At 35.3% G+C, this 57,671-nt stretch carries 46 protein-coding genes (1 of these 46 running past the window's edge); 30 read left to right on the forward strand and 16 right to left on the reverse strand.

Going from position 1 to position 57,671, the window contains the following annotated elements; translation table 11 throughout:
- The first annotated feature begins 301 nt into the window (after positions 1–301).
- Positions 302–1,693: an undecaprenyl-phosphate glucose phosphotransferase gene (locus AC07XN_RS01975; RefSeq protein WP_309924414.1), complete on the forward strand. Its 1,392-nt coding sequence runs from the start codon at positions 302–304 to the stop codon at positions 1,691–1,693.
- A gap of 105 nt (positions 1,694–1,798) precedes the next feature.
- Here the strand turns inward: AC07XN_RS01975 and AC07XN_RS01980 are convergent, their stop codons facing one another.
- Complete coding sequence (locus tag AC07XN_RS01980; protein ID WP_309924416.1) at positions 1,799–2,539, reverse strand: tyrosine-protein phosphatase; 741 nt, start codon at positions 2,537–2,539, stop codon at positions 1,799–1,801.
- A 375-nt stretch (positions 2,540–2,914) separates the two neighbouring features.
- Between AC07XN_RS01980 and fucP the strand changes: the two genes are divergently transcribed.
- Both fucP and AC07XN_RS01990 read left to right on the forward strand, forming a co-directional pair.
- Positions 2,915–4,156 carry an L-fucose:H+ symporter permease gene (fucP, locus tag AC07XN_RS01985; protein ID WP_494741856.1) on the forward strand — a complete coding sequence of 414 codons (1,242 nt, stop codon included), beginning with the start codon at positions 2,915–2,917 and terminating at the stop codon, positions 4,154–4,156.
- Positions 4,157–4,271: 115 nt separating this feature from the next.
- Positions 4,272–5,297, forward strand: a complete 1,026-nt coding sequence (locus AC07XN_RS01990; protein WP_494741857.1) for a zinc-binding alcohol dehydrogenase family protein — start codon at positions 4,272–4,274, stop codon at positions 5,295–5,297.
- Positions 5,298–5,458: 161 nt separating this feature from the next.
- Here the strand turns inward: AC07XN_RS01990 and AC07XN_RS01995 are convergent, their stop codons facing one another.
- A complete protein-coding gene (locus AC07XN_RS01995; protein WP_494741858.1) occupies positions 5,459–6,484 on the reverse strand; it encodes a LacI family DNA-binding transcriptional regulator in 1,026 nt (341 codons plus the stop codon).
- Positions 6,485–6,757: 273 nt separating this feature from the next.
- On the opposite strand from AC07XN_RS01995, the gene kduD reads away from it, so the two are divergent.
- The 16 genes from kduD (at position 6,758) to AC07XN_RS02075 (ending at position 26,876) form a co-directional block, all read left to right on the forward strand.
- Positions 6,758–7,528 carry a 2-dehydro-3-deoxy-D-gluconate 5-dehydrogenase KduD gene (gene kduD / locus AC07XN_RS02000; protein ID WP_494741859.1) on the forward strand — a complete coding sequence of 257 codons (771 nt, stop codon included), beginning with the start codon at positions 6,758–6,760 and terminating at the stop codon, positions 7,526–7,528.
- Between the two features lie 45 nt (positions 7,529–7,573).
- The gene (kduI, locus tag AC07XN_RS02005) at positions 7,574–8,404 is read left to right on the forward strand and encodes a 5-dehydro-4-deoxy-D-glucuronate isomerase (RefSeq protein WP_309918548.1); all 831 of its coding nucleotides are present in this window, start codon (positions 7,574–7,576) and stop codon (positions 8,402–8,404) included.
- A gap of 294 nt (positions 8,405–8,698) precedes the next feature.
- Positions 8,699–11,035, forward strand: a complete 2,337-nt coding sequence (locus AC07XN_RS02010; RefSeq protein ID WP_494741860.1) for a glycosyl hydrolase family 28 protein — start codon at positions 8,699–8,701, stop codon at positions 11,033–11,035.
- Between the two features lies 1 nt (position 11,036).
- Positions 11,037–11,378: a cupin domain-containing protein gene (locus AC07XN_RS02015; protein WP_494741861.1), complete on the forward strand. Its 342-nt coding sequence runs from the start codon at positions 11,037–11,039 to the stop codon at positions 11,376–11,378.
- Between the two features lie 375 nt (positions 11,379–11,753).
- Entirely contained in the window at positions 11,754–13,280 is a 1,527-nt protein-coding gene (locus AC07XN_RS02020) for a tagaturonate reductase (protein WP_494741862.1), read from the forward strand.
- Between the two features lie 74 nt (positions 13,281–13,354).
- Positions 13,355–15,007, forward strand: a complete 1,653-nt coding sequence (locus tag AC07XN_RS02025) for a UxaA family hydrolase (RefSeq protein ID WP_309918559.1) — start codon at positions 13,355–13,357, stop codon at positions 15,005–15,007.
- Positions 15,008–15,104: 97 nt separating this feature from the next.
- Positions 15,105–16,514 carry a glucuronate isomerase gene (gene uxaC / locus AC07XN_RS02030; RefSeq protein ID WP_494741863.1) on the forward strand — a complete coding sequence of 470 codons (1,410 nt, stop codon included), beginning with the start codon at positions 15,105–15,107 and terminating at the stop codon, positions 16,512–16,514.
- Between the two features lie 92 nt (positions 16,515–16,606).
- Positions 16,607–17,635: a PfkB family carbohydrate kinase gene (locus AC07XN_RS02035; RefSeq protein WP_309918564.1), complete on the forward strand. Its 1,029-nt coding sequence runs from the start codon at positions 16,607–16,609 to the stop codon at positions 17,633–17,635.
- A gap of 85 nt (positions 17,636–17,720) precedes the next feature.
- The gene (fbp, locus tag AC07XN_RS02040; RefSeq protein ID WP_309918566.1) at positions 17,721–18,734 is read left to right on the forward strand and encodes a class 1 fructose-bisphosphatase; all 1,014 of its coding nucleotides are present in this window, start codon (positions 17,721–17,723) and stop codon (positions 18,732–18,734) included.
- Positions 18,735–18,842: 108 nt separating this feature from the next.
- Positions 18,843–19,517, forward strand: a complete 675-nt coding sequence (locus AC07XN_RS02045; RefSeq protein ID WP_309918569.1) for a bifunctional 4-hydroxy-2-oxoglutarate aldolase/2-dehydro-3-deoxy-phosphogluconate aldolase — start codon at positions 18,843–18,845, stop codon at positions 19,515–19,517.
- Between the two features lie 40 nt (positions 19,518–19,557).
- Entirely contained in the window at positions 19,558–20,838 is a 1,281-nt protein-coding gene (locus AC07XN_RS02050) for an MFS transporter (protein ID WP_494741864.1), read from the forward strand.
- A gap of 227 nt (positions 20,839–21,065) precedes the next feature.
- The gene (locus tag AC07XN_RS02055) at positions 21,066–22,715 is read left to right on the forward strand and encodes a M14 family metallopeptidase (RefSeq protein WP_494741865.1); all 1,650 of its coding nucleotides are present in this window, start codon (positions 21,066–21,068) and stop codon (positions 22,713–22,715) included.
- Between the two features lie 53 nt (positions 22,716–22,768).
- Positions 22,769–24,514 carry a M14 family metallopeptidase gene (locus AC07XN_RS02060; RefSeq protein WP_494741866.1) on the forward strand — a complete coding sequence of 582 codons (1,746 nt, stop codon included), beginning with the start codon at positions 22,769–22,771 and terminating at the stop codon, positions 24,512–24,514.
- Between the two features lie 14 nt (positions 24,515–24,528).
- The gene (gene hslV / locus AC07XN_RS02065) at positions 24,529–25,068 is read left to right on the forward strand and encodes an ATP-dependent protease subunit HslV (protein ID WP_323248371.1); all 540 of its coding nucleotides are present in this window, start codon (positions 24,529–24,531) and stop codon (positions 25,066–25,068) included.
- 302 nt (positions 25,069–25,370) lie between these two features.
- Positions 25,371–26,006, forward strand: coding sequence for a peroxiredoxin (locus AC07XN_RS02070; RefSeq protein ID WP_309918584.1), 636 nt, complete (start codon positions 25,371–25,373; stop codon positions 26,004–26,006).
- Between the two features lie 168 nt (positions 26,007–26,174).
- Positions 26,175–26,876 carry a glycoside hydrolase family 25 protein gene (locus AC07XN_RS02075; protein WP_494741867.1) on the forward strand — a complete coding sequence of 234 codons (702 nt, stop codon included), beginning with the start codon at positions 26,175–26,177 and terminating at the stop codon, positions 26,874–26,876.
- A 132-nt stretch (positions 26,877–27,008) separates the two neighbouring features.
- Here the strand turns inward: AC07XN_RS02075 and AC07XN_RS02080 are convergent, their stop codons facing one another.
- The 8 genes from AC07XN_RS02080 to AC07XN_RS02115 form a co-directional block, all read right to left on the reverse strand.
- Entirely contained in the window at positions 27,009–27,398 is a 390-nt protein-coding gene (locus tag AC07XN_RS02080) for a nuclear transport factor 2 family protein (RefSeq protein WP_309918589.1), read from the reverse strand.
- A 65-nt stretch (positions 27,399–27,463) separates the two neighbouring features.
- The gene (locus AC07XN_RS02085) at positions 27,464–28,354 is read right to left on the reverse strand and encodes an MBL fold metallo-hydrolase (RefSeq protein ID WP_494741868.1); all 891 of its coding nucleotides are present in this window, start codon (positions 28,352–28,354) and stop codon (positions 27,464–27,466) included.
- Between the two features lie 89 nt (positions 28,355–28,443).
- On the reverse strand, positions 28,444–29,025 hold the full coding sequence (locus AC07XN_RS02090; protein ID WP_309918594.1) for a Crp/Fnr family transcriptional regulator: 582 nt from the start codon (positions 29,023–29,025) through the stop codon (positions 28,444–28,446).
- Positions 29,026–29,065: 40 nt separating this feature from the next.
- Entirely contained in the window at positions 29,066–30,259 is a 1,194-nt protein-coding gene (locus tag AC07XN_RS02095) for a glycosyltransferase (RefSeq protein WP_494741869.1), read from the reverse strand.
- A gap of 17 nt (positions 30,260–30,276) precedes the next feature.
- Positions 30,277–31,377: a glycosyltransferase family 4 protein gene (locus AC07XN_RS02100; protein ID WP_494741870.1), complete on the reverse strand. Its 1,101-nt coding sequence runs from the start codon at positions 31,375–31,377 to the stop codon at positions 30,277–30,279.
- Positions 31,378–31,560: 183 nt separating this feature from the next.
- Complete coding sequence (locus tag AC07XN_RS02105; protein ID WP_494741871.1) at positions 31,561–32,853, reverse strand: aminopeptidase P N-terminal domain-containing protein; 1,293 nt, start codon at positions 32,851–32,853, stop codon at positions 31,561–31,563.
- A gap of 12 nt (positions 32,854–32,865) precedes the next feature.
- The gene (locus tag AC07XN_RS02110) at positions 32,866–33,630 is read right to left on the reverse strand and encodes a class I SAM-dependent methyltransferase (protein ID WP_309918607.1); all 765 of its coding nucleotides are present in this window, start codon (positions 33,628–33,630) and stop codon (positions 32,866–32,868) included.
- Between the two features lie 136 nt (positions 33,631–33,766).
- Entirely contained in the window at positions 33,767–34,534 is a 768-nt protein-coding gene (locus AC07XN_RS02115; RefSeq protein ID WP_309918610.1) for a 3-keto-disaccharide hydrolase, read from the reverse strand.
- A gap of 134 nt (positions 34,535–34,668) precedes the next feature.
- Here AC07XN_RS02115 and AC07XN_RS02120 point away from each other — a divergent pair, with 134 nt between their 5' ends.
- Both AC07XN_RS02120 and AC07XN_RS02125 read left to right on the forward strand, forming a co-directional pair.
- Entirely contained in the window at positions 34,669–35,193 is a 525-nt protein-coding gene (locus tag AC07XN_RS02120) for a hypothetical protein (RefSeq protein ID WP_494741872.1), read from the forward strand.
- Between the two features lie 24 nt (positions 35,194–35,217).
- Positions 35,218–35,613, forward strand: coding sequence for a hypothetical protein (locus tag AC07XN_RS02125; protein WP_494741873.1), 396 nt, complete (start codon positions 35,218–35,220; stop codon positions 35,611–35,613).
- 60 nt (positions 35,614–35,673) lie between these two features.
- On the opposite strand, the gene AC07XN_RS02130 is transcribed toward AC07XN_RS02125, so the two are convergent.
- On the reverse strand, positions 35,674–35,829 hold the full coding sequence (locus AC07XN_RS02130) for a hypothetical protein (protein ID WP_309918619.1): 156 nt from the start codon (positions 35,827–35,829) through the stop codon (positions 35,674–35,676).
- Between the two features lie 388 nt (positions 35,830–36,217).
- On the opposite strand from AC07XN_RS02130, the gene hisS reads away from it, so the two are divergent.
- The 3 genes from hisS (at position 36,218) to AC07XN_RS02145 (ending at position 40,597) form a co-directional block, all read left to right on the forward strand.
- Positions 36,218–37,573 carry a histidine--tRNA ligase gene (gene hisS, locus AC07XN_RS02135; protein ID WP_494741874.1) on the forward strand — a complete coding sequence of 452 codons (1,356 nt, stop codon included), beginning with the start codon at positions 36,218–36,220 and terminating at the stop codon, positions 37,571–37,573.
- Between the two features lie 127 nt (positions 37,574–37,700).
- Positions 37,701–39,092, forward strand: a complete 1,392-nt coding sequence (locus AC07XN_RS02140) for an energy transducer TonB (RefSeq protein ID WP_494741875.1) — start codon at positions 37,701–37,703, stop codon at positions 39,090–39,092.
- 107 nt (positions 39,093–39,199) lie between these two features.
- A complete protein-coding gene (locus AC07XN_RS02145) occupies positions 39,200–40,597 on the forward strand; it encodes an energy transducer TonB (protein WP_494741876.1) in 1,398 nt (465 codons plus the stop codon).
- Between the two features lie 142 nt (positions 40,598–40,739).
- On the opposite strand, the gene pgi is transcribed toward AC07XN_RS02145, so the two are convergent.
- The gene (pgi, locus tag AC07XN_RS02150; protein ID WP_494741877.1) at positions 40,740–42,386 is read right to left on the reverse strand and encodes a glucose-6-phosphate isomerase; all 1,647 of its coding nucleotides are present in this window, start codon (positions 42,384–42,386) and stop codon (positions 40,740–40,742) included.
- Between the two features lie 427 nt (positions 42,387–42,813).
- On the opposite strand from pgi, the gene pyrG reads away from it, so the two are divergent.
- Positions 42,814–44,466 (forward strand): CTP synthase, encoded by a 1,653-nt coding sequence (gene pyrG / locus AC07XN_RS02155; protein ID WP_309918633.1) that lies wholly within the window; start codon positions 42,814–42,816, stop codon positions 44,464–44,466.
- A 216-nt stretch (positions 44,467–44,682) separates the two neighbouring features.
- Entirely contained in the window at positions 44,683–46,536 is a 1,854-nt protein-coding gene (gene yidC / locus AC07XN_RS02160) for a membrane protein insertase YidC (protein ID WP_494741878.1), read from the forward strand.
- 190 nt (positions 46,537–46,726) lie between these two features.
- Here yidC and AC07XN_RS02165 read toward each other — a convergent pair whose 3' ends face one another.
- Positions 46,727–47,110 (reverse strand): DUF805 domain-containing protein, encoded by a 384-nt coding sequence (locus AC07XN_RS02165; RefSeq protein ID WP_309918638.1) that lies wholly within the window; start codon positions 47,108–47,110, stop codon positions 46,727–46,729.
- Between the two features lie 121 nt (positions 47,111–47,231).
- A complete protein-coding gene (locus AC07XN_RS02170; protein WP_494741879.1) occupies positions 47,232–47,618 on the reverse strand; it encodes a DUF805 domain-containing protein in 387 nt (128 codons plus the stop codon).
- 453 nt (positions 47,619–48,071) lie between these two features.
- On the opposite strand from AC07XN_RS02170, the gene dacB reads away from it, so the two are divergent.
- Positions 48,072–49,553 carry a D-alanyl-D-alanine carboxypeptidase/D-alanyl-D-alanine endopeptidase gene (gene dacB, locus AC07XN_RS02175; protein ID WP_494741880.1) on the forward strand — a complete coding sequence of 494 codons (1,482 nt, stop codon included), beginning with the start codon at positions 48,072–48,074 and terminating at the stop codon, positions 49,551–49,553.
- A 140-nt stretch (positions 49,554–49,693) separates the two neighbouring features.
- On the opposite strand, the gene lepA is transcribed toward dacB, so the two are convergent.
- Positions 49,694–51,481: a translation elongation factor 4 gene (lepA, locus tag AC07XN_RS02180; protein WP_309918645.1), complete on the reverse strand. Its 1,788-nt coding sequence runs from the start codon at positions 51,479–51,481 to the stop codon at positions 49,694–49,696.
- 202 nt (positions 51,482–51,683) lie between these two features.
- Here lepA and AC07XN_RS02185 point away from each other — a divergent pair, with 202 nt between their 5' ends.
- Positions 51,684–52,268, forward strand: coding sequence for a Crp/Fnr family transcriptional regulator (locus AC07XN_RS02185; protein ID WP_309918649.1), 585 nt, complete (start codon positions 51,684–51,686; stop codon positions 52,266–52,268).
- A 163-nt stretch (positions 52,269–52,431) separates the two neighbouring features.
- Here AC07XN_RS02185 and AC07XN_RS02190 read toward each other — a convergent pair whose 3' ends face one another.
- Positions 52,432–53,664: a DUF819 family protein gene (locus tag AC07XN_RS02190; RefSeq protein ID WP_494741881.1), complete on the reverse strand. Its 1,233-nt coding sequence runs from the start codon at positions 53,662–53,664 to the stop codon at positions 52,432–52,434.
- 173 nt (positions 53,665–53,837) lie between these two features.
- Here AC07XN_RS02190 and AC07XN_RS02195 point away from each other — a divergent pair, with 173 nt between their 5' ends.
- Positions 53,838–57,119, forward strand: a complete 3,282-nt coding sequence (locus AC07XN_RS02195; RefSeq protein WP_494741882.1) for a UvrD-helicase domain-containing protein — start codon at positions 53,838–53,840, stop codon at positions 57,117–57,119.
- Positions 57,120–57,313: 194 nt separating this feature from the next.
- On the forward strand, positions 57,314–57,671 hold the 5' portion of the coding sequence (locus tag AC07XN_RS02200) for a redoxin domain-containing protein (RefSeq protein WP_494741883.1). 821 nt of this gene lie beyond the right edge of the window; the window shows 358 of its 1,179 coding nt (coding positions 1–358); the start codon lies at positions 57,314–57,316; the stop codon falls past the right edge of the window.

A 57,671-nucleotide genomic window follows, 5' to 3' on the forward strand; every position in this document is an offset into this window, starting at 1 on the left:
GCCTTTTATTTTTATAAAATATTATTGTAATATTTCAATTTATTGTATTGTTTATTTTGTGAATAGGTAGTTCTAACGTAAATTTAATATCGAAGAAATACATTTGCTTAATTAGTTAATATTCAATGGGTTAAAAAATAGAGTTGAACTTGAAAATAAAAGTCAATGCTATTTATTAATAAGTAGCTCAAACAGAGCTACTATAAATATACCGTTTAATAGATTTTTTTGTGACTATCCAACATAGATTGTAAATTTGTAGCAAGGTAATTCGGTTAAATAGCACATTAAACATAAACTTATGATGAAAGACTACTTTGGAAGAGAAAATTATTATTTACGATTGCTTACTGATATTTTAGTATTAATGCTTTCATTTTACTTGACTTCAATTGTCAGTAATCGTAATAATTCTATTCACGATAGAGAGGTTTTCGTGCTTTTAGTATTGGTTTGGTATTTTTCTAGTAAAATAATCCATGTTTATGATGACTTTCGAACCCTCAAATTTATTGACGAGTTCTTATTGTTAGTGCCTGTCATTGCTATTCAAGCATTAGTATTGATTCTATTTCTATTCTTCCTTAACGATAGAGATAATGCCCGTAGATTTGTACTAGAGTATTGCGCAATGCTTTTTGTTTTTCTCTCTATTAAGAAATACCTCTTAAAAAAATCCTTTGAGTTCCTGAGAAGAAAAGGAAGAAATACACGTAATCTTTTGATTGTAGGTAGTTCAGAGATGGGAGTTTCTTTTTTTGATTTTGTTAAGAATAACACTCAATTTGGTTATAATCCTATCGGTTTTATTGATGAAACTAAATCTGTATATTTAAACGGGCTATATAAAGGAAATTTTGATGAAGTAGATAAGATTATTGTAGATAATCAGATTGATGAAATTGTAGTGGCCATGCCACAGTTTAATAAGCAACAATTAGATAAAATCATTTCTGCAGGTGAAAGAAATGCTGTAAGAACTAGAATCATTCCTGATTATTTTAGATTTAGTTCTAATAAATTTAAGATGGGGATGTTTGGGAACTTTCCCATGATTACAGTAAGGGATGAACCTTTGAATCAATTGCACTGGAGGATGATTAAAAGAATAATAGATCTCTTTTTTAGTTTAATACTATGTATATTAATCTTTTCTTGGCTTTTCCCAATTATTGCATTACTTATACGACTAGAATCAAAAGGCAGTATTTTCTTCATTCAGGAAAGATGGGGTAAAAATAAAGAAATCATACGTTGTTTGAAATTCAGGACAATGTTTATCGAAAGTAAGGTAGTGGTAGATGGTAAGTTTCAGCAAACGACTGAAAATGACCCTAGAATTACGAAAATTGGGAGAATATTACGTAAAACCAATTTAGATGAACTGCCTCAGTTTTTAAATGTAATCGGAGGGTCAATGTCAGTGGTTGGACCACGCCCGCATGCTTTACAACATAATATAGAAAGCCAAGCCCTTATTAATAATTATGCCCTCCGTAACTGGGTAAAACCTGGCGTAACTGGTTGGGCGCAAGTAAATGGCTTGAGAGGTGAAACAAAAGATTTTAGTTTGATGCGAAAAAGAGTTGTATTTGATATTTGGTATATCGAAAATTGGACTCCTTGGCTTGATTTTAAAATAGTGATTATGACAGTCTACAATATGTTCAGAGGCGAAGAAATGGCTTATTAATTAAAGTCATTCGTACAAAAATAATCGAAAAAGGCAGTCAGAAATTATTTTCTGACTGCCTTTTTTGATACTAAAATTCTGAATGCTTTATGGTTCAAGCAAACATTAAACTTTCTCATTAAGGTGTCTTAATTTAGAAAGTTTGCTAAGAATACTTTTAGATTGTAATAATTTGTTCAGAATTCTTACATCGTCAGGTCTGTGTAAATCAGTACCCATAAACTCATAGAGATTCATATCCAACAATTTATTGGCTATCTCGTTTGCCTTAGGGCCATATTGATTGACCAATGACATCAAGTTTAATTGCAAATGGCATCCTAATGCTTTCAATTCTTCAAACTTAGCAAGATTTTCACTTAAGTATAAGTATCGCTCTGGATGAGCAATAATTGGGCGATAGCCTTTTGTTCTTAAGTTGAAAATAATAGTTTCTAAATTAATGGGAGCAGCTACAAAAGAGAACTCCACTAATAAATATTTATCTCCGAAAGTTAATAAATTATCATTGGCTAATAGTGTTGAAAATTGTTCGTCAATTTTGTATTCTGCGCCAACTTCTATCTCAATATCTATTCCCGCTTCCACTAAGGCTGCTTTTAATCTAATTAATCCCTCATTGATGATTTCAGGGGTATTAGGATATACTTCAGCCATGATGTGTGGCGTAGTGATAATTTTAGAGAATCCTAATTCCTTTAATTTTTGAATACAAGTAATAGAGTGTTCAATACTAGAACATCCATCATCAATGCCCGGTATGAGATGCGAATGAATATCTGTACCAATAAATGAAAAATCTACTATTTTAGGAGTATCTGGTGATTTTTTAAAAAATGAAAACATATCTTTTAATTTAAGCTATAAGCTTTGCGCCATAGATAATTAAGCTATAAGCTTTTTTGTTTTAAATTTTGAGCGAAGAGTCTTATTCTGTAAGGCCTTTAATTGTTTAAAAACTTCTAATAATATTGTTGAAGTTTTAAATAAATTTCGTTTCTGTGTCATAATGAGCTTATGACATATTTATTTTAGCTGTAAGTTAAACATTTATGCTAAAATACCATAAATCTTTGATAATAACGTGAATGCTATATGTTTGTAAATGTTTTTTCTTTGTATTATCAAATTATTATTGAAAAAAGAGAGTAGTTTATGATTTTTTCTACTTGTTAATGCGATTATACATGTATTAATCTTAAACTATTAACATATTTATTTATGAAAAACAGATATTTAGTACCTTTTATTTTATTGACTACTTTGTTTTTCCTTTGGGGATTTGCACACAACTTAAATCCAATATTAATTCCGCACCTTAAGAAAGCTTGTCAGCTTACAGATTTTCAATCTTCATTAATTGATGGGTCTTTTTTTATTGCATATTTTATTATGGCTATTCCAGCAGGTATGGTAATGAAGAAGTTTGGCTATAAAACTGGGATTATTGCTGGGTTACTTTTATTTGCAATAGGTGCTTTCTTATTTATTCCCGCCGCTAATACGCGCGTTTTTGCTTTTTTCTTAACGGCTCTGTTTGTGATAGCAAGTGGCTTGACTTTTTTAGAAACGGCAGCCAATCCATACATGACAGTACTTGGTGAACCCGAAGGTGCATCACAAAGATTAAATCTGGCACAATCATTTAACGGTCTGGCTGCCACGATTGCTCCTTTGTTAGGAGGATTATTTATTTTATCGGGAAATACATTAACTAGTGCAGAAACTGCCTCAATGTCGGCTGCACAAATGAGTACTTTTTTAGATGGAGAAGCTGCCACTGTAAAAATGCCTTATTTAATTATAGGTGTAGTAGTGTTGGTAGTAGCAATTTTATTATATAAAAGTGAGCTTCCTGAAATTACTGAAGCAGGACATGATATTGAATTGCCAACAGGAAGCCAATCTATTATGCGTCATAAACACCTAGTTTGGGGAATAACAGCACAGTTTTTCTATGTAGGTGCACAGGTATGCGTGTCTAGTTTTTTTATTCGCTATTTAGGAAAAACTGCTAATATTGATGAAAAAACGGCTGCCAATTTTCTATCTGCTGCCTTATTTTGTTTTATGATTGGTCGCTTTATTGGTACTTTTCTGATGCGTTATATTAGCCCTAATATTCTTTTGGCATTGTATGCTTTAATCAATGTTGTGCTCTTGATAATAGTAGTTATTTATGGCGGAATGTTATCAGTATACGCTTTAATTGGCGTTGAATTCTTTATGTCGATTATGTTCCCTACTATTTTCTCGCTAAGTATTAAATCGTTAGGCAAGGAAACAAAAATAGGGTCATCATTAGTCATTATGTCTATCGTCGGAGGGGCTATTTTTCCGTTAATTATGGGTAGACTTTCTGACATGATGAGTATCCAAGTGGCATATTCTGTACCATTAGTGTGCTTTTTCGTCGTGTTTTATTTCGGTTGGAAAGGGTCAGAAGTTAAGAGCCCAAGTTAACTATCTTAGCATGAAGCGAGAGTTAGCATTAATCTGTTTACAGGTTAAGGAGATATTGTATGCATTTTAGGTAATATGATTTATAATCAAGCGTAATTAAAATATATAGAAAGTAGTGAAAACAATTATTCTAAATCAACCTGGTGAGTTTCAGTTAATCTCAAGGGAAATAGATGATAAGTTGGCGGATAACGAGGCGCTTATCAAAATTCATAAAATTGGTATTTGCGGTACAGATTATCATGCTTTTAGAGGAAAACAACCTTTTTTTTCATATCCCCGAGTACTTGGTCATGAGTTGGGTGCTGAAGTGGTTGCATTAGGAAAAAATGTTGATACTGAACAATTGGAGATTGGCGATAAGGTTTCTGTTGAGCCTTATTTGAATTGCGGTACTTGTCAGGCATGTTTAAATGAAAAGCCTAATTGTTGTGAAAACCTGAAGGTAATGGGCGTACATACGGATGGAGGAATGTGTGAGTTTCTAAAGATTCCTGCGCATAAACTACACCGTTCAAAAGTATTAGGATACGAACAATTAGCACTCGTAGAAACCTTGGGTATTGGGGCTCATGCTGTGCAGAGAGCCAGTGTCACTAGCAATGATATTGTGTTAGTAATTGGTGCAGGGCCGATTGGTTTATCAGTAATCCAGTTTGCTAAACTTCATCAAGCTAAGATTGTGGTGATGGATTTCAACCAGCAAAGACTTGATTTTGCCAAACAATTGTTTGATACTGATGTGTCGGTACTGGCAAAAGAAGGATTTACAGCGGATGATTTAAAAACAGCATTAAATGGAGCTTTGCCAACAGTGATTTTTGATGCAACGGGCAATTCACAGTCTATGATGAAAGCTTTTTCTTATTTAGCTTTTGGTGGGAAATTGATTTTTGTGGGGTTATTTCAAGGAGATGTTACTTTCTTTGATCCAGACTTCCATCGTAGAGAAATGACACTTTTTGCTAGTAGAAATTCTCTTCCTGCTGATTTTAAAATGATTATTAAAAACATGGAAGAAGGAAATATTCAGACACAAGCTTGGCTTACGCATGAAGCTCCTTTTGAAGAATTACCGAATGTCTTTGAATCTTGGTTAGATCCGAGTTCAAGGGTGATTAAAGCAATGTTAAGCGTGTAAGATTTCGGATTTCGGATTTCGGATTTCGGATTTCGGATTAATATTGACTTACTAAGTTACAAAAAAACTAATTCAAGGGAATATAATAATAGCTGAAATCAGAGAGCTAAATTTCTAAAATTTAATCAGAAATCCGACACCCGATGACCGATACCCGACAGCTATACCGATACAATGGATGAATCTCTAATAATCAATTCTGTGTATAGTTTGAAGGTTTGGTAAGTTTGAGGAATGCTTGAGGGTTTTCGCTCAATTAAATCTAGCAATAACTCAGCCGAACGTTGACCCATTTCTAAGGATGGTTGCACTACTGTCGTCAAGGCTGGCTCTAACATAGAGGCAGCCTTGAGGTTTGTAAAACCAACCATGGCTATTTGTTCGGGAATGGTAATGTTTTTCTTTTTCAAAGTAGCCAAACAACCCAAAGCTAGTCTATCACTTACTGTTAGGATGCCATCTGGAGGATGTTTTTCAGATAGAAGCTCATCAATGAATGTTTCTATATTTTCTAAAGAATAATTAGAATACTTAATCATGGCTTCATCTACAGGAATTTCATATTTGTTCAATGCTGCGATATAGCCTCTTACTCTTTCTTTAGTAATCGATAAATAAGGCGAGCCAGAAATATGCGCTATCCTCCTTCTTCCTCCACGAATTAGGTGTTCGGTAGCAGTGAAAGCTCCTTCAAAATTATCAGAGATTACTTTATGCGTATTTATTTCATCAGACACCCTGTCGAATAATACGATGGGCATTCCTTTTTCATGAAGTTCCTTTAACAGAGAAACATCATTGGTTTCGCCAGCTAATGAAATTAACAATCCATCTACCCTGCGTGAGGCGATGTGTTTGAGGTTGATGTTTTCTCTTTCAAAAGACTCATGGCTTTGAAAAATAACGACATGGTAACCTCTATTATACGAAATGGCTTCAATGCCATTGATTACTTGCGAGAAAAAAGGATTATCTATTTCAGGAACAATTACGCCAATTGACCTGCTTTTGTTTTCTTTCAAACTCAAGGCAATTGGGTTTGGTCTGTAATTATACTTCTCAGCATATTCAATGACCATTTTTTTTGTATCAGGATTAATTTCATAGCTTCCTCTCAAAGCCCTAGAGACCGTAGAAGTAGATAAATTTAATGCTTTAGCAATATCTTTGATAGTAATCAGTTCCAATGTTATGTTCTTTGATTTGTACAATTACAAAAGTATAATTTTTTTATGGCTAAAAAATAGGGCAGACTACTAAATTCTATTAAAAATCTCAAATTGTATTAAATAAGTATAAAAAGTATTATTAATGAGAACGTTCCCGATAACGTTTGCATAAAAATATTCAAATATTTACTTGAACGCTGTACTTTTAAAGCATAGGTTTGTTCTGGGTTTGGTGGATAGTTTTTCTAGCCAAATAGTTTAAATCTTGGAATAATTAAAAAAATAAAACTTATGAGTTTATCATCATTATTTAGTTTAGAAGGTAAAGTGGCTTTAGTTACTGGTTGTGACAGAGGTATCGGAATGGGAATGGCATTGGCTTTAGCCGAAGCAGGAGCAGACATCATTTGTGCAGCCCTTACCCTTGAACCAGAAAATAGTGAAATCGAAAAAGGAGTGAGAAGTTTTGGCAGAAATTTCACTGGTTATAATGTAGATTTAAGTGATAGAGCTACCCTTTATGCTTTTATTAATGAAGTGAAGGCTAAACATCCACAAGTTGATATTTTGATTAATAATGCTGGTATGATTTTGAGAAATCCAGCGGCAGAACACTCTGACGAATATTGGGATAAAGTTTTATCAATCAACTTAGATGCTCAATTTATCTTAGCACGCGAGTTCGGTAGAGATATGGTAGCTAGGGGTTCTGGTAAAATTATATTTACAGCTTCTTTATTAAGTTTCCAAGGTGGTATCAATGTACCAAGCTATGCGGCTTCAAAAGGAGCTATCGCTAGCGTTGTGAAAGCTTTGGCTAACGAGTGGGCTTCAAAAGGGGTAAATGTAAATGCTATTGCTCCAGGTTATATCGCTACAGACAATACTGCTGCGTTAAGAGCTGACCCAGAAAGAAGTAAATCAATCCTAGACCGTATTCCAGCAGGACGTTGGGGCGAACCAACAGACTTTAAAGGTCCAGTAGTTTTCTTAGCTTCAGAAGCAGGTGCTTATGTAAACGGAACGATCGTGGTAGTAGATGGTGGCTGGATGGGAAGATAAGCATCCTTTTACAATTATATTATTCAATTAATAAGTTTTAATAACATGGAAAGTAGATACGAAAGTAGCCCCAAAGAAGTGGCTAGTATGAATACGGAAAGTTTGAGAGCTAATTTTTTAATCGAAAAATTGTTCGAGGCTAACCAAGTAAATCTAACTTATACACATTATGATAGAGTAATTACAGGCGGAGTAATGCCTGTAAATGCTGTAGTTGCTTTGCCAAACTATGATGCACTGAAAAGTGATTATTTTTTAGAAAGAAGAGAACTAGGAATTATCAATGTTGGGGGTGATGGTAAAATTACCGCTGATGGTGAAGTATTCTTGATTAATAAATTAGACTGTTTGTATTTAGGAAAAGGTGTTAAAACGGCGTCTTTTGAAAGTATCGATGCAACTAATCCAGCACAATACTTTTTGATTTCATCACCAGCACACCATTCGTATCCTACTCGTTTGATGAAAAAAGAAGAGGCTTCACCAGTAAATTTGGGAAGCAACCAAACTTCTAATGAAAGAACGATTTATAAATACATTCACTTGGACGGTATTCGTAGCTGTCAATTGGTGATGGGCCTTACGGTGTTAGCAAATGGTAGTGTTTGGAATACAATGCCTGCCCATACGCATGACCGTAGAATGGAAGTATATTGTTATTTTGATATTCCTCAGAACCAAGCGGTTTTACATTTGATGGGTCAACCACAGGAAACTCGCCATTTGTTTGTATCGAATCATCAAGCGATTATTTCACCACCTTGGTCAGTTCACTCAGGTTGTGGGACAGCGAATTATTCATTTATATGGGCAATGGCTGGTGAAAACCAATTGTTTACCGATATGGATTTTGTAGAGATTCCTTCTTTACGATAATATTTTCTATCTCTCTGTCATATAATTTAAGTAGTGATTAGTAAATAGTGATTGGTGATTAGCGGTTCAAGTTTCTAATTATCAGTTGTTTACGATAAATGAAAGCCTTGCTTAAATTATATGATAGAGAGAAAATAACATGGCGTTATTAAGCCTTGGGTAGGCTAAGTAAAATAAACGAAATTAGCGTGTGGATTAAAGTGCTATGCATCAGGGTTTTAAATTGCATTGGCGACAACTTAAAACTCATCACTCACAATTCACAACTCAATTACTTATCAATCTCTATTTACAATGAAAAAAATACTTTGTCTCATATTATGTGTTGTTCTTACGGCTTTTAAAAGTACGGATGAGAAAATGACGGTTTTCCTCATTGGTGACTCTACCTGTGCTGATAAACCACCAGTTGATAGTCCTGAAACGGGTTGGGGAATGATATTACATAATTATTTAACTGAGACAGTCCAAGTACAAAATCATGCTGTAAATGGTAGAAGTACCAAAAGCTTTATTAACGAAAAACGTTGGGAGGCTGTAACAAAACAATTAAAAAAAGGAGATTGGGTATTAATTCAGTTTGGGCATAATGACCAAAAGATTGCTGACAGTACTCGTTATGCAGCACCCCAAACTACTTACAGAAATAACCTTATCAAATTTGTTAACGAAACTAGAGCAAAAGGTGCTAATCCTATTTTGATTACACCCGTGATGCGTAGAAAGTTTGATACTAACGGACAGTTTGTAGACCAGCATGGAGAGTATCCTGCGGTTGTAAAAGCTGTAGCAAAAGAATTAAGTGTGGCATTGATTGACCTTCATGCCAAAAGTAAAGCAGTAATTGAACAACATGGAATAGAAGGTTCGAAGAAATTATTCATGCACTATACAGAGGGATTTTATGCTAAACATCCCAAAGGAATAGCAGACGATACCCATTTTTCAAAATATGGTGCATCGGTAATGGCGAGTTTAGTAGCGGAAGGAATTCTTGAATCAGGGGCTGAATTAAAGAGTTCTTTAAAGAAGTCAGAGTTTCAAGAGAAGTATGAATTTGAATTACCAAAGTACTATACGCCAGTATTTAAAAAGGATACGTTTAATATTATCCGTTATGGTGCAAAGTCTGACGGAATTACCGTAAATACTGTAGCAATAAACCAAGCGATTCAGACTTGCTCAGAGTCGGGAGGTGGTACTGTTTTGATTCCAAGTGGCCTGTGGTTAACAGGGCCTATTACCATGAAATCGAACGTAAATCTGAATGTTGCTAAAGGCGCAGTATTACAATTTAGTAGAAATATAAATGACTACCCAATTATTGCAACAACGTGGGAAGGTGAAGAAGCTTACCGTTGTCAAGCACCAATTTCAGGGGTTGATTTAATAGATATAGCCTTAACGGGTGATGGTGTAATAGATGGCGGAGGAGATGCATGGAGAGCCATTAAAAAAAGTAAGCAAACAGAGGCACAATGGAATAAATTGGTGAAATCTGGTGGTGTTTTAGATGACGCTAAAAATACATGGTATCCCAATGAACAGTCAAAACAAGGGGCTTTGTTAGAAGGAGGAAGTAAATTGTCTAACGGAAAAACAGCCAAGGATTATGAGGTAATTAAAGGCTTTTTAAGACCAAATATGGTGAGTTTAACACGTTGCAAGTTCATCTTATTAGAGGGATTACATTTCCAAAATTCACCTGCATGGACGCTCCATCCATTACTTAGCGACCATATTACGATGAGAAATGTAGACGTTAAAAACTACTGGTATGCTCAAAATAGCGATGGTGTAGATTTAGAATCTTGTAGAAATGGTATCATGGAAAATTGTACTTTTGATACGGGTGATGACGGTATTACAATTAAATCGGGCAGAGATGAACAAGGTAGAAAAAGAGGCATACCGACCGAAAACTTTATCATCAAAGATTGTAAAGTATATCATGCGCATGGAGGATTTGTAATTGGCTCAGAGATGTCTGGAGGGGTGAAAAATATGTATGTATCTAATTGTACATTTCTAGGTACAGACGTAGGCTTACGTTTTAAAACAGCAAGAGGTAGAGGAGGGGTAGTTGAAAAAATATATGTCAACAACGTACAAATGACAGATATAGCAGGCGAAGCAGTATTATTTGATATGTATTATGCAGGAAAAGACCCTGTTTCTCTGAATGGAGATTCTGATGAATTGCCACAGATGGAAGCTAAACCTTTGACAGAAGCTACGCCACAATTTAAAGATTTTTATGTAAGAAATATTAATTGCTTGGGTGCCGAAACAGCAATAAAAGTAAGAGGTTTACCAGAGATGAGCGTTAAAAATATTTTAATTGAAAATGCAGTATTTCAAGCAAATACAGGTTTACTTTGTATTGAAGCAGAAAATATTTCGTTGAAAAATGTTACTTTGATAACAAAAGATAAAACGACCATGCAGGTACAGAACAGTAAAAACGTAACTCTTGACGATATTCGCTATGGAAATGCTGAGGTGCTATTGAAAATTACTGGAGAGCGAACGCAAGGTGTTAAATTACTGAATACTGATGTTTCAAAAGCTAAGAAAGAAGTAGAGTTTGGAAAAAAAGTATCTAAAAACATTTACAGTAATAAAAAATAATATGCTATCAGTAAAAGAATTAACCTTGGTGTCTGATGAACAGGTAGCTTGGGAAGAACTCGGCGGAGGAATCAAAAGAAAAGTAATGTCATATAATGATGACATTATGTTGGTGAAAGTGGCTTTTGAACAAGGAGGCGTAGGAGCGATTCACTCACATCCCCATTTACAGATTAGTTATGTTTCAGCAGGTGCTTTTGAAATAACCATCGGTGAGGACAAAAAAATATTAAAGACAGGCGATGTTTACTTTGTACCATCAGATATACTGCACGGAGCAGTCTGTTTAGAAGCAGGTGAATTAATAGATGTCTTTTCACCCATGCGTGAAGACTTTGTATAGATAGTTAGTGATTTTAGGTAGTTAGTGATTTAGTGAATGGTGATTTAGTGATTGTTTTTCTAAGACTAAAATTCCTTCATGCATAAATCTTTTAGTCTAATATCTTTTAGTCTTAAAGTCCAAACATCCTAAAGTCAAAAGAACGAAAGTTTACAGTCTAATGTCATCTAGTCCTAAAGTCATAAATCTTTAAGTCAAAGAAACAAAAGTCTAGCGTCTAACGTCTTTTAGTCTAAAATCCTTTAGTCCTAAAGTCTAAAAAATCCTAAAGTCTTAAAACCAAAAAAAGAATCAAGCATTATTAATATACATAAAATGGTTGGGTTGTAAAGTTTGCTACCCAACTACTTTTCTCTATTAAAGATTTCTAACATAATGAATACTTCTCAAAATCAAATAAACCTCAGTAAAGGCAATGTAGCACTTCCTGAATCTTTGTTTAATTTACCTGAAAAGGTATTACAGTTTGGAACGGGCGTACTGTTAAGAGGCTTGCCAGATTACTTTATCAATAAAGCTAATCAGCAAGGAATTTTTAATGGTAGAATTGTAGTGGTAAAGTCAACCGACGGAGGTGATGCCGAAGCTTTTGACCGCCAAGATAACCTTTATACTATTTGTGAAAGAGGCATTCAACAAGGAAATGTTTTTGAAAAGAATACTATTTCATCAGCCATTAGTCGTGTATTATCAGCTAAAACTGAATGGGATGCTATTTTGGAATGTGCTAAAAATCCAGATTTGCAGATAATTACTTCTAATACGACAGAAGTAGGTATTCAATTGGTACAGGACGACATTAAGCAGTCTCCTCCAATTTCATTTCCGGGTAAAGTATTAGCCTTTCTTTATGCTAGGTTTAAGGCTTTTGAAGGCAGTAAAGAACACGGAATGGTGATTGTTCCGACGGAATTGATACCTGACAATGGAAAAAAACTAGAAGGAATCATTTTCGAGTTAGCACATCGTAATGCCCTTGAATCTGAGTTTATTGATTGGCTAGAATCGTCAGTAACGTTTTGTAATTCATTAGTAGATAGAATTGTACCAGGTAAACCAAGCCCTGCTGTCAAAGCAAGTATTGAAGCAGAATTAGGGTATCAGGACGATTTATTAATCGTATCAGAAGTATATCGTTTGTGGGCTATTGAGGGAAATCAAAAAGTTAAAAATATCCTATCGTTTCATCAAGCAGATGAAGGCGTAATTATTGAACCCAACATCGATTTGTATCGTGAATTAAAATTACGTTTGCTCAATGGTACACATACACTTAGTTGTGGTTTAGCATTTTTAGCAGGCTTTAAAACAGTAAAAGAAGCTATGCAAGATGAAGTAATGTCTGCTTTTATCAATAATTTAATGTTGGCAGAAATAGGATTAGGGATTCCTTATAAAGTAGATGAAAAAGTAGCTCAACGTTTTGGCATGCAAGTCATAGATCGTTTCCGTAATCCTAATCTAGACCATCAGTGGTTGAGTATTACGGTACAATACACGTCTAAAATGAAGATGCGAAATATTCCAACGTTGTTGAATTATTACAAAATTTATCAATGTGTTCCAGAATATATTGCTTTTGGTTTTGCGGCATATTTATTGTTTATGAAGGCCGTCAAAGAAGAAAATGGTAAATATTATGGTATTCATGAAGACGAATATTACCAGATTCAAGATGATAAGGCTGATTATTTCTTTGCAAAATGGGCTAAATTATCAAGCGATGAATTGGTAATATCAGTATTGAATGATAAAAACCTTTGGGAAACAGATTTAACAAATATTGCAGGCTTTGCAGAAAGTGTTACAGCATTTTTGAATCAAATGATTGAAAAAACAATGAATACTTCTTTAAAAACATACCTTAATAAAGGTGAATTGGTTGAGTATAGTAAGGCTTAGTCTTACTTTTAAGTTCAAAATACTCTGTGTGAACTCAAAGAATTAATACTTTAACCAATCATCAAATATTCATCGTGAAAAGAAACGTTTTAAAAATTCATCCTAACGACAATGTGATTGTCGCTTTAACAGATTTATCGAAAGGTCAAACTGTGGAGTTGGATGGCCAGACTTATACCCTGACTGAAGATATTGCAGCTAAACACAAATTTGCTACTGAGGATTTTGAAGTAGGAGCCGAAATTAGAATGTATAACGTATTAGTAGGAAAGGCTCAATCTCCAATTCTGAAAGGAGGTAGTATCAATATTTTCAATGTGAAGCATGCGGTAGATTCATTTGAATTGCGCGAAAACCATGCAGAATGGCAAGCACCGTCGTTAGCGGCTTTTGAAGGTAAAACATTCAATGGATATCACCGCCCAGATGGTAGCGTAGGTACGGCTAATTATTGGTTAGTAATTCCATTGGTATTTTGTGAGAATCGTAATATCGAAGTACTTCGTGAAGCTTTAGTGGACGATTTAGGGTATGCTCGTACGCATGATTACCAAAATCAAACGCATGATTTGATAGCGTTGTACAAAGCGGGTAAAACTGTTGAAGAAATTTTACAAGCTGATTTACAAGCGCAAGGAGAGAAAGATTCAAAACAAAAGCTTTTCCCAAATGTAGATGGCGTAAAGTTCTTATTGCATGATGGTGGTTGCGGAGGTACACGTCAAGATGCCCAAGCACTTTGTGGATTATTAGCAGGTTATATTACACACCCTAACTGCGCAGGAGCAACCGTATTGAGTTTAGGATGTCAGAATGCACAAGCTAGTATCTTACAAGAAGAAATCGCTAAACGTGATGCTGACTTCAAAAAACCACTCTATATTCTAGAGCAACAAAATATTGGTACGGAATCTGACTTGATGGCGTTGGCATTGAAACAAACTTTTGTAGGGTTAATTCAAGCAAACCAAAATACACGTCAGCCAGCACCATTAAGCAAATTGTGTATTGGGTTAGAATGTGGAGGATCCGACGGTTTCTCTGGTATTTCTGCCAACCCTGCTATTGGCTATACGTCTGATTTATTAATAGGCTTGGGAGGTTCGGTTATTTTAGCTGAATTCCCAGAATTATGTGGTGTTGAGCAAGAATTAACAGACCGTTGTTTGAATCCTGAAGATGCTAAATTGTTCAGCTATTTAGTAAATACTTATAACGACCGTGCGAAGGCTGTAGGGTCTGGCTTTGATATGAACCCATCACCAGGGAACATCAAAGATGGTTTAATTACTGATGCTATCAAGTCTGCTGGAGCTGCTAAAAAAGGAGGTACTTCGCCAGTGACTGCGGTATTAGATTATCCAGAACCAGTAAAAAAAGCAGGTTTAAATCTTTTATGTACACCGGGTAATGATGTTGAGTCGACAACTGCTGAGGTAGCATCGGGTGCTAATCTTGTTTTATTCACTACGGGCTTAGGAACACCAACAGGAAACCCTATTGCACCAGTTGTTAAAATTGCAACGAATACGAAATTGTACGAAAAGATGTCGGATATTATCGACATCAACACTGGAACAATTATCGAAGGTGACGAAACGATAGAAGAAGCGGGAGAACGTATTTTGAACTACGCAATCAAGGTAGCTAGTGGAGAAATAGAAGTTTGTGCCGTTAGAAATGGACAAGATGATTTTATTCCTTGGAAACGTGGAGTATCTTTATAGGATTGAAAATTGAGTATCGAGGATTGATTTTCAATATCTTTTAACATCAATCCTCGCTTATTTAAATTCTCAATACCAAATCAAAATTTTTAACAAAATGCTGTACACGAAAACATTCTTAGACGAAGATTTCCTTTTACAAACTGCAACTGCTAGTAAACTGTACCATGAGTTTGCTAAAGAGATGCCAATTATTGATTACCATAATCACTTACCACCAGACCAAATTGCGAACAATAAGAGCTTTGACAATTTAACACAAATCTGGTTGTATGGCGACCATTACAAATGGCGTGCGATGCGTGCGAATGGTATCAACGAAAGCTATTGCACGGGCGATAAGTCTGACTATGAGAAGTTTGAAAAATGGGCAGAGACAGTACCTTATACAATGAGAAATCCATTGTATCACTGGACTCACCTAGAATTACAGCGATATTTTGACGTTCACGAAATTTTAAATCCAGCTTCGGCACGTAAAATTTTTGATGAATGTTCTGAAAAACTACAATCACCTGAATATTCAGTAAGAGGATTGTTGTCAAAAATGAATGTAAAAGTTGCCTGTACTACAGACGACCCATTAGATTCATTAGAATATCACCAAGCGATTAAAACTGAAGGAACACTGGATACTAAAGTATTGCCTACGTTCCGTCCAGATAGATTTATTTTAATTGATAATCCTAATTATGCTTCATTTATTGAAAAATTAGGCACACTGGTTAATGTAGAAATTAGTACATTCTCGGCTTTAGTTGCGGCATTAAAAACACGCGCAGAATTCTTTGCTTCAATGGGTGGAAGGTTAGCCGACCATGGTTTAGAGCAAATTTATGCAGTAGATTTCACCGAAGAAGATGCCAATAAAGTTTTCCAGAAAACAATAGCTGGACAAAGTATCAGCGCTGACGAGGCTTTGTTGTTCAAATCGGCGATTTTACACAGCTTAGGAGTAATTTATCATGGATTAGGTTGGACACAACAGTTCCACTTGGGAGCGTTGAGAAATAATAATTCAAGAGCAATGCGTTTGTTAGGGCCAGATACTGGTTGGGATTCAATCGGAGATTTTTCTCAGGCGGCTTCTTTGTCTAAGTTCTTAGGTCGCTTAGATGAATATGACCAATTGGCACAAACTATTATTTACAACCTTAATCCACGTGATAACGAATTGATGGCAACCATGATTGGTAACTTCAATGACGGTTCTGTAGCAGGTAAGATTCAGTTTGGTTCAGGTTGGTGGTTCCTAGACCAAAAAGATGGCATGGAAAGACAAATGAATGCACTGTCTAACATGGGCTTATTGAGTCGCTTTGTAGGAATGTTAACGGATTCAAGAAGTTTCTTGTCATTCCCACGTCATGAATATTTCCGTAGAATTCTTTGTAATTTATTAGGGAATGAAATTGAAAATGGCGAATTACCAAACGATATAGAATGGATCGGAAAGATGGTTCAGAATATCTGTTACAATAATGCCAAGGATTATTTTAAATTTTAATAAATAGAAGTAGGCTTTAAGCAATAAGCACTGAGCTTTTGTATCATAAAAAATCTCATAGCTTATTGCTTAAAGCTCATAGCTGATAAATCATGAATAAAGTTTGTTGTTTCGGAGAATTGTTATTGCGTCTTTCACCAAAAGCTGATGGAGTTTGGATACAAAATGCTTCAATGCCTGTGTTTGTAGGTGGGGCAGAATTGAATGTCGCTACTGCTATAGCTAACTGGGGAATTAATACTAGCTATTTCACAGCACTACCTGAAAATTCTTTAGCAAACGATATAAAAAAATATATAGCCGATAAAGGAATTGATACTTCGGTCATTAATACGTCTGGAGAAAGAATCGGGACATATTATTTACCACAAGGAGCTGACTTGAAAAATGCTGGCGTAATTTATGACAGAGCATATTCGTCGTTTTCAGTATTAAAAGTGGGTCAGGTAGATTGGAAAGAAGTGTTGAAGGATGTGTCTTGGTTTCATTTTAGTGCCATTAGTCCAGCCCTCAATCAAGATGCAGCAGATGTTTGCTTAGAAGTATTAAAAGTAGCTTCAGAGATGAACATTACTATTTCTGTAGATTTGAATTACCGCTCAAAACTATGGAAATATGGCAAAAAGCCAACAGAAATAATGCCTGAATTAGCACAATATTGTGATGTAATTATGGGTAATCTTTGGGCGGCGAATACCTTATTAGGAATAGATATTGACCCTTTGTTATTAACAAGCCTTGAAAAACAGGCTGATTATGATTATCCTGCACATGGGAAAGCAACTTCTGAAGCTATTCAAGCGAAGTTTCCTAAGTGCAAATTTGTAGCCAATACGTATAGATTTGATCATCAAAAAACAGGCATTGAGTATTATACTACTCTTTTTACAGAGGGAAATCAATATCAATCACCCGTATTTTTTGCTGATACAGTAGTAGATAAAATAGGAAGTGGAGATTGTTTTATGGGTGGATTAATCTATGGCTTATCTCAAAAACATGAGCCTCAAGAAGTAATCAATTTTGCCGCTGCTGCTGCTTATGGGAAACTCCAAGAGTATGGCGATGCTACTCAACAAAAAGTGGAAGCAGTAAAGCTGATTCTTGAAAATTATCTTTAGTTATTAAGTTGTCGAGTGTTATTTAAAATAACAAGCTTGCATCTCTTGATATAACCTATTTGTTTAACAATTAATATTGGCTTTTATGAAAAATGAAAACTTAGCTTTACCTGTTGGTATTACTTTAGATCGGTTCATTATGCGGAATCAAGAGGCATTTCAATTTGCTTCGGGAGAATTATCGCAGTTATTGAGGGATATTGCTTTGGCAAGTAAAATTCTGAATCGTGAAATCAATCGTGCCGGATTGGCTGATGTAACAGGGCTGTTAGGTTCACAAAATGTACAAGGGGAAGCTCAGCAAAAATTGGATGTCATTGCAGATATACGTTTTTTAAGAGCACTTAAAAATGGAGGAGAAGTTTGTGCCATCATTTCTGAGGAAGAACCTGAAATTATTCTGACGGGAAATAATCATGCGAAGTATGTTATCGCTATTGACCCGCTGGATGGTTCATCAAATATTGATTCTAACGTGTCAATTGGTACAATTTTTTCAATTTTTCGTAGAAAAACGCCTATTGGGTCAGTCCCTTCTATGAAGGATTGTATTCAAAGAGGTGATGAACAAGTAGCGGCAGGGTATATTTTATATGGTTCTTCAACAATTTTAGTATATACTACAGGCAAGGGTGTGAATGGCTTTACTTATGATAATTCTTTAGGAGAGTATTTCTTATCTCACCCACAGATGCAGGTAAACCAAAGCGGTACTATTTTTTCTTGTAATGAAGGAAACTTCTATGACTTTCCAGAATGTATTCAAGAGTATTTGAATGAATGTAAGCAAAAAAGATATTCAGGCAGATATATTGGGTCATTAGTCGGAGATTTTCATAGAAATCTTTTAAAAGGTGGAGTATATTTGTACCCACCAACACGTCATAACCCTGACGGAAAATTAAGGTTACTTTATGAATGTTTACCCTTGGCTTTTATTATTGAACAAGCTGGTGGGAAAGCATCTGATGGAAAGCAAAGAATTTTAGAAATACAGCCTCAAAATCTTCACCAACGCTCGCCTTTATACATTGGTTCGTCGAGCATGGTAGAAGACATTGAAGAATGTACTAAAGCGACTGAAAATCAGTTTTCGTAGAAAAAGTATGAATTTTAAATGATGATTGAGTAAGTTTTAATGTTTGAATAGTTTTAAACATATTTCGATAATCAATTAGTCCAAAAAATCTTAAAAATATAAACAAGTATGGCTTTTTTTCAACCCAAAGTATTAAATCAATTACTAGCTGATTTCCCAGTGGTGCCAGTATTTTATCATGAAGAAATTGAGTTAACTCAGAATGTCATCAAAGCATGTTACGATGGTGGTATGCGTGCTTTTGAGTTTACTAATCGTGGAACAAAAGCTTTAGATGTTTTTAAGGCAATATATCCATTTATTCGTGAAAACTGCCCAGAAATGGCATTAGGGATTGGCACAATTTTTACGGTTGAACAAGCCAAAGTTTTTATTGATGCAGGGGCTGATTTTGTCGTACAACCAGTAATTACGCCAGAAGTTGGTGCATTTTGTCAGGCAAGTAATATCGCTTGGTTTCCTGGTGCAGCTACTTTAAATGAGATTTACACAGCAACACAGTTAGGTGCTGAAATTGTGAAGATTTTTCCTGGGAATGTAGTGGGGCCTGGTTTTGTAAAATCAATGAAAGGGCCAATGCCCAATGTAAAAGTAATGGTAACAGGTGGAGTAGAACCTACTGAAGATAGTTTAAAACAGTGGTTTTCAGCGGGTGTTACAGCCGTGGGAATGGGGTCACAATTGTTTCCAGCTAGTTTATTAGCTAGTGCCAAATTTGACGAATTGACGCATACTGTTGAATCTTTGATGAAATATGTTGAAGGCTTGAAATCAAAAAAATAAAAATTCACTAAATTAGCTTACCTCAATTTTTTTAACATTCATGGAAAACACCCTAGGGAAGTATCGTTGGAGAGTAGTAGCATTGCTTTTTTTTGCCACCACAATCAGTTACCTTGATAGACAAGTAATTGCCTTATTAAAACCAACATTAGAAAAAGAATTTAATTGGGCTGAAAGTGATTACAGTAATTTAGTAATGGCATTTCAGGCTGCGTATGCAGTAGGATTAATGATTTTTGGAGGAGTTATCGATAAGATTGGCACGAAATTAGGGTATGCTATTGCAGTAGCTTGGTGGAGTACAGCGGGTGTATTAACTGCTTTTGCTGGAAGTACCCTCGGTTTTGGAATGTTTCGTTCTTTATTAGGGTTAGGAGAAGGTGGAAACTTTCCTGCTGCTATTAAAAGTGTAGCAGAATGGTTCCCTAAAAAAGAAAGAGCTTTAGCAACAGGTATTTTTAACTCGGGTGCAAATATTGGGGCAGTCGTAGCACCAATAATGGTTCCTTTTATATTAGCAAGTTTTGGATGGCAAGTAGCGTTTATCGTTACTGGTGGCGTAGGTTTTATTTGGTTGATTTTCTGGTGGATTGGCTATGAAATTCCAGTTAGACAGAAAAAACTTTCGAAAGAAGAATTGTTGTATATTCAATCTGATAACGAACCAGATACTTCACAAGAAAAACCCGTAAAATGGATTACTTTGTTGGGGATTCGTCAAACATGGGGTTTTATCTTCGGAAAAATGCTTACTGACCCAATCTGGTGGTTTTTTCTTTACTGGTTGCCATCTTATTTCTCAGAAACGTTTAAATTAGATTTAAAAAAGCCAAGTTTAGAATTAATCGTTGTGTATACAGCCACTACCATCGGAAGTATTGGTGGAGGTTATATATCAGGATATTTAATCAAGAAAGGCTGGCCAGTATTTAAAGCACGTAAAGCTGCGATGTTGAGCTTTGCCATTGCAGTAATTCCTATTGTTTTTGCACAATATTGTTCAAACATTTGGCAGGCAGTAGTGTTAATTAGTTTAGCGGCGGCGGCTCACCAAGCTTGGAGTGCTAACATTTTCACGACGGCATCTGATATGTTTCCTAAAAAAGCTGTAAGTTCAGTTGTTGGTTTAGGGGGAATGGCAGGGTCAGTAGGGGGAATTTTATTCCCAATGATTGTTGGACAATTGCTTGATACATATAAGGCGCAAGGAAATATCACTGCTGGTTATAACATTATTTTTATCATGTGTGGCTGTGCATACCTATTAGCATGGGGAATTATGCATTTGTTTACACCAAGAAATGAACCCGTAGTCATTTAAAATATTAAATTGGATAATAGTAGAGTGTTTACAGGTATCGCAGCTAATGTGATACCTGTTTTGTTTTATCGCATTTCCATTTTCCCGATATTGCTTCATCTGCTGTTTTTATCCTTACAACAGCAAAGTAGGGCTATATATCTAATCTAGTTTTAGGAAATAGCAAAAGTCAATACAAAGAAGTATTTTGCATTAAATTACATTTCAAACAAACTTCATAACTAAATATGAAAAAACTATTTCTCTTATCGGGTTTATTGTCGGTTTCATTATGGACTATGGCCCAAAACACTTACCAAAATCATACACAGCTTTCTTCTAGACTCAAAGCATTAAGTTCAAAGTTTTCCTCTAGCGTTACTATTCAATCAATTGGTAAAAGCAAAGGCAATCGAGACATTTGGGCTTTAACCATTGGAAAAGGAAACACCTCGACTAAACCAGCAATCGCTATTGTTGCGGGTGTAGATGGTACGCACTTGGCAGGAACAGAACTAGCCATACAAATGGCCGAAAAATTAGCTAACGCAAGCGGAGACTCAATAGCGAAATTGTTAGATACAAAAACGTTTTACTTTATCCCGAGTGTAAACCCTGACGCTCAGGAGCAATTTTTTGCGAAAACGAAATTTGAAAGAGGAGGGAATGATACACAAACAGATGATGACCGAGATGGCTATTTGAATGAAGACCCTTTTGAAGATTTGAATGGTGATGGTATCATCACTCAGATTCGTGTAGAAGACCCAACGGGGACTTTTATTGTAAGTAAAGAAGACCCAAGAGTATTGATAAAAGCAGACCCAGCCAAAGGAGAAAAAGGGAAGTATTTATTACTAACAGAAGGCACGGATAATGATAAAGACGGTACATTTAATGAAGATGGTGTAGGAGGAGTAAACATTGATAAAAATATGACCTACGACTATCCAATTTTTACGGCTGGCTCTGGCGATTTTGCTGCATCAGAATCAGAAACCAAAACTTTATTGAGTTTCTTGTACAAAGCCACTAATGTTTTTGCAGTATTGACTTTTGGCCCTGCTAACAACTTAACTGAAGCTCCAAAATTTGACAGAAGCAAAACTGCCAAAAGAATCATTACTGGAATATTAGAAAAAGATGCTACTGTAGGCGAACAAATTAGTAAATTATACAATACTCAAACAGGCTTGAAAGATGCTCCTGTTTTGCCACAGACCAAAGGTAACTTGTCACAAACTGCTTATTTCCATGTAGGTAGATTTAGTTTTACAAGTCCGGGATGGTGGGCACCTAAAATACAAGCTCCCAAAGATAGTACTAAAAAAGAAGTAGCTACTCCTAGCAAAACTTCGGATAATGAGGATGTAAAATATTTAAAATGGGCAGATGCACAAAAATTAACGGACGTATTTGTGAATTGGCAGTCGATAAAACATCCTGACTTTGCTAACAAAAATGTAGAAGTGGGAGGGATTGCACCTTATGCAAAGCTGAATCCACCTGTAAGTTTCCTGACAGAATCTGCTAATAAACACGTAAAGTTTGTAACAGCTTTGGCAATGCAAATGCCAGAAATACAAATTGTAGATGTAAATGCTGAGGCTGTTTCAACAGGATTATCTAGGGTAACTATTAAAGTAATCAATACAGGTTTATTACCAACTTATGCAGAAATAGGTGACAAAGTTCGTTGGGTGCAAAAAGTAAAAACAGAATTGAAACTAACAGGAAATCAAGCCATCGTTTCAGGGAAGAAAATAAATCTAAGAAGTGCTTTAGGAGCAGGTGAAACCCAAGAATATTCTTGGTTAATCAGTGGTAATGGCTCAGTAAATATTGAAGCTGGTTGCCCAACCACAGGCGTAAAAACTGTAAATGTTAGCTTAAAATAACCAAATGAATATTAAAGCTGATAGATGTTAACTATTAATTTGAATCAAATCCAATGAAAAAATATATCTTTTTAGTCCTTTTAACCTGCTCGTTTAGTGCTTTTTCACAAGAAAAAATTCAAAATGACGACCTAACTGGTTTAAGAGCAATTGGCTCGCCAGCGAACCCAAAAGTAAAAATGGCTTGGAATCATTACAATGACTATGCGATGATTACTAAGTTTTGTCAGGATTTAGCCAAGGCATATCCAGATTTAGTAAAAGTAGAATCGATGGGTAAGTCTTTTCAAGGCAGAGACATGTGGGTACTAACGATTAGTGATACTAAAACTGGTAATGTAAGCCGTAAACCGGGTTTTTATATTGATGGCAATATTCACTCGAATGAAATTCAAGGTACCGAAGTGGCCATGTATACAGCTTGGTATTTGGTTGAAAATTTTGCAAATGTAGCATTTATCAAACAGCTATTACAAGACAAAGTATTCTATATTACGCCGACTATTAATCCTGATGCCCGTGAGGATTTCTTGAAAAATCCTAATAATGCCAATTCGCCACGGTCGGGGATGATGGCGATGGATGATGATGGCGACGGACAAGCCGATGAGGATAAATATGATGATTTAGACGGCGACGGAAACATTGTAATGATGAGAAGACGTTCGGCAACAGGTCGTTGGAAAGTAGACCCAGAAAATCCGCAAAGAATGGTTCCTGTAAAAGCAGATGAAAAAGGCGATTATGAAATGCTAGGTTATGAAGGCATTGATAATGATGGAGATGGTTTAATTAACGAAGATGTATTGGGATATTATGACCCTAACCGTGACTGGGCTTGGAACTGGCAACCTGATTATGTTCAACGTGGGGCATTGTTCTATCCGGGTACTTTACCAGAAACGCAAAGTATCAAAAACTTTATCATGAATCATCCAAACATTGCAGGTGCACAGAGCTATCATAACAATGGAGGGATGTTTTTGCGTGGGCCTGGTGCTGAAGAAGATGCTCCCTTTTATACCACTCAGGATGCTTCGGTGTATGATTACTTTGGGAAAATCGGCGAGAAAATGAATCCAGGCTATAAGTATTTTGTCATTTATAAAGATTTATACACGGTTTATGGGGGTGAGATTGATTGGTTTGCTTTGGGAAGAGGTATTTTTACGTTCTCAACTGAATTGATGACTTCTTATAAATTGTTCAATAAAGTAGGTGAGGAAGGACGTTTTCAAAATAATGAATTTGAAGAATTTAGTCGTCTGATGCTATTTGGAGATGCCTACGTAGCTTGGAAACCTTTTAAACACCCACAGTATGGCGATATAGAAATTGGGGGTTCAAAGAAAAACTATGTAAGGGCACACCCAGGTTTCTTATTGGAAGAAGACGCTCATCGAAATATGGCCTTTACTATTTTGCATGCTTCGCAAATGCCTAAACTGGATGTATTAGAAATTAAGCAAAAAGCGTTGGCTGGTGGTTTAACAGAAGTAACGGCTATTATTGTCAACGAGAAAGTAATTCCAACGCATTCGGCACACGATATAAAGTATAAAATTGAACGTCCTGATTTTATTACGTTAAAAGATGCAACTGTTGTGGCTGGAATGATTGTTGAAAACGAAGATACTAATCTTGCGAAAGAACAGCTAAATAATCCACAGACGATATCGGTTCCGAGCATTCCGGGAATGGGTACTGTAAAAGTACGTTGGATTGTTAAAGGTAAAAGTAATAAATTTACGGTTGAAATCGATAGTAAGAAAGGTGGACTTGTGTCTAAGACCTTATAAAATGATTACCTAAAATGGAAAAAATTAGATCTACAACCGTTCTGGCGGTGGTGCATAATGGCGAAGTAGCAATTGGTGCAGACGGACAAGCGACAATGGGAAATACCGTTGCCAAAAATCATGTGCGCAAAATCAGAAAAATGTTGGATGGAAAAATTGTAACAGGTTTTGCAGGTTCAACGGCTGATGCTTTTACATTACTAGAGCGTTTTGAAGAAAAACTAAATGCTTATGGTGGCAATATGAAGCGTGCAAGTATAGAATTAGCCAAAGATTGGCGTACTGACCGCTATTTACGGAAACTAGAAGCCATGATGATTGTTGCCAATAAAGAAGAAACTTTGATTATTTCAGGTACTGGCGATGTATTAGAACCTGAGAATGGGATTGCTGCCATTGGTTCTGGTAGTAATTATGCACTCTCGGCTGCTTTGGCAATGCGTAAACATGCGGCTCATTTAAGTGCGGAGGAAATCGTTCGCGAAGGCTTAACTATCGCTGCTGACATTTGTATCTATACAAATCATAATTTTATTATTGAGAAGCCAGTTTAGGCTTTTGGCTGTAAGCAATAGGCTTTTGTTTGCGACTTTAAAAAAGCTGCAAAATCAGCGAATTAAATCTCCATAAATCTGCGGGTAAAATAACGTTTTTAACCCGCAGATTTTCGCTGATTGGATACGCTGATTTACGCTGATTCATTTTTCGACGATATCAAACATCCGAAAGCCTATTGCCTACAGCATATAAAACAGCCATAAAAAAAATCAATTAACCTGTATCTTGAAACCTTTTTTTTATTAATCTTGTATTCCAATAGAGTAAGTATTTAGAAAACTTTAAATTGAATAAAACTATGTCATTAAGATTAGGAGATATTGCACCCGACTTTACAGCGGAAACAACTCAAGGAACAATTAATTTTCATGAATGGATTGGTGACTCATGGGCTTTACTTTTTAGCCACCCTGCTGACTTTACACCAGTTTGTACAACTGAATTAGGAAAAACGGCTTTATTGAAAGGTGAATTTGAGAAAAAAGGAGTTAAAGTAATCGCTGTTTCAGTAGATGATTTAGACTCACATAATAAATGGGTGCCAGATATTGAAGAAGTAAATGGTGTGAAAGTGAATTTCCCAATCATTGCTGATTCAGACCGTAACGTTGCTACGTTATATGATATGATTCACCCCAATGCTTCTGAAAAAGCGACAGTTCGTTCGGTATTTATCATTGGGCCAGATAAAAAAATCAAGTTGACATTAACGTATCCTGCTTCTACAGGACGTAATTTCCAAGAATTGTTAAGAGTAATCGACTCGCTACAATTAACGGCTAATTACCAAGTAGCTACTCCAGCAGACTGGAAAGATGGTGAAGATGTTATCATTACACCAGCAGTAAAAACTGAAGATGCAGCGGCAAAATTCCCTAAAGGTTTTACTATTGTGAAGCCTTATTTGAGAACAACGCCTCAGCCAAATAAATAATCGTTCAATGATTTTGTAAATCATTGCATAGAAAAGGCAAGAAGATGAAATATCTTTCTTGCCTTTTTGTATTTTTGTAATATGAATTCTTTAAAACTACTCAAAAAGCGCTTCCGATTACTCCCTCGATTTGTCAGGATTGTACTTGTTTCTATACTATTGCTCTTTTTGTCTTTTGTTATCTATATCAATCTTCGCCCAAACCCTAACGAATGGACGAAAGTCTCTAAATTAGGGATTACAGTGCCTTTACGTTACAAAATTCATGGGATTGATGTCTCGCATCATAATGGCGTAGTTAATTGGAAGGAAGTAAAGAAAATGAAATTCTCGGATGAGAATTTAAAACTTGGTTTCTGCTTTCTAAAAGCTACGGAAGGAATGAGCCATGCCGACCGTCAATTTGAAAGAAACTGGGAACAAGTAAAAAAGAGTGGTTTAAAAAGAGGAGCTTATCATTTTTTTATTACTTGGCGTGAGCCCGTTGGTCAGGCGAAAAATTTTATTAATTCTGTAGATTTAGAGGAGGGTGATTTAGCTCCTGTGTTAGATATTGAACAAAACTCTTTAAAGCCCGACAAGCAAATTATTAGTGAGATTCAAACTTGGTTAGATATTGTAGAAAATCATTATCACAAAAAACCAATTATTTATACTAACCCCAACTTTTACAAGAAGTTTATCAAAGGAAATTTTGATGAATATCCGCTTTGGATTGCTGATTATTCAAGGGAAACATTGAAAGGGTATAATTCAAATTTATGGTTTTGGCAACACAATCAGCGTGGTTGGTGTGAGGGCGTAAAAGGTACGGTTGACTTTAACGTGTTTCTGGGCAATCGAGAAGATTTAGAAGCCTTGTGTTTATGATAGTTTATTTATGATACTGATTTTAGGATTGAGATTATTAGTGGGAAACAGAATCATATCCGATCCCGTAGTGGTAGCCACAATAATCCAATAAATCCTAATTCAGACAAATTTAAGGTTATTAGATAGTTCTTACCTCATGGCATTATTTACAGGCTGACTATCTACAAACTGCTCAAATTTTATAATCTTTCCTTCTTTCAGTTTCCAGATATGAGCAACCCTCGCTTCAAAATATTTACCTGTTATTTTGTATGTACCAGTATAGGTACCGTAGGCTACTACTTTATCATCACTAGCAACATAGTCTTCGGGAGTGAACTTATAATTTATCCATTCGCCTCCTAATCGGCTAAAAACATTCTTAGTAACACTTTCTAAACCGATATAAGTGCCTGCATAAGGAAATCCCTTGGCTTCTGTCCAAGATATATCTTCAGCTACGTATTTGGCTAAATTTTTTCCGTTTTCTTCCGACGTTTTTCCTTCGTAAGTGCTTTTAATAATCTCAAGATTTGTCATTTCCTTCTTTTTTAAAGAGCAACTTGACAATGCCAGAAACATTGCCAAGTTGAATGTGATTAATTTTACCATTTCATTTCTCCAGTGTTCACTTTTGCTCCTATTTGCAAAGCAATGTCAAAAGTAAGAGTTGGATATTTTTCTTTGAGGGCTTTAATTAAATCTTCCGAAGTTTTGTTTGTTTTCAAAGCCTCTTCATAAAACTGGATATAACTTTTGGTGTGATTTACTGCTGAAATATCAAATGGAGAATTAGCATTTGCATGTGCAGGAATCACTATTGTTGGTTTTAAAGCTTCAATTTTATCTAAAACATTTATCCAGTTTTTGCGAGCGTCTGTTGTTTGGGCATCTGCCATCCAAAGATTAAAAGTCGTTCCAAAAACATTGATACCTCCTACAACTGCCTTAATGGACGGAATCCAGACGAAAGTTTTTGAAGGAAATTCTTCTAAACCTACAATTTCTAATTTTTGACCCTCCAGTTCAATACTATTTCCTTTTAAAACTTGCGGTAAAACAACATTTGATGTAATGGCTTTGCCTAATCTTCCGCCCCAAATGTCTAATTTTTTCTGTGCTGTAGCCTTGATAGATTCAACGGTTACTGGCGAAGCATAAGCAGTAACATCAGGAAAATATTTTTTGAAAACTTCCAAGCCAAAATAAAAATCAGGGTCGGTGTGCGAAACATAAATAGTCGTTAGTTTTTTACCTGATTTTTTGATTTCCTGTGCTACCTTTTCGGCATCTGCTAAGGTAAATTGTGCATCAATTAATGCGGCATCCGTTTTTCCTGATACAATTACTGATGCTACCCCAAAACTGTTTTCTGAGGCATTATAAACCTCAAGTTTAAAATTGCTTGTTTCAATCGTTTTGAAACTTTGTGCTTGTCCGTCCATTTTGAATAAAATTAAGATTGTTAATAATATTGTTGAAATAAGGTTTTTCATCTTTGCTGTTGTTTTAAATTGATGATGCAAAGATGGGAGCAAGCAAAGCACAAAAACTTTAAAGTAGTTTAATAAAGGAGGGAGACAAGCTATTTTTTTAAAGAAATTTTCTTTCGGATATTGCTCAAAAAGACATTAGTAATGCCCAAATAGGCAGCAATTTGCAGATTAGAAAGGCGTTGGATAAGTTGTGGGTATTTTTCAGAAAATTCCAGATAACGTATTTCAGCAGTTTTGCTCAGATTATCTATCATCCTTCTTTGAAGGGCAACATGCGTTTTTTGAGTCATTACCCTAAATAATTTTTCTATTTTGGGTAAATTCACATAAGCAAATTCTTTATCTTTTTTTGAAATTAGCAGTACTTCGCTATCTTCGATAGCTTCTATAAAAAGTTGTGATGGTTTATCATTCGTAAAACTATCAATATCGGTAATCCACCAATTCTCAAAGGCGAAATAGAGTATTTGTTCAACTCCGTCTTGGTCAATATGATATACGCGAAAAAGCCCTTTGACAACGAAGCCTTCAAACTTGCAAACTTCGTCTTTCCTCAATAAAAAACTTTTTTTCTTAATGCTTTTGTATTGAAACAAATTGCAGAATTCTTCCATTTCATCATCTTCAAGAGAGATATGTTTGGATATATTTTGTTCGAGGAGATTTTTCATCTTGAGAGTCTATTATGATGCTGTATAAATTTGTTGCAACTTAAAAACTATCAAGAATAGTCTTCGCATAATTTTTAGCTTGGTTCAAATTGGCAAATTCCTTCATTTGTTGATGATTACCAATGACCTGCTTGGTTGCCAGAAGTGTTTCAAGCTTTACTAAAAGGTCGTCTTCAATAGCTTCGTCAATAATTAAACCCAATTGTTTTTCAGCCGTAATTTTGCCCATTAAGCCGTAATTGTAAGTAATTAAAGGCTTATTAGCACTAGCTGCTCTTACCATAATGGCACTCATGCCAATATGTTTTTGGTAGAGAGCCAATACATAATCTGCTACTTCAAAAAAAGATTGAATATTTTCATCTGCCACAAAATCGTTGTGAGTAACTACCTGCACCGTTTTCTTTTGGACTAGTTTGGCAAGCTTTTCTTCAAAAACCAGTTTCTCATTTATATCCCAAGGACCAACAACCAATAAACAAACGTCTTTGGCTTTTTCATCCGAAAGCTGGGTTAGGGTATCCATTACCTTCGCTATGCCTTTTCTATCATCTAAATGACCAAAAATCAAGAATACCGTTTTTTCAGGAGAGATTCCTAATTCATTTTTTAAGGTAATTGCAGGTTGGATACTTGGATAAATCTGTACGGGGTCTGGTAAAAATTTTACTTTATACGTTTGCCAATTGTTTTGAATAAATTCAACCGCAAAAGGGTCTAGACAAAATAACGTATTTAAAAACTTACGATGAGTAATGGCTTTTAATAGTAAATATTTACGCCAATAATTAATTTTTTCTTTGATAGAATAGGCAGGGTAATTAACCAATGTTGGGCGAAAAAATATTCCTGAAATAGGACAAGGAGGAGTAGGCTCTGTAAAACAAGCTAGTTGAAAATGGTCAAAATACATCATAAAGATAGATTTAGCTTGTAGTTCTTTAGCGTACTCAGAACAAATAGCCCATTCCAATTTGGCTCGTTTGATAACATTACTTTTAGCCTCTTGCCAATTGTTAAAAGTCTCCTTAGAAGTACTCATCCACTTGATATTATCGGATTTAGTATTTTGAATGATTGTCGGATGTTTTTCAAAAAAATCTGGATTCACCAAAACCGCTAACTGAAAATCATATTGCTCGGTCAAAAAATGTAAAAGCAAATGATATAAATAGCCTGGATGATGCCCGCTAGCATCAGGTTCAAAGATTAAAACAGTTTTTTGAAAACTCATAAGTTAATAAGTAAGTATTACAAAATGCTTTTGTAAACATTTAGTGTTTGGGTCGCGGTTTTTTCTGCCGAGAAGTTTTGTTGACGATTAAAGCCTTTTTCAATCAAGCTTTTTCTAAGAAATTTATCTTCGATGATTTGTGTGATTTTATCGGCAATATCTTCTTTGTCATTAGGATTGAAGTATAAAGCGGCATCTTGAGCCACCTCAGGAAAGCATGATGTATTACTTAATACTACTGGACAACCACAGGCAAAAGCTTCAAGAATTGGTATTCCAAAACCTTCGTATAAAGAGGGATATACAAAAGCTATGGCATTTTGGTACAAGTAAAATAAGGTATCGTCGCTCTGAAAATGAAAATGCTTTACTTGTGTTTGTAAATTTAAGCTATCAATTAATTCATGCTCTGTTTTGTTAAAATCACCTCCGCCTGCACAAAGTAACTGTATATCAGGATGTTGATGTAATACAGAAGCAATAGATGTTACAAAGCCAGTAAAATTTTTATAATCATTGCGTGCACCTACGTAAAGCAAGTATTTCTCAGGTGTTTTTACTTGAAAACCAACTGGTAATTGATGATTTCTGAAAGAAGAAGAATGGTAAATTACCTCAATTTTTTCGGGTTTTATTTGGTAAAACTCTAATAAATCCGCTTTAGTATTTTCAGAAATAGCAATAATTTTTGCGGCCTTGTTCAGTAGTTCTTGTTTTTGAGCATGACTAGCATTATCGATATGATTCAAATTAAAACGCTCTTTAATACAGTCGTGATAGGTAAGCACAAAAGGCTTCTTCTTGAGATGATTTAAGTAATAATTATGAAAGAAAGTAGGATGAAAAACGTCAAATTGACCTTTTTGTAGTTGAACAATACTATTCAAACGGTTTGTTCTCGACACTAGCATATTGGTTGGCATAAAACCAAAAATATGCCTAAATTCATTTGGACGACGAACAGAACTATTTTTTAAATATTCATTGTTTGAAAAAGGTAAGGATAGTTTTACACCAACACCCATGTCTACTAGCGACTCCATCAAATCATGAAAATAGCGCGCCACCCCTCCATATCTTTGCCCCGTAAATGCCTGATGATCGTATAGTATTTTCATATTTATTTAGTAGTGATTGAGTGAGTTGTGATTGAGTGAATTTTGAGTAGCATTACTTCTCAAATCACAATCAGAACTCATCTCAACCAATTCTCATTTCTTAAATCTTGCAGCTCAAAACTATTTGCTAAAAGCTATCTACTCTGCTCAAATCTAATAGCTCACTACTCAATAGCTGTTTGCTCAAAGCTGACTCATCAAAGCCTCAATTTCATCGGCTTCAATAGGAATATTTGCCATTAAATCAATGTTGCCATCTTCCGTAATCAGGATATTGTTTTCTAAACGAATACCCAATCCTTCTTCACGGATATAAATACCAGGCTCTATGGTAAAGACCATTCCAGCTTCAAAACGACGATATTTGTTCCAAACATCATGAACATCAAGTCCTAAATGATGCGAAACACCGTGCATGAAATACTTTTTGAATAGTGGTGATTCAGGATTTTGTTTCTCTACGTCTTCGCGCGTAAACAAGCCTAAGCCAATTAACTCTTCTTCAATGAATTTCTCAACAGCTTGCTGATATTCATCCCATAAATTGCCTACTACCAAAATAGATTTAGCATATTTAAAAGCCCTTAACACAGCATCATATACTTGACGTTGGCGAGGCGTAAATCTACCATTTACAGGAATCGTTCTTGTTAAATCAGCATTATAATTTCCGTACTCAGCCGCTACATCCAATAGAATAACATCACCATCAAGACATGGGCGACTGTTTTCAATATAATGTAATACACAAGCATTAGCCCCCGAAGCAATAATAGGCTGATAAGCAAAACCTTTGGAACGATTTCTCACAAATTCGTGCAATAGTTCTGCTTCAATTTCATATTCAGTAACATTGGGCTTTACAAAATTTAGGAGTCTTCTGAATCCTAATTCTGTAATACGCATGGCTTCGCTCAACTGTTCAATTTCAATGGGATTTTTAATGACCCTTAATTGGTGCATCAGCGGAGCAAGTCGTTCAAATTTATGCAAAGGGAAATGCTCTTTAGCCCAAAGGATAAACTTTGCATCACGTGTTTGTACTACTGAATGGTTACGAATATGTTCGTTTGAATTCAGATAGAGATGTTCAGCTTCAAAAACCAAGGTTGTTAAAACAGCATCAAATTGGCTCATCCAATAAATGCTTTTTATGCCCGAAACCTCTTGTGCATGCTCTTTGGTATATTTATAACCTTCCCAGATGGCAATCAATTCAGAAGTTTCCCTCAAGAATAATATTTCTTTATGAGCAGGATTTGGGCTATCTGGAAACAATAAAAGGATAGTTTCTTCTTGATCAATCCCAGAAAGGTAGAACAAATCAGAGTTTTGTTGAAATCCCATCGTTCCGTCTGCATTGGTAGGCATTGGGTCGTTGGAATTTAAAATAGCTATAGATTTAGGTTTTAAAAGTTGCGCTAAGCGTTGACGATTTTCAATGAAAAGCGAGTTGTTGATGGGTAAGTATTTCATATAAAAAGAGTGTTATTTCTGGCACAGGTAAATGATTTCATCTTTAGGTAAAGCAAAACGTTTGATTTGGTCTGGTGGCATATTAATACCGAATTTATCTTCGGTTACTTTCCAGCCACCTTGTTCCAAACGTTTGTTATAATCTCTTCCGTAAATTCTGAAATGGTCGTCTTGCTTAAACAAACGTTCACGTTCTTTAGGGTCAGTAATTGTTTTGTCTTCAAAGGTAGTGGCTAAGCTCCAATCTTGGGGAGATTGCATGATTGCCCACCCCGTAGGTTTTAATACTCTTCTCATCTCACGCATACATTGAATATCATCATTTACATGTTCAAGTACGTGATTACAGAATACTACATCAAAAGTATTATCTTCAAATGGAATATGGTGTAAATCCATTTTTACTTTTGCTAATGGCGATTCAATATCAGCAGTGATATAGTCCAGATTCTTCATTTTTTCGAAACGATCAATGAAACAATACTCTGGGGCAACGTGTAATACCTTTAATTTATTAGTAAAGAAATTAGTCTTTTGCTGTAAATACATATACATCAAACGGTGGCGTTCTAAAGCCAGACAATTCGGACATAAAGCATTGTCTCGAGGTTCTAAACGCCCATAGGGTACAAATTTTGAGAATTTTGATCTACAAACTGGACAGGTTACTCTAGTGCCTCTTAAAAAGATAGCGTAGATTTTCATCACTAAGTGAGAAACTAATTGCAGGTATTTACGTGGAATGTTTCTGAGTGTCCAGCTAATAATTGATTTCATAATTAATCTTAAAACGGTTTATAACGCTCGTTTTGAATGAATATATGTGATAAAATAAAAAAAGGAATGATTGTTCACACAAAGGTAAAAAATCATTCCCAATTTCTAATTAACAAAAGCTAAGAAGCATTGAATACTATATTTCTCTAATCCAAATATTGCGGAAACTTACTAAGTTACCGTGGTCTTGTAAAGAAATAGGGCCTTTTTCATGAACAGGATTCGTTGGCTGTCCGATATAATTTGTAGCACCTTGGATTTTAGTATGGTTTTGTACAATTACTCCGTTGTGAATAACTGTTACATACGCAGGCGTTTCGATACCACCATTAGCTGTAAAGCGAGGAGCTGTATAGATAATGTCATATACATTCCAGTCACCCATTTTAGAAGTAGCATTAACTAGCGGAGGAGTTTGTTTGTAAATAGAACCTGCTTGACCATTTCTGTAAGTACGGTTTTGATACGAGTTCAACACCTGTACTTCATAAATACCATTCAGAAAAACCCCGCTATTACCTTTTTGTTGACCCTTCAAGGTTTCAGGTTCGATAGGTGAACGCCATTCGATGTGTAATTGGCAATCTCCAAAGTGTTTTTTTGTTGAAATACCACCCGTCCCTTTTGCAACTGTCAGAATACCATCTTTTACATCCCATTTAGCCGCTGAACCATCTTTCGCTGATTCCCAACTATCTAAATTTTTTCCATCAAATAAAACTATCGCATCAGATGGAACAGCTCCGGGCGTAACTACTCTTACTTCTGGATCCCAGAACTCGGTAGCTTCTGGTTTATCTGGATTTTTTTGAGTAAAACGGAAATCTTGTGCATTGGCAGAATTCATTGAATAAGCAGCCAAACTAAGGCTTAAACCCAAAATAAATTTCTTGTTGATCGTCATTGAATTATAGTTTATGTTTATTTTAATTTTAATTTGCGTAAAATAAGGTATTCTGGCTATGCTAGCATTAATTTGAGTAAGATTTACTCAATAATGCAATATTCAAGAATATCTTGCGAATTAATACTTTATTTATGAAAATTACTCAAAGAAATTGGATAAAATTAGCTTTTCTGTGTGGATTTATGCTTATTATGAATGTAGCTAGTGCAGAAAAAGCTAAACAAACAGGGCTAGACTTGAATGTTATCTTAAAAGATAAAAAAATCCAACTTGTTAAAAACCAATTGCTTAAAGGCTGGACAATGCGTGCTAACGGAAGTAATTTCTATATTGAAAGAAATAATGATATTTTTTTGCCGCAAACTGCCCTGAAAAGTATTGATACCAGAGCCAGCGTTGTGACAAAAACAGTTGGCAAGAAGAAAGTGTTAATGATGAAAACAAAGGCTTATTTTATGATGACTGTTGAAAAAAAACTTCCTTCCGACAAAGTGGCCATTCTAAGAAATAGCACAAAGGGGGTATATCAGACAGATAATTATACAATAATTTTGTGGCAAGAGCACGGCTTTACTTATTCAAAAAATACAATTCCTGATAACTTAAAAGATGAATTTCAAACAATTGAAACCTTAATAGGCAGCAGTTGGCAATAATTTCCGATTTAAAAAATACCCAATATGAAACCTGATATTCCTAAAAAAGCACCCGGTCAAAAATTAGTGAAAAGAATGCCCTTGCGCACCAAGTTTATTTTGTGTGCTATTATTGGCTTACTTCTTTTTAGTTTTGGAATTTCTGTGGTAGGAACTGCTTCAACCATCAGAGCAGAACCTAATGTTATTTTTTTTAGATGGTTTATTTGGGGATTGTATGGCTTAATCATTACAAGTATAGGATTGGTCTTTCTAGGGCAAGCTATCCGTTTCAGAGTATTAATGGATATGAACAAGCGTTTTAGTCGCCAAGAGAAAGAGATGACTAAACAAATTAAGAAGTTGAATCATCTTGGAGAAGTATTGCGTGGCAAAGAAGATAAAAAAACTAAAAACAATAAAGAGGATAAAAAGGAATAAAAAAAAGAAAACCCCGTCAGTATTGACGAGGTTTAGATCTCTTAGAAGAAATTGTACAAATTACTTCGCAGCCTTCGCAGCAAACTCAGCTTTGATTGCCTCAATATCTACCAATTTAATTTCTGGAGTTTGAGTCAAATGCTTAATTGCATTGATTTTGTTAGTGGCTATAGCCTTGTTTCTTCTGTCTTTTCTTTTTAGTCTTGTAACAGCCATTGCGAACAGAGTTTTAAATTGAGGTGCAAAATTAGGAAGAATATATTTTTTAAACAAACATATAGGCAATTAATATGATTTTAGCTGTGAGCTTTGAGCAATGAGATGTAAGCTTAAAGCAAAAGTCTAGATTTTCGAGACTAAAATTCTACTATTTGTTTTAATTGCTAACATCTTAAGTCAAAAATCTAGTGTCTAGGGTCCAAAAATCTAAAATCTAGTGTCTAACATCTAAAGTCCTAAAGTCTTCTAGTCATTCATCCCAAGAAGTCCAAGAAGAAATAAAACCCACGAAGTTTCCAAATACTTCGTGGGTTTTGTAATTTTGCAGTTCAAGACAATCCTGTCAATTTTCACGTTCTTGGGTTTATAACCCAAATTTTATTCCATGAAACCAAGTTTAGTAAAAGGTACGCGAGATTTTGGACCAGAGAAAATGGTTCGACGTAATTATATTTTTGATACCATTAAAGCCGTTTTTCAACAATTTGGTTTTCAGCCTATCGAAACGCCCGCTATGGAAAATCTTTCTTCATTAATGGGAAAGTATGGTGAGGAAGGAGATCAATTATTATTTAAAATATTAAACTCAGGAAATTTTTCTGAAAAAATCACACAAAAAGAATTAGATGAAGGCGCTAAGAAATTGACATTGAAGATTTCTGAAAAAGGCCTAAAATATGATTTAACAGTTCCTTTTGCACGTTTTGTAGTGATGAATCGTAACGAATTGGCTATGCCATTCAAACGTTATCAGATTCAACCCGTTTGGCGAGGTGACCGTCCGCAAAGAGGTCGCTACCGTGAATTTTATCAGTGCGATGCCGATGTAGTAGGCACAGATTCGTTGGTTTGTGAAGCCGAAATCGTTTTAATGATTCATCAGGTATTCAAAAGCCTCGGAATCAATTTTTCCTTAAAAATCAATAATCGTAAAGTACTTACTGGCCTTTCGGAAGCTATTGGTGCAGCAGGGCAGGAAGGAGCTTTGGCGGTTGCAATTGATAAATTAGATAAAATAGGCAAAGAAAAAGTTTTAGAAGAATTAGCCGAAAAAGGTTTTAGTGAAGATGCTTTAGCCAAACTAGACCCAGTTTTTGAAATATCGGGGACAAATCAAGAGAAATTTGTTAAGCTTTCAGAACTACTCCAAGATTCTGAAACAGGCAAAAAAGGAATAGAAGAATTACGGGCTGTATGGGATTTGTTAAAATCTTTCGGGCAATCTGAAGAAAACATTGAACTAGATATTACCCTTGCCCGTGGACTATCCTATTATACAGGAGCAATTTTTGAAGTAAAAGCATTAGATGTACAAATGGGTTCTATCTCAGGTGGAGGTCGCTATGATAACCTAACAGGAACTTTTGGGGTTGATGGTCTGTCAGGCGTTGGAATTTCTTTTGGTGTAGATAGAATTTACGATGTATTAGAAGAATTGAACTTATTCCCTGACAATAATTCAGTCACCACTAAATTATTATTGTGCCATTTCGGGGCAAATGAATTAAACTATGCTTTGCCATTATTACAAAAAGCTAGACTAGCAGGTATTAATGCAGAGGTTTATCCAGATATTAGTAAAATCAAAAAGCAGTTAGATTATGCCGATAAAAAGCGAATCTCATATGTTTGTATCATTGGTTCAGAGGAGATGGAAACAGGGAAATTGACACTGAAAAATATGATTACAGGCGAGCAAGAAAAACTCACTTTTGAAGAGATAATCACCAAATTACAGTAAGTTTTAAAACGGCATTGATGAATCTAATATTTGTCAATGCCGTTTTTCGTTTAGTTCTACTATCATTTATTCCTTAATATTTTTACTTTTGGAATTATTAAACCAAATCATACAAAAACACTCTACAATGAAAAAAATATTTGTAAGCCTCGTTCTTACATTCCTCGTTTTTAGTTCTTTTGCCCAAAACTCATCTGGCGAATTAGACCCCATTCAGAAATTTATTGAAGTTAATGTTCAAATTCCTTTTCAGGCAAGGTTAGCTGATACACAAGGAATCGTGGCTGTTCGTATTACAATGGGTAACGATAATTTGCCTAAAAAATATGAAATAGTTCAGAATCTAACAGAAGATTGCGATGCAGAAGCCTTAAGAGTGATAAAGTTGATTCATCCTAAATACCTTTTGGACAGACTAGGAGCGAAGAAGGTCATGATTCTGCAAGTACCTTTTATCAATGAATACCCTCTTTTATTTGAAAAAGGATACTTCATTGAGTATTTTGACAGAGCAAAAAAGCCATACTGGGGTAATGAACCTGCCTTTGCAAGAAGATACTTGGTTGATACGCTCTCAGGAATAATCACTGGGAAGGCTGAATGTTTTAAGTTTGATGGTAAAAATCTAACACTTGTTGATGTAGCTCCGCTTAAAATAGACAGCACAGAAAGATATTCGCCAGAACTGTTTGAGAAGGCTACTGACACACTGAAGATTTACAAAAGGAATGTCTTAAGTAATGTGAGTTTTCCAACAATCAATCAGGCTATTTATCAAAATGGTAGGATAGCATACAGAACTTTTAATGAAAGAAGTTATGCTTATTACATCAATGGCAGTATTGCTACTTTTAGTAAAAAAGTTGAGGAAGAAAACAGTCAGGTGACAGAAACGATGAAATGGTTCGCTAATGGACTATTGGCTTCTATGAGTATTAGAACAGAGAATGAAAAAGGACTTTCTGAGCGTTTTATAGCTGTTTGGGATACGCTGGGAAATCAGTTAGTGAAAAATGGAATAGGCAATTGTCAATTTTATGAAAAAGACGGTAATGATTTGTTTATTCATGCTGGATTAATCCAAGATGGATTCAAAGAAGGGAAGTGGATAGGTAATAGGAGAGGGGAAGTGGTTTATGAGGAGAATTATGAAAAAGGGAAATGTATCAAGGGTTTTTCCTTTGCCAACGGACAAACATTTGAGTATGCTGACCCTCAAATAAATGCTGAATTTATCGGGGGTATTCCTAGTTTTACAAAACATATTCAAAAGAATTTAAAATATCCAGCGGCTGCTCAAAGAGCGAATGTACAAGGCAAAGTGTATGTACAATTTACGGTTTGCACCGATGGTACATTATGTGACTACAATGTGTTAAAAAGCGTTGGTTTTGGCTGTGATGAAGAGGCTATCAGAGTTATTCAGCTTTCAAACGGTAAGTGGGCACCGGGAAAAATAAGGGGGAAAATCACCAAAACTAAGTTTGTTTTACCTATTAATTATTTGATTGCCAATTGATTGTGTTTTGATATTAATGCCTTTTTTCTATAATGAAACTTTTATTTTATAAGGATATTACTATTTTTGGGAGATTGCTCTAACAACTCAATACAAACACACTCAAAATGAAAACAACGCTAACAAGCATTATTTTTGCCCTCTTCTTTTTTACTTCATTTGCACAAAATACATCAGAGGAAATTGACCCAATTCAACAATTTATTGAAGCCACAGTTCAGATTCCTTTTCTAGCACAATTCGATAATATACAGGGGGATGTAGAGGTTCGTATTGCTATGGGAGACAACAATTTTCCCGCAAAATATGAAATAGTGAAAAGTTTAAGGAGTGACTGTGATACAGAGGCATTAAGAGTGGTCAAGTTGATTAATCCTAAATACCTTTTAGATAAATTAGGAGCTAAAAAAGTTATAATTCTACAAGTTCCTTTTATTAATTCTCCCCATTTATCTTTCGTTAAAAACTATATTGTAGAATATTTTAATCAAGAAAAGAAGCCTGTTTCAAGAAGTGAAAAACCTAAATATGCTAGGAGATATATGGTAGATACTCTCTCTGGAAAAATCAATGGATATGTTGAAAATTTTATATACAAAGATGTAAATCCTGAATTAATTGAAATAGTAAAACTTTACATAGACACATGTGATAGCCATTGTTCTGAATTATTGGTGTCTCCAACAGATTTAATGAAGATTTATAGAAGAGATACATACTCTGATTTTATTTATCCATCAGTTACCCAAGCTTTTTATCAAAACGGAAGACTTGCGGACAAAAACCTCAATGACAGAATATATAGATATTATCCAAGTGGGAGTATTGCGAGTGTTAGTAGTAGAATAAAAGAAGACAAAAATGAAGGTATAAAAACAATAAAATGGTATGCTAACGGATTAATGGCTTCTATTTCAATTAATATTCAAGATAAAACTGAAACTTATGAGGGATTTATTTCGGTTTGGGATTCATTAGGGAAACAAACAGTTAAAGATGGAGAAGGTTTCTACGAATACTCGAAAAGAGATCAAAATGGATTGATTCATTATTCTGGTTCGATTAAAGGAGGTTTTAAACACGGTAAATGGAAAGGGCGAAATTCATTAGGCGAAATTTTATTTGAAGAGAATTATCAAGATGGGGAATGTTTGAATGGTTTTTCTTTGGTAGAAGGAAATAAATATGAGTACACGAATCCAATTGAGAAGGCCGAATATAGTGGCGGTACTACGGGTTTTATTCGACATTTACAGTTGAATCTGAAATATCCAGGCAGTGCTCAACGGAATAATGTACAAGGCAAAGTTTATGTTCAATTTACTGTTTGTACAGATGGAACCTTGTGTGACTATAATGTATTAAAAGGCATTGGTTTTGGTTGTGATCAAGAGGCCGTGAGAATTATTCGACTTATGAATGGGAAATGGCTTTCAGGGAAAGTAAGAGGTAAAGAAGCTAACACACAGATTATTTTACCATTCAACTTTAAATTGGCTGAATGAAAATTATTTACTATTTAACGATAAAATAATTAATTCTTTTCTCTAATTATATTCTAGCGCGGGGGTAATTCTCCAAAATAAAAACCCACATGTAATGCTTGAATCAAATACATGTGGGTTTATCATAGTCGATTTCAACAACCTATCTCCAAGCCTTATAAGCATTAATCAACGCATTGGTTGAAGAATCATGTGAAGTGATACTCTCTTCACTTGTAAGTTCAGGTAAAATTTTGTTAGCCAACTGCTTGCCTAATTCTACACCCCACTGGTCAAAGCTATAAATATTCCAGATTACCCCTTGTACAAAGATTTTGTGTTCGTACATGGCTACTAAACTACCCAAAGTACGTGGTGTTAGTTGTTTGAACAAAATAGAGTTTGTCGGGCGATTTCCTTTGAATACTTTGAAGGGTGCTAATTCAGCAATTTCTTCGTCAGATTTTCCTGCTTTCTTAAATTCAGCAACTACTTCATCTAATGTTTTACCATTCATCAAAGCTTCTGTTTGTGCAAAGAAGTTTGATAATAACAATGTATGATGATTACCAATTGGGTTATGAGAAACAGCTGGTGCTAAAAAGTCGCAAGGAACTAATTTTGTGCCTTGGTGAATCAATTGATAAAAAGCATGTTGACCATTCGTGCCTGGTTCTCCCCAAATGATTGGACCTGTTTGATATGAAACCTCCTTACCATCACGCCCCACATATTTCCCATTCGATTCCATATCTCCCTGTTGGAAATAAGCCGCAAAACGGTGCATGTATTGGTCATAAGGAAGGATTGCTTGGGTATCTGCTCCGAAGAAATTATTATACCAAATTCCCAATAAAGCTAAAATTACTGGAATGTTTTCACTGAAATCTGCTGTACGGAAGTGCTTGTCCATGGCATGAGCACCCTCTAATAATTCAACGAAGTTTTCAAATCCAATTGATAAAACGATTGATAAGCCAATAGCAGACCATAACGAATAACGTCCACCAACCCAATCCCAGAAACCAAACATATTATCAGCATCAATACCAAATTCTACTACTGATTTTTCGTTGGTAGAAATTGCCACAAAGTGTTTTGCTACATCTTCAATCGAACCACCATTTTCCAAGAACCAGTTACGCGCCGAATGAGCATTAGCCATGGTTTCTTGCGTAGTAAATGTCTTAGACGCAATCAAGAAAAGGGTAGTAGCTGGATTTACTTTTTTCAACACTTCGGCGATATGCGTACCATCTACGTTCGAAACAAAGTGTAAATTCAAATGATTTTTATAAGGCTTCAAGGCTTCTGTAACCATTACTGGGCCTAAATCCGAACCCCCAATACCAATATTCACCACGTCTGTAATGGCTTCGCCTGAATATCCTTTCCAAGCACCAGAAATTACTTTTTCAGAAAAACCTTTCATCTTCTCTAAAACAGCATTTACATCAGGCATGATTTCCTTTCCATCTACACCAATCGGAGCATTAGAACGGTTTCTTAGGGCAACGTGCAATACAGCACGCTTTTCAGTTTGGTTAATCGTATCGCCTGTAAACATTCTTTCGATGGCATCGTCCAATTCACATTCATTGGCCAAAGCCACTAAGATAGCTTTTGTTTTTTCGTTGAGTATGTTTTTAGAATAATCCACAAGAATGTCTTCAAAACGAATTGAGAATTTATCAAAACGTTCGGCATCATTTGCGAAGAGTTCTTTTATAGAAGTAGTATCAATTTCAGATTTGTGCTTTGTCAGTAAAGAAAAAGCATGAGTTTGGTCGAAAGGAACAGATTTTAACATAATTGCTTTTGTTATTTTTAAGTAATAATTTCTGGTTATACTCACAAAAGTACAAAAGACTGCTGAATTAGTAGAGATAAAGCCTTTAGGATTTTGTTAAGAAGATAATTAATGTTAGCATAAAAATCAAATGACAGTACTTTATTGATAATGGTCGCTACATCTCTGAATTACATTATCTAAATTGCCTTTTTGTTAAGCTTTAATTTTAATTCTTAAATATTTGTAAATGTAATTTTCTGTTAATCAATGTGTTGTTAAGATGTTTAATAAAAGAGTTAAGTCTTTATTCAAAAAAAGACGAAATACTTCGCCGAAAATTCTCTAACTTTGTATCCCGTAACTAAGGGTTGCGGAACTCCATTCTTCCTCTGTACAATTTTTGTGCACATCCTCTTAGAAAAATTCAAACTTCAATTTTATTACAATGTCAGGTAAAGGGCAACCTAAAACCGCAAAATATATTTTCGTTACGGGCGGTGTAACTTCATCTTTAGGAAAAGGAATTATTGCTTCATCATTAGCTAAATTATTACAGGCTAGAGGGCTATCAGTAACTATCCAAAAATTGGATCCATATATCAATATTGATCCGGGAACGTTAAACCCTTATGAGCATGGTGAGTGTTATGTAACCAACGACGGAGCGGAAACGGATCTTGATTTGGGTCATTATGAGCGTTTTTTGGGCGTGCCTACTTCACAGGGGAATAACATTACCACAGGTAGGGTTTATTTTAATGTAATTACAAAAGAACGTCGTGGTGATTATTTAGGGAAAACTGTTCAAGTAGTTCCGCATATCACTGACGAAATCAAACAAAATATTCTTTTGTTGGGTGCTACGGGACAATATGATATTGTCATTACTGAATTAGGAGGCTGTGTGGGTGATATCGAATCTCTACCATTTATCGAGGCTGCTCGTCAGTTAAAATGGGATTTAGGAGAGAAAAATACGCTTTTTATTCACCTTACCTTAGTACCTTATATCGCTGCTGCGGGTGAATTGAAAACTAAGCCGACACAACACTCAGTACGTGCTTTGTCTGAATATGGAATCCAGCCAGATATTATTGTTTGTCGTACAGAACATCCAATTCCACAGGAAATGCGTCGTAAAATCGCTCTTTTCTGTAATGTTTCGCCAAATGATGTAATCGAAGCGATGGATGCAGAAACGATTTATGATGTGCCTTTGTTGATGCGTAAAGAGAAACTAGATCAACGTGCTTTATATAAATTAGATATTTATAATGATAAAGACGCTGACTTAGAACAATGGAAGAATTTCTTAGGCAAACTTAAAAACCCAACGGAACAAGTTACCATCGGTTTGGTGGGTAAATATGTTGAACTGAAAGACTCTTATAAATCTATTTCAGAAGGATTGATTCATGCAGGAGCCGTAAATGAAACGAAGGTAAATGTAATTTGGATTTCTTCTGAAAACTTAGTGGAAGGTGATTATCGCAAGAAACTAGAAAGCCTTGATGGTATTTTAGTAGCCCCAGGCTTTGGCGAAAGAGGTATCGAAGGTAAAATCAATGCGGTAAGATATGCTCGTGAAAACAAAATTCCTTTCTTTGGTATTTGTTTAGGGATGCAATGTGCAGTAATTGAATATGCTAGAAATGTAGTTGGTCTAGAAGATGCTCACTCGTCTGAAATGAACAAAGAAACACCATACCCAGTAATTGATTTGATGGAAGAACAAAAATCTATTACGAACAAAGGAGGAACGATGCGTTTAGGTGCATACTCTTGTAAATTAGAAAAAGGTTCTTTAGCACATCATGTATATGGCAAATTGAACATTCAGGAGCGCCACCGCCACCGTTATGAATTCAACAATGCTTATTTAGAGCGCTTTAAAAATGCAGGAATGGTACCAACAGGTATTAATCCAGATTCTGGTTTAGTAGAAATTGTTGAATTAAAAGACCACCCATTCTTTATCGGTGTGCAGTTTCACCCAGAGTACAAATCGAATGTAGCAAACCCTGCTCCATTATTTGTACACTTTGTAAAAGCTGCTTTGAAGAATGCTATTCCTTTGATGAAAGGAAGTTCTAAGTAACCTTTTATCATTTAAAATGATTTAATAAAAGATAAGTCGTAATTTTGCACCGCTAAAGTCAAAAGCTTTGGCGGTTTTATTTGATGCAAAGTTTTTAAATTTCGTTCAGGTTTTTAGGAAAATAAATACTTAGAGAATAAAACCGACAACAATAATAGATAACCGATGAGTGTATAACCGCACAAAACTCGAAAAAAAGACAAATTTACTAAAATAATGATGGACAAAAATCAAGTAACGGGGCTGTTGTTGATAATGGCGATGTTGCTGGGATACCAGTTTTTCCTAGCCCCTAAGGTTGAACCTGAAAAAGCACCTGAGAAAGCTAAAGTAGCCCAAACTGCCACTGTACATAAAGTTGCAACGGTGGATTCAGTTGCTTTAAAAGCTGCCGCTGGCGATTTCGCATCGGCTGCCATAGGTACTGCACAAGAACTTGTTTTAGAAAATAAAGACATTAAAGTAGTGTTCTCTACTTTAGGTGGTAAAGTAAAACAAGTATTATTAAAGAATTACGAGACTTACAATTCATTTGCTAGCCAGAAAAAAGAACCACTTGTAATTTTTGATGAGGCTTTTGACAAAGTAACTTTTGATCTTCCTACTACGAAAGGAAATGTTGATTTGAATAAATTGTACTTTACTACTGCTTCTAAAGGTGGAGTGGTTGCAGAAGGACAATCGCAAAAAGTTAGCTTTACTTTAAACTTAGCAAGCGGACAAAGTATAGAACAGACTTATACACTAGGCGGAGAAGGCTTTTTGTTAGACCAAGATGTGAAACTACAAGGGTTGGATGGTTTATTGAAAAACGAATCAGCTAAATTAAACTGGATTGAAAATGTTCGTCCAACCGAGAAAGATTTAACAGAAAACCGTAAAGCTACTGTCAATTACTTATTGAACGAAGATGAGGATTTTGACCAATTGGCAGAAACACCAACGGGTTCAAAAGAAGAATCGTTAGATAAGCCTTTGAAATGGGTTTCATTCAAGAAAAAATACTTCTTATCGGGCTTTATTACTAAAAATGCACCTATCCAAAAAGCACAGATTGTAGCTACTGCTAACGAAACAGATTCAGTTAATATCAAGACATTGAGAGCTAACATGGATTTGGATTTGGCAGACTTAAAATCAGGCAAAGGAAATTATCAATGGTATTTTGGTCCTAACGATTATAATATCATCAAAAATGTAGCACCGGGCTTCGGGAAAAACGTAAAATTGAGTTATGATATTTTCTTGCCAATTACACGTTATGTATTCGTTCCGCTTTTTAATGTGTTAGAAACAGTATTCAGTAATTACGGTTTGTTAATTATTGCGTTAGTATTAATCATCAAATTTGCGTTATTACCACTTACTTATAAGTCGTATGTAAGCATGGCTAAAATGAGAATTTTACAGCCAGAATTGAATGCTATCAAAGAGAAAGTAGGAGATGATGCAGCGGCACAACAGCAAGCACAAATGAAATTGTATGGCGAAGTAGGCGTAAGTCCGCTGAGTGGCTGTGTTCCTGTCTTAGCTACGATGCCAGTATTGATGGCGGTATTTATGTTGTTCCCCAACTTGATTAACTTGCGTCAGCAATCGTTCTTATGGGCAAATGACCTTTCTACTTTTGACTCTATCGCTACTCTACCGTTCAGTATTCCATTGTATGGTAACCACATCAGTTTGTTTACCTTATTGATGACGCTCTCAAGTATTGCTTATGGTTATTATAACAACCAAAATACGCCAGACCAAACAGGACAACCGATTGACATGAAGAAAATGGCTTATGTTACCCCAGTAATATTCATGTTCGTAATGAACTCGTTGCCTGCTGGTATGAGCTTCTATTATTTTGTTTCTAACTTAGTAACTATCGGTCAACAAATAGGTATTCGTAAGTTTGTAGATGAAGATAAAATCAAAGCAGTTTTAGAAGAAAATCGTAAGAAAATTGCTGCTGGTGGTGTGAAGAAATCTCGTTTCTCAGAATACATTTCTAAGCAAATGAAGGCTGTTGAAGAAACACAAAAAACTCAGCAAGCTGACCCTAAGAAAAAGAAGAAATAGGCATAGCCTTATTGTTGGGAACATAACTATAAATGAAATGTTTGCTTAAACATCAACATATATCAATTAAAAAAGCGGTTAGAAACTAGTTTTCCGACCGCTTTTTTGATGCTAAATCAGGAATTTATCATGGTTAAAATCCCCTTTGATAGAGTGATTTTTATCAAAATTGCATCGATAAAATACCTACTTAATACATTAATTCATCATTTACAGCCTTAGGATTAGTGCCATATTGATTATCAAAAGGTTCTCCTTCAGTAACCAATAGAACGAGTAACCATATTACTCCAGCAAAGGGGATCAATACAATTAAGAAATACCAGCCACTTTTACCAATATCGTGTAGTCTTCGTGATAATACGGCTAAACCTGGAATAAGGGTCGCTAGTGCATACAAACCATAAATTGGTCCATATCCTAATAATGGGCTTGCTGTACCCAAAACGTTATCAACAATAACGGCAACAAATGCAAATAGCATATTGAATAAAAAATAATACCAGTATTCACTTCTTCTGGCTCTGCCTCTAAATGTAGCGTAGTTTTGTAAAACTTGTAAATAATAATTCATTTGAATAGTATAGATTATGTGTTTTCTCTACTCATTTGGCTTTTCGATTACGCCCCGTTTTATGATGGTCTCTGGTCTCCATAGTCTATAATAAAATTTGGTAATACTAAATGGCGAGCAATTATAAATTTTTATATTGTCCTACTTCTTCTTTAGGATTTGTACCATATTCATTTTCACCTGCGTTGCCTTCTGAAACTAATAATACAAATAGCCATACTGCTCCTATAAATGGGATAAGTGCAATTAAACAGAACCATCCACTTTTTCCTACATCGTGAAGTCTTCTAACCAAGACCCCTAGACCAGGTGAAAATATACCCAATGAGTATAATAAAGTAATAGGGCCATAACCAATAAGTGGCATAGCGATACCAAAAATATGGTCTGCTATCAGCGCTATAAATGAAAAAAATAAGTTAACAAACATAAAATTCCAATATTCACTCCGTCTAGCTCTACCCGTGAAAACTGCATAATTTTGTATAACTTTTAAGTAGTAATTCATATAATTTATAGTTGATTGGTTACCCGTTAGTTTTTATCGTAGACGCTCGTCTCCACAGCATGAAAACTAAGAAAATGATAATTATATAAAATAAGCGTTAAAAATTCTACCGATGACAGGGACATTAATGGGGGAAAATAAGCAAGCAGAATGAAAAAACACTTGCTTTATATTTTGGCTATTTTGGCATATTTATTTGATAATACATTACTTGGTCGTTTATAAGTGCTAGAAAATGAATAACATACACACAGCATATTATTTGATTTTATAAACATAGTAAAAAGATTATTGAATAACAAAAATATTTTGAAGCTTATGATAGGTGAATAATAATAGGGTTTACTAGCTTATTTTAAACATTCTAGTCAGGATACAAATTATTAGCTTATTTGCTCATTTTCTTTATCTTTGTTAGGTATCAACATTCATCAATAATCCTTACAATACTCTATGAAGCTATTTTTGTTAAGTATTTTGCATATCCTGACTTTGTCAAATAAACCTGATTCACTTGAAAATAGTCCTCCTCAAGAACGTTTACAAAAATATGTTAATGGTTTAGCTACTACGCCGTTTATGACAAATGGGATGGTGGGGGTATGTATCAAATCAGTTACCAATAATAAAGTATTAATAGAATACAATGCCCAGAAAAGTCTTGCTCCAGCTTCCACTTTAAAACTAATTACGTCTGCTACAGCATTATCAACCTTAGGTGAAGATTATACTTATACTACTAAGTTAGATTATAGCGGACAAATTACAGATTCTATATTAGTTGGTAATATTATCATCAAAGGTGCTGGCGACCCCTCTTTCGGAAGTGGACGAATAGATAAACAAATGGATTATAAGATTTTGTTTGAGAGTTGGGCACAAAAAATCAAGGCTTTAGGGATTAAAGAAATTAGAGGAAGGGTATTTGCCGATGGTAGTTTGTTTGAAGAAAATGTATTGCCCGATACGTGGATTTGGGGAGATATTGGGAATTATTATGGAGCAGGGGCATATGGATTAAACATCAATGAAAATTTATTTTATGCTACGTTCAAGCCAAGTACTTATCTAGCAGAGGCTTCTTTGATAAAAACTATTCCAGACCTACCATATTATCAGAAAATCAATAGGGTACAAACAGATAAGCCTCATACTGGTGACCAAGTAAATATATACAGTACGCCTTATCAAGATATTTTGGTGATGCAAGGCTATGTACCAGCAGGGGATACTTTTTCCGTAAAAGGCTCTATTCCCGACCCGCCTTTGTTTGCAGCCTATTTCTTACAGAAAAAACTGGAGGAGTTAGGCATCAAGGTAAATGAAAGTCCGCTGTCATCTATGGAAGTAAGTAAAAAAAGAATTGTTTTCCAGAAACCGTTTCAAACGATGAATATTGCCAGCTATTCGTCACCAGCACTTAAAGAGCTAGCCAAAGCGTGTAACTACCAAAGTATTAATTTATATGCGGAGGCTTTTTTGAAGACCTTCTCTGTGTCTTATTCATTCGGTAACACTACGAAAGATGCTGTAAAAGGGTTGAAACAAATTTGGCAAAACAGAGGACTTAATTTATCGGGCTTTAATGTAAAAGATGGGAGTGGTCTATCACCTACGAATAGTCTTACACCTGCCAACATGACAGATATTTTGAAAGCCATGTACAGTGAAAACTCATTTAAAGCCTTTTATGAGTCTATTCCTGTGGTCGGCGAATCGGGAACGGTAGCTCATTTAGGGAAAAAAACAAAAGCTGTTGGTAATGTTAGGGCAAAGAGTGGCTCAATTGAAGGAGTAAGGGCTTATGCTGGATATTTTACAGCGAAGAATGGAGAATTAATGTGCTTTTCGTTGATACTGAATAAATATAATTCAGATTATGGTTCAGCGACAAAAGAGTTAGAAAAGTTGATGATGATGATGGTGGAGTTGTGAAAATTAGTTGTGATTTAGTGAATTGTGATTTAGTGATTGGATGAAAGATAACATAATTAAAAGAAAAATCCGTTATCTATTAATTGTTATCCCTTAGGATTGACAATTAATAAATAACGGATAACAGCTTATCAATAAGATTAATCTAATTTCAAAACAGCCATGAATGCTTCTTGTGGAATTTCTACGTTTCCTACTTGACGCATACGTTTTTTACCTTTTTTCTGTTTCTCTAATAATTTTCTTTTACGAGAAATATCACCACCATAACATTTTGCAGTTACGTCTTTTCTTAACGCCTTCACTGTTTCACGAGCAATGATTTTTTGTCCGATAGCAGCTTGAATAGCAATGTCAAATTGTTGTCTTGGTAACAATTCACGCAATTTTTCACAAAGACGTTTACCCCATTCATAAGCTTTATCGCGGTGTACGATGGCAGACAGTGCATCTACTTTTTCACCATTCAGCATCACGTCTAGCTTCACCATTTCGCCTTCTTCATAGCCTTTGTATTCATAATCCAAAGAAGCATAACCACGAGAAATAGTCTTTAATTTATCAAAGAAATCGAATACAACTTCTGAAAGTGGTAAGTCGAATTGCAATTCTACACGGTCGGAAGTAAGGTAAATTTGGTTTGAAAGAACTCCTCGTTTATCCAAACACAATTTCATGATACCACCTACATAATCAGATTTAGTAATGATTTGTGCTTTAATGATTGGCTCTTCAACATGGTCAATCAAGTTAGGCTCAGGGAGTTCTGAAGGAGCAGATACCCATAGCTCATCACCATTTGTTAATTTAACATTGAATTTCACCGAAGGAACGGTAGTAATTACGGTCATGTTAAATTCACGCTCTAAACGTTCTTGGACAATCTCCATGTGTAGCATTCCTAGAAAACCACAACGGAAACCAAAGCCTAAGGCCATAGATGTTTCTGGTTCCCATACTAAGGAAGCATCGTTTAATTGAAGTTTGCCCATTGCATCACGCAAATCTTCAAATTCAGTAGTCTCAACAGGATAAATACCTGCGAAAACCATTGGCTTTACTTCTTCAAAACCATGAATAGATTCTTTACAAGGACGGTCACGGTGAGTAATCGTATCACCAACTTTTACTTCTTTAGCTTCTTTGATACCAGAAATTAAATATCCTACGTCACCAGCCTTGATAGATAGTTTAGGTTCTTTTTCTAAACGAAGTGTACCAATTTCATCCGCAAAATATTCTTTGCCCGTAGCAATGAATTTTACTTTATCACCTTTTTTGATTTCTCCGTTAAATACTCTAAACATTACTTCAATACCACGGTATGAATTAAATTCAGAGTCGAATATTAACGCTTGAAGTTCAGCGGCAGGGTCACCTTTAGGAGCAGGGATTCTTTCGACTACGGCAACCAAAATATCTTCGATACCAATACCTTCTTTACCAGAAGCATGGATGATTGAATCGCGGTCACAGCCTAATAAATCTACAATTTGGTCTTTTACCTCCTCAGGCATTGCCCCTGGTAAGTCAATTTTATTTAATACAGGAATAATCTCTAAGTCATGCCCTAATGCCAAGAAAAGATTCGAGATAGTCTGAGCTTCAATTCCTTGGGCAGCATCCACAATAAGCAAAGCACCCTCACAAGCAGCAATTGATCGTGAAACTTCATAAGAAAAATCCACATGACCAGGTGTATCAATCAAATTAAATACATATTCTTCTCCTTTATAAGGAAAATTCATTTGTATCGCATGCGATTTGATTGTGATACCACGCTCACGCTCCAAGTCCATGTCATCCAGTAATTGAGCTTGCATATCCCGTTTTTGTACAGTATTTGTAAATTCAATTAATCTATCAGCGAGTGTACTCTTTCCGTGATCTATATGGGCAATAATACAAAAGTTACGAATGTTTTTCACGTTATTTATTTTACGGTATTGATTTATTTCATGATGCTGTATAACTTACTCGCCGTAATACAGGTTTTGCTTATACATTTTACAAAATTACGTCCTTAACTTTGAAAAAGATAATAACTAATTAGAAAAGAGATAAGAATAAAACTTGTTTAAGTATTTTTTATCTAAATAAATCAAAAAAGTCATTAAAACTTAAACCGCCATGAAGATTACTCCAGAAATTTCCCCTCTGGTGGAATACCTCAATAAGTTTGTGGTACTCTCTGAAAGGGAAGTAAAATCATTTTTGAGTAAAGTGCAGTACAAAACTTGCAAGAAAGGAGACATCCTGCTTAAAGAAGGAGATGTATGTAATGAAATTTATTTCATTTTACAGGGAACACTAAGGGCTTATACTAAAGTTACTGGTGAACACAACAGAACCTTCAATTTCGCCTTTGATGGAACTATATTTACCGAGCAAGTGAGTTTTGCATTACAACAACCTTCGACAGACTATCTAGATGCCTTAGAAGATTGTAAGTTATTGTATATTACTTATGAACGGCTAACATGGCTTTTTGAAAAATTCCATGGTTGGGAGCGTGCAGGGAGAATTATCAACCAAATATATTTTTGTGATGAAAGAAATAGAGTACGTTCTTTTATGCTCGATGACGCCACATTGCGCTATAAAAAACTACTTATTGAATTCCCTGCTGTTGAAAAGAAGATTCCTCAACATATCATTGCTTCTTATCTAAACATTACCCCACAGTCGTTGAGTAGATTAAAAAAAGTGCTTTAGCGTGTTGAGTTGTGAATGGTGAGTTATGAGTCTTGAGTTATAATTGCCTGAAATTGATTACCCTCCACGGTAATAAACTTATGGGAAAATCAAATAGAGTGTGTAAGTTTTATGAAAGAGTAAGTACTTTTTTAACTCAAAACTCATCACTCACAACCCAAAACTAAGAAACCACCCACTGCATCATTAATCCTGTTAAATAACCACAATAAGTACCTAGTGCATACCCTAGAATAGCAAGTAAGACACCTACTGATGCCAGAGAGGGGTGAAAAGCTGCTGCCACTACCGAAGCAGAAGCCGCCCCGCCTACATTAGCTTGTGAACCAACTGCTGTAAAAAAGTAGGGTGCTTTGGTAAGATATGCAGCAATCACTGTGAAGCTAGCATGAAACAACATCCAGATAATGCCTACTAGAAAAAGCTGTGGTTTTTCTAAAGCAGCAAAGATGTTCATTTTCATGCCAATAGTGGCGATTAAAATAAATAAGAATATCGACCCAAATTTAGAAGCTCCTACATCCTCAATTTGCCTCGCTTTAGTTTGCGAGAGTATTAAACCAAAGATTGTCACTAAGGAAATAACCCAGAATGAAGAGGAGGTAAGGCTGAATTTTTTAAGTGCTGGGTAATTGTTTTCTATAGAAGGGACTATTATGTCCGAACAAGCATGCGCTACTGCTGTAGCACCAAAACCAATAAATAATATTAAAAGTATATCATGTACCGTTGGATTTCTAGCATTTTCTTTGGCTCTGTTTTCAATTTTTATTCGTACATCATCTACTGCACTAGTATCTGCCTGGAACCATTTGTCGATTTTAGTTGCGTGTCCTACACCATACAGTAATAATGCCAACCAAAGCTCGGCTGTAAGTACATCAATGGCAATTGCCTGAGAAAATATTTCGGCAGGTGGATTAAACACTTCTCTTAATGCCGTTTGATTGGCACTTCCGCCAATCCAACTTCCTGCGATGGTAGCTAGTCCTCTCCAAGTGTCACCTGCTACCGTTTCAGGACTAATCATTTTGACTATCCAAAGAGAAGCTGGTCCTCCAATCATTATACCCAAAGTACCTGCCAAAAAAACAATAATAGCTTTTCCACCTAATTGTTTTAGTGCATTAAAATCAATGCTGATGGTGAAATATAACAAACAGGCTGGGAGCAAATATTTGGAGGCTACATCGTATAATTTAGAGTGTTCACCATCAACAATATTAAAGGCATTTAGTAAACCCGGAACAAAATAACAAACTAAAATACTGGGAAAGAAAGTATAAAAGCGTTTCCAAAAACGATTTTCGAGGGATGAGGTATAAAAGGTAAAATAAATGATACCCAATAATAATCCGAAGATTACGGCATCGTTTGTAATAAATGTTTGTTGCATAATGAAGGTTGATAATATTCAACAAATTTAAGTTCTTTTCGTAATTTGCAAGATAGTGATTAGAAAATAGACATAAGACACAAGAAATAAGATTTTTAAACAGCAGTATGTGTTAATTTGTTGTTCTTGTTTCTAAAGTCTGGCTTCTTGTGTCTCGACGAATACAATATCTCATGCAAAGCCCTAAATTTAAAATATATTCTTCTTCTGCAGGTTCGGGAAAAACCTATACTTTGGCAAAGGAGTACATCAAATTAGCTCTTAGAACTACTTCTCCTTTTTATTTCAATCATATTCTGGCGGTTACTTTTACCAATAAGGCCGCAGGTGAGATGAAAGAGAGAATCTTGAAATATCTTCATCAATTTGCGAGTGATGACCCACAAGACCAAGAGGATTCAAAAGGAATTTTTGAACAAATTTTAGATGAATTACAACAAGAAGGGATTGATATTGATGAAGAGGAATTACGAATCAGAGCTTCAAAGACTTTTAAGCATATTATCCATGAATATGCCAATTTTTCTGTTTCTACGATAGATTCCTTTGTTCAAAAAATAGTAGCAGCTTTTACGGAAGAATTAGACTTTCCATTCAATTTCGAGGTAAGTCTCGATTCTGAAGTATTGCTTGATGCGGCTGTGGAGCAATTATTACAAAAAGTAAATACCGAACATTTCGAACAGATTACGTTGTCTATCCGAAGCTTTGCGATGGAAAAAGCAGATGAAGGCAAATCTTGGAATGGCTTGGCGGATGAATTGTCTATTTTTGGAAAAAGCCTTTTGTCTGATCAACACCAAGATGCTATCGACAAAATTGCGGATTTAGAAGCGGAGGATTTTTTACTGATAGAAGAACAGCTAAAAGCTTTCTGTGAACACCTTGAGACTAAGATTAAAACCATTGCTCAGATAGCATTAGAAAGTATTGCATCAGCGGGATTAGATGTAATGGATTTTTATCAGAGTAGGTCGGGCGTAGGGATTTTTTTTAAGAAATTAGAAAGTGATGTTTTTACTTCGGCTAATTCTTATGTAAAAAAGGCAATTGATGAAAACCTTTGGTACTCAAAATCTCAAAAGACTGGCATTAAAGTTATTATCGATGGTATTGCTGATGAATTGGGGATTTACCTGAATAGCGTTTTTACAATTCAAGAAACTGAGAGAGCAAAATATGTTCTTTTTAAAGAGATTCTTAAGCAGACAAAAAAACTGGCTTTACTCAGTCAGCTAAAAAAAGAGATTGCCTCTATTCAGAACGAAAGTGGGCAAATTCACATTTCAGAATTTAATAGGAAAATCTTTGAGATTGTAATGAAAGAACCCATCCCGTTTGTTTACGAGCGACTGGGCGAAAAATATAACCACATCCTGATTGATGAATTTCAGGATACTTCTACGCTACAATGGCATAATTTCTTGCCTTTGGTTGAAAACTCTTTGGCCAATGGGCATTTTAATTTAGCTGTGGGCGATGCCAAGCAGTCTATCTATCGTTTCAGAGGAGGCGAAATGGAATTGATTGTGCATTTGCACAAAGACAATCTAGAAAGATTGATAATAGGAAATGAAGACAATGATTTTTTGGTGGAAAGATACGCCAGTATTCGTCCATACCTAAAACCCGAAAACCTAAGTACCAATTATAGAAGTACACAGGAAGTAATTACGTTTAATAACGACTTGTTTAACTTCATTAAGGCATCTCCCGAAAATGAAAGCATTGCACCATCACTACCAATGGTCTATGATGAATTCTTTGCACAGCAAGTGCCAGCTAATCCCAAAACTGGCGGGCATGTAGAGATTGATTTCATGCAAGGAGAAAATGAAGACGAATTGATGTTCGAGCGTATTATGGCATTGATTGAGGAAGTACGAGGGGCAGGATATAACTACGAAGACATCGCGGTATTGTGTAGGAAAAACAAGCATGGTAGAATTATCGCCAATGCCTTGAAAGATGCTAATATTGATGTAATTTCCTCTGATTCACTTAATCTAAATGCCTCTGATGCAGTTAATTTAGTCGTTTCTTTGATGAAAGTGATTCAAAATCCTGATAATACTTTATCGAAATATGAGGCCATTTATTTATTCTATCGGGTAGTGTTGAACAAAATTCCTGATACAGACGATAATCAAATTATCAAGCAATCTATTGAATCGGGGGATATTGCTTTGTTTTATCAATTGATTGAAAATCAAGGATATTCCTTAGAGTCTTTTGCTTTGCAACAAATGGCTTTGTATGAAATTGCTGAGAAAATCATCAATACTTTCTTCCTTTTTGAGCATCATAAAGCCTTAGATTTTCTCTTTAGGTTCTTGGATGTAATTCTGGAATTTCAGACTAAAAAGAGTACACACCTTACCGATTTTTTGCAGTTTTGGGAAATAAAAAAGGAAACGCTTTCTATCTCTACCCCCGAAGGACAAGCAGCCGTGACTGTAATGAGTATTCATAAATCGAAAGGACTGGAATTCCCTGTGGTAATCATTCCTTATTGCAATTGGAGTACGAAAACCAACCATAGTACACAGATTTGGGCAGACTTGCCAGAGGAGGATGAATTGATTGTTGTTAGCGGTACTGCACAAAAAACTTTAAAGAATGCACCGCTGAAGATGTCCCAGGCGTTAGAACAAACTTTTGTAGTGGGTCAATATAAAGCCGAAAAAGAAAAAACCTTTTTAGAAAGCTTGAATATGCTGTATGTAGGGTTGACACGCCCCACTGATAGACTTTATTTGATTGTAAAGAAAAATGTGAAAGATTTCAGTAAAACAGTTGGAAATCAGCTATATCAATTTGTCAATTGTCCGTTTATTGAGGAAGGAGAGAATCATTTTGAGGTTGTTTATCAAGGAACAAATAAGCCCATAAAAGCTAAGAAAGAAAAAAAGGAAGCGTTGATTGAAATTAGTGCAATCACCAGTTTTGAACGGAGCAATAAAGTCAGGCTACGACAAAGTGCTGAACGTCTTTTTGACTTAAAAACCTTCGAGAAAAGTAAAGATTATGGCAATAAGGTCCATGCAGCCTTTGCCAAAATAAAAACGTATCATGATACTGATTATGCCCTACAAGAAATTCTTAGAGAGGGATTGATTATCGCTTCGGAAATAGAAGGGCTAAAGCGGACCTTGGAAAATATCATGAGTTTACCCAATATCAAGCCACTTTTTGAGGTAGCCGAAGAATCTATCAAGAATGAAAGGGAGATATTAATGCCCAAAGGCAAGCCTCTTCGTCCTGATAGAGTGGTAAGACTAAAAGATAAAATTGTGATTTTGGATTATAAAACAGGCTCAAAATCTGAGTCTCATAAAACCCAAGTACGACAATACATGAATATTTACCGAGAGATGGGGCATATTAATGTAGAAGGAATATTGGTGTATTTGGAAGAAAAAGCCAAAGACGAACAAGTAGTGGAGGTCTTTTGAAAAGATTAAGTTCACCATGTTTTATCGCTAGACAGGGACTTAAGTCCCTGCCTAAGAATGAAGAAGACGAGTGAAAAAAAATGATTTAACTACTAAATCTGTAGTGTAAATGCGTTATACTTATTATATTTGTTCAATATAATTTCTTATTGAGGTTATACGTTCATCAATAATTTAAACTAAAATTCCTCTTCATGAAAAAACTATTTTTCACAGTTTTATGTGCATTGCCTTTATTAACAAATGCACAAAGCCCTGCAAAACCTACTATTCAAGTAAAAGGTACAATTAAAAATGTTAAAGATACTATCGATATCGTATATGCCACTTATGCAGCGAATGGCAAAAGAGTAACGGATAGTTCGTTGGTTGCTAAAGGAGCATATTCGTTCAAATTGTCTTTGACAGACCCTACTAGGGTACAATTTACGGCAAAAAATACAGCCAATAAAAAAGCTAAATTTGCGCAAAGAAATACAGCAGCTATTTTCCTTGAGCCGGGTATTATTACTGTAGCAAGTGTAGATTCGTTTTCAAATGTTAGCGTAAAAG

Source organism: Arcicella sp. GW458-12-2-14-TSB2, assembly GCF_059423785.1.

What these genes read in the sequence shown, in the direction of transcription:
- AC07XN_RS02105 (WP_494741871.1), bottom strand. Translation starts at nt 32,853, where the DNA reads ATGAAATACTTACCCATCAACAACTCGCTTTTCATTGAAAATCGTCAA.
- AC07XN_RS02120 (WP_494741872.1), top strand. Translation starts at nt 34,669, where the DNA reads ATGAAAATTACTCAAAGAAATTGGATAAAATTAGCTTTTCTGTGTGGA.
- AC07XN_RS02125 (WP_494741873.1), top strand. Translation starts at nt 35,218, where the DNA reads ATGAAACCTGATATTCCTAAAAAAGCACCCGGTCAAAAATTAGTGAAA.
- AC07XN_RS02145 (WP_494741876.1), top strand. Translation starts at nt 39,200, where the DNA reads ATGAAAACAACGCTAACAAGCATTATTTTTGCCCTCTTCTTTTTTACT.
- AC07XN_RS02045 (WP_309918569.1), top strand. Translation starts at nt 18,843, where the DNA reads ATGGCTTTTTTTCAACCCAAAGTATTAAATCAATTACTAGCTGATTTC.
- dacB (WP_494741880.1), top strand. Translation starts at nt 48,072, where the DNA reads ATGAAGCTATTTTTGTTAAGTATTTTGCATATCCTGACTTTGTCAAAT.
- kduD (WP_494741859.1), top strand. Translation starts at nt 6,758, where the DNA reads ATGAGTTTATCATCATTATTTAGTTTAGAAGGTAAAGTGGCTTTAGTT.
- AC07XN_RS02170 (WP_494741879.1), bottom strand. Translation starts at nt 47,618, where the DNA reads ATGAATTACTACTTAAAAGTTATACAAAATTATGCAGTTTTCACGGGT.
- pgi (WP_494741877.1), bottom strand. Translation starts at nt 42,386, where the DNA reads ATGTTAAAATCTGTTCCTTTCGACCAAACTCATGCTTTTTCTTTACTG.
- AC07XN_RS02140 (WP_494741875.1), top strand. Translation starts at nt 37,701, where the DNA reads ATGAAAAAAATATTTGTAAGCCTCGTTCTTACATTCCTCGTTTTTAGT.
- AC07XN_RS01975 (WP_309924414.1), top strand. Translation starts at nt 302, where the DNA reads ATGATGAAAGACTACTTTGGAAGAGAAAATTATTATTTACGATTGCTT.
- AC07XN_RS02090 (WP_309918594.1), bottom strand. Translation starts at nt 29,025, where the DNA reads ATGAAAAATCTCCTCGAACAAAATATATCCAAACATATCTCTCTTGAA.
- uxaC (WP_494741863.1), top strand. Translation starts at nt 15,105, where the DNA reads ATGCTGTACACGAAAACATTCTTAGACGAAGATTTCCTTTTACAAACT.
- AC07XN_RS02085 (WP_494741868.1), bottom strand. Translation starts at nt 28,354, where the DNA reads ATGAAAAACCTTATTTCAACAATATTATTAACAATCTTAATTTTATTC.
- AC07XN_RS02070 (WP_309918584.1), top strand. Translation starts at nt 25,371, where the DNA reads ATGTCATTAAGATTAGGAGATATTGCACCCGACTTTACAGCGGAAACA.
- fucP (WP_494741856.1), top strand. Translation starts at nt 2,915, where the DNA reads ATGAAAAACAGATATTTAGTACCTTTTATTTTATTGACTACTTTGTTT.
- kduI (WP_309918548.1), top strand. Translation starts at nt 7,574, where the DNA reads ATGGAAAGTAGATACGAAAGTAGCCCCAAAGAAGTGGCTAGTATGAAT.
- AC07XN_RS02185 (WP_309918649.1), top strand. Translation starts at nt 51,684, where the DNA reads ATGAAGATTACTCCAGAAATTTCCCCTCTGGTGGAATACCTCAATAAG.
- fbp (WP_309918566.1), top strand. Translation starts at nt 17,721, where the DNA reads ATGAAAAATGAAAACTTAGCTTTACCTGTTGGTATTACTTTAGATCGG.
- AC07XN_RS02095 (WP_494741869.1), bottom strand. Translation starts at nt 30,259, where the DNA reads ATGAGTTTTCAAAAAACTGTTTTAATCTTTGAACCTGATGCTAGCGGG.
- AC07XN_RS02035 (WP_309918564.1), top strand. Translation starts at nt 16,607, where the DNA reads ATGAATAAAGTTTGTTGTTTCGGAGAATTGTTATTGCGTCTTTCACCA.
- AC07XN_RS02100 (WP_494741870.1), bottom strand. Translation starts at nt 31,377, where the DNA reads ATGAAAATACTATACGATCATCAGGCATTTACGGGGCAAAGATATGGA.
- yidC (WP_494741878.1), top strand. Translation starts at nt 44,683, where the DNA reads ATGATGGACAAAAATCAAGTAACGGGGCTGTTGTTGATAATGGCGATG.
- AC07XN_RS02055 (WP_494741865.1), top strand. Translation starts at nt 21,066, where the DNA reads ATGAAAAAACTATTTCTCTTATCGGGTTTATTGTCGGTTTCATTATGG.
- AC07XN_RS02050 (WP_494741864.1), top strand. Translation starts at nt 19,558, where the DNA reads ATGGAAAACACCCTAGGGAAGTATCGTTGGAGAGTAGTAGCATTGCTT.
- pyrG (WP_309918633.1), top strand. Translation starts at nt 42,814, where the DNA reads ATGTCAGGTAAAGGGCAACCTAAAACCGCAAAATATATTTTCGTTACG.
- AC07XN_RS01980 (WP_309924416.1), bottom strand. Translation starts at nt 2,539, where the DNA reads ATGTTTTCATTTTTTAAAAAATCACCAGATACTCCTAAAATAGTAGAT.
- AC07XN_RS02165 (WP_309918638.1), bottom strand. Translation starts at nt 47,110, where the DNA reads ATGAATTATTATTTACAAGTTTTACAAAACTACGCTACATTTAGAGGC.
- AC07XN_RS02080 (WP_309918589.1), bottom strand. Translation starts at nt 27,398, where the DNA reads ATGACAAATCTTGAGATTATTAAAAGCACTTACGAAGGAAAAACGTCG.
- AC07XN_RS02190 (WP_494741881.1), bottom strand. Translation starts at nt 53,664, where the DNA reads ATGCAACAAACATTTATTACAAACGATGCCGTAATCTTCGGATTATTA.
- AC07XN_RS02015 (WP_494741861.1), top strand. Translation starts at nt 11,037, where the DNA reads ATGCTATCAGTAAAAGAATTAACCTTGGTGTCTGATGAACAGGTAGCT.
- AC07XN_RS02010 (WP_494741860.1), top strand. Translation starts at nt 8,699, where the DNA reads ATGAAAAAAATACTTTGTCTCATATTATGTGTTGTTCTTACGGCTTTT.
- hslV (WP_323248371.1), top strand. Translation starts at nt 24,529, where the DNA reads ATGGAAAAAATTAGATCTACAACCGTTCTGGCGGTGGTGCATAATGGC.
- hisS (WP_494741874.1), top strand. Translation starts at nt 36,218, where the DNA reads ATGAAACCAAGTTTAGTAAAAGGTACGCGAGATTTTGGACCAGAGAAA.
- AC07XN_RS02115 (WP_309918610.1), bottom strand. Translation starts at nt 34,534, where the DNA reads ATGACGATCAACAAGAAATTTATTTTGGGTTTAAGCCTTAGTTTGGCT.
- AC07XN_RS02195 (WP_494741882.1), top strand. Translation starts at nt 53,838, where the DNA reads ATGCAAAGCCCTAAATTTAAAATATATTCTTCTTCTGCAGGTTCGGGA.
- AC07XN_RS02130 (WP_309918619.1), bottom strand. Translation starts at nt 35,829, where the DNA reads ATGGCTGTTACAAGACTAAAAAGAAAAGACAGAAGAAACAAGGCTATA.
- AC07XN_RS02110 (WP_309918607.1), bottom strand. Translation starts at nt 33,630, where the DNA reads ATGAAATCAATTATTAGCTGGACACTCAGAAACATTCCACGTAAATAC.
- AC07XN_RS02060 (WP_494741866.1), top strand. Translation starts at nt 22,769, where the DNA reads ATGAAAAAATATATCTTTTTAGTCCTTTTAACCTGCTCGTTTAGTGCT.
- AC07XN_RS02020 (WP_494741862.1), top strand. Translation starts at nt 11,754, where the DNA reads ATGAATACTTCTCAAAATCAAATAAACCTCAGTAAAGGCAATGTAGCA.